We start from the raw sequence: 51,176 nt of genomic DNA, 5'->3' as shown, positions 1-51,176 counted from the left end.
CTGCGTAAATCAGTGTAAATCTGCGTCTTAAAAATAACTGGGAAATGGAACAGTGTCAGATAATATATCTAGCGATATTGTATGGTTGACTCGACACTACTATCCAATATCAAGTTATTCTCATGGGGCAGGGGATTTAAACCCCCCGCCTCCTGAAGCCTATATAGATAGCACCGGCTGCCAGCACCACGATCAGCATTCCAAGAAAATCAGCCCCTGAGAATGACATCGGTCCCGTATCTGATGGCTGGGCGCTCTCATCCTGCATCTCGTATCCTTCCACGTAATCGCTTGGATTGCTCGAACCTTCACCACCGGCACCTGAATCCTGAATCAACTTTGTATCCAGACCAGCGCCTGCACCTGCATCCGTACTTTCATTGCCAGTTCCGCTATCATGAAGCCTCCGCCATGCGCTACTACTGCTGTCGTCATTGATGGTTTTAGTCACAGGTTGTTCTGTCTGCCGTCCTGTGGCTTCATCCATCAGCTGGCGGTACTTTTCGATATCCTCTGCACTTAAACCGGGGACAGACAACATGCCGCTGATGTATTTATCAAGCAAGGGGTTGCCACAGGTGTGGTGGCAGCAGATGACGCCGTTGTCTGCTACGGATTCCACGTATTCGCGTACGAGGTTTTCAACTACGTTTGGATCCGATGTTGTCCAGTAGCCTTTGTGGACCGCTTCAAGCATTCTGGCGTTCATGGACTGGCGTGCCCATGGATTCTCCTCATCGAACCAGTCTTCCAGCCCGAGGTCATACTTATCCGTGACATAGACATCATAGAACTCTTTCCACATATCGTCAGTGATCTCGTCAGGAAGCGTGACCGCCAGACCCCAGAAGTCTTCCAGCACACTATCGATCTCGCTTGCCCCTGCATAATCATGCAGCATCATACCTTTGATCCATTTTTCATTAAAGTATTTGGCACGCAGATCCCTTGCAAGGAATTCAGCAAAGGTCTCTACCACCGCATTGTCTGGATCCTTGAGATTAACGATGTACATCTGCGGAGTCGTTCCGGAAACTTCCCTTACAGCCATACCAAATCCTCCGAAGAACTCATAGACATGGTCAAAGACCACGCTGCCACTGCCCCGGCCATCATTGCCGCTGCGGCTGAACAGGACGGCATCAGTATCAGAAAGCACCTGTCTGAAAACGTTGCCATCGAGATTTCCCCATATACTGTCACCATATGCATAACTCATAGAGTCAATGTAAAGATTGGCAAGTTTACTTTCCTCTTGCCATGTACCACTGGCACTCACAGCTTCCCGGAATCCTCCAGCTCCCCAGCTTCCTTCATCAGGACCAAATACCCTGCATCCGGATAGCCTCCTTGCCTCATCTTCGGTATAGTTGTTAGTTTTCATAAGGGCTATATATATTGCCTCAGAGTTCTCTTTGACATAATTGTCGTATGTGGAATTGTCTGCCTGTGCTGCCAGCCGTGCACCCCTGTCCATCAACTGGACCTGCCACTTCCAGTTGTCACGATATATTCCAGTCATGGTGACCACGACATCGATCCTGGGTCTTTTAAGTTCATCTTCCGGGATCAGCTCCACACCAATAACCTTTCCCATCGAATCCCATGTAGGTTTCACTCCCATCATGTAGAGTATCTCGGATTCCATGACACCTTTGTGCCTGAAGGATTCGCCAGACCACAGCACAAAACCAACCTTTCTGGGATATTCTCCGTAGGTTTGGTTCCATTCGATGAGGAACGCATCCACCAGTTTCGTACCGACATTCCATGATTCTTTTGTTGGAACAATGTTCGGATTGAATGCATAGAAGTTCTTTCCGGTGGGTAGGACCTCCGGACTTCTCAATGGGTCATCTCCAAGAGCAGGCGGAATATATTTCCCATCCAGGGCATCGATCATCGCAGGGATCTCAATGATACATCCCCTGATGTTCTCAGCATACCGGATAGCAAGGTTGAGGTCCTCCACAACCATCATCTGTTCATCAGAGAGACGCTGTATTAAAACAACATTGCACTCTGGCACAATATTTCCTGTTTCGTTTGAATATATATTGCCAGTAACTTGTCCAAGGAGAGAATTAAGGTTCAGTGCTTCACCCCTTTCATCCTTCTCCATATTAATATCAATATTGTTGGCTGTCCCGTCCTTGATCTCAACGTTCTTCGTTGCAATGTACCAGCTATCTCCATACTTGGAAACACTATGATAAAATGCGGTTACAACATATTTTCCATCAGGCAGGTTTGAGAATGTGTAATTACCTGTTGAGTCACTGATACTAACTTCAAGAATATTGTTATCTTTCTGGACCACGACCGTTGCATTAGGTACCTCCAACAGAGGCCCCATTGGACTGTAGGTAATATTTCCAAATATTGTGCCTGCACCAGTAGGTTTTGAAATAGGGGGATTGTTCTCTAACAGCTCAATAATATATTCAAGTTCAATATTTCCTGTACCTGTCGCATTTTTTGAAAGGTTCAACCTTACACCGGACAGTGCCTGACCGTCTTGTATTGTAATGTACTCATTTCCGGTCAGCCAGCCACCATCAGTTTCTTTTAATGCATAGAGTGCGTATTTTCCATCCTTTACCATTGAGAAATTATATTCCCCGGATCCATCGCATGTGGTATTTGCAATGAACTCTCCTGATGAATATGTGATATTGAACCGATCAATTAGCAGATCCATTGGATCAGTTCCATTGACCAGGACATCGTCCAGGAGATCGTCAAGCAGATTCGGTGAATGTGCAGGACTCAGGTCATCCGGATCTTCACACAGGTTTGCCGCAGCAATATGCTCTCCAAAATTCCCACCGAGCATTGATTTCACCATGGCAATAAGCCCTTCATCATCCATCTGTTCTCCAAGGATATGCAATCCATACGGCATGTATTCACTTGCGATCTCATGCAAATAGTCATGCACAGGACCGTATAGAATAAAGTTGTCAAACTCGGTTTCATTCATCTCCCACAGATCATCATCAGATACATTGAACTCATGTTCAAAGTTCAGGTCAGCGTATATATCTATGATCGATTTCTTGTATTCGGCTGCTAAATTCTCATCTTCTTCTGTCTCGTAATAGTGCATCTTATCATGCAGAAGAGTGAGATTCCCGTAGAGTCCTGCACTCATGATCGCAGGAGTTGCATGGTCCACCATAACAGCGTTACCTCTCCTCTTTGCCATTATACCTTCTCCGATACCGCCTACCTCATAGAGGTATACCACAGGCATGTCCTGGATCAGGATCGCAGGCCAGCATGTCTTTATTGAAAGACTTGTACCTTTGCCCTGCAGCCATTCCTGTGTCCCATGCCGTCCAAAGTGAACAATGGCATCCGCATCATATCCGTTCTTAAGCCATAGGTAGAATGCAATGTACTGGTGAGATGGAGGCATTGTCTGGTCATGGTACAACAGGGTATCATTCTGTGAGAAGCCTCTTGCAGCCTGGGGCGCAATAAGAATGTTCCCGACCGTGATCTTGGGGATAACAAAGTATTTACCACTCTCATTCTCATAAACCATAGCCTGTCCGGGAGGCTCACCCCATGTATCGATCACACTCTGCCTTGCTTCAGGTTCTATTTCATTGAACCACTCCATGTACGTCTCGACAGGCAGGAGTTCAACATCATAGTTCTCTACCATATTCCTGAGCTCACCAGGTGCCCATACCCCGATATTTCTGCCCTGTTGCAGCACGAGCTGCAAAAATTCGGACCTGTTCGGTTGCATTCCGTCAAGGTCGTATCCGCTTTCGTTCATCGCATCCAGCAGGTTCGGTATGCTGGGAACAACATCAAGATTACCTGCGACCATTGCCCCGGCTTTACCGTGAGCGTAGTATATGATTGCAACTTTCTTTTCCTCATTATCGATACGCTGCAGATCCATCCATCGTATCGTTCTGTCGATCATCCAATCTATCTGGTAGTCGATCGGTTTGAGCACCCTTGCCTGGAGTGTTTCATCGTATTCCTTTCCGCCAACTACTATGGATTCGATCTCGCCGCCTATCTCCATGATCGGTATCTGGTACTGGAACCAGCAATCCTGGCCTGTGCTGGAATTTTCCCATTCCTTGATAGTACCTTCATAGACGATCCCATTGATAACAGGCACATTCGCTTCCTGCAGATATTCAGTATTCTTTACAGCAGAAGACATTATCCACACACCCTTCCCAAGATCTATGAATGCGTTCACTTTCCATGTATCATCGTTCTTGAAGAAGCTGTAAGAATCATCTGTAAACATGACTGATGGTAAATAAGCAGGGATTACGTTAATTCCTCTGGCTTCCAGTTCTTTTATAACGCTTTTCACCACATTGTCGCATATCTTCTCATCCCATGATTTGAAGAACGTGACCCCGACCGTGTAATTGTCAGGATTATAGACATGGTGAGTACCATCATTTGTTTTATACCATTCCAGATATGAACCCAGGTCCTCAAAAAGGTCATCCGCATCCGGGTGGCATATAGCAACCTCTGGCATTTCCGACGGTGCCTCGATCTCGATCTCACTATCATATTCACTGAAGGGCTTTGAAAGATTTACCACTGAAAGATACGTGATCAGACGGTTGATATTTCCATCGTATCTCACGTCCCAGTAATCCGCAAGATATGGATGTCCTGTATGATTGACGGTCCCTACACCATAGTTCCAGTCAACCACATGAGCTTCATCCGTTTTATTTTGCATCATTTCGAGTATCTGGGGCTTCAGGTTCGCCCCCATAAAGCTCATACCACCTTTTCTGGTTATGAATATGATGTCATATTGACTTAGATCGATGCTATCATTAAAAGGACTGAAAAGGGATTCAACCGTATCCAAACGGTAAGTTCCGTACACATCGATATTGTCCATACCCATTTCTGCAACCGTTTTTTTCACCCTGCAGGTATCGTCAGCACCTATTACCAGAAATACGATGCTTTTATTTTTATAAACATCAGGCAGCCTTGTGGTGATGTAATTATCCTTAACCTCAATAGCAGTGCCATTTACATTGGTCGCGGTCAGTGTTACTGAATAGGTTCCCACACTATTGTATGCATGGATTGGGTTGGATTGCGTGGAGTTTTCTCCATCTCCAAAGTCCCATAACCACGAAGTAGCATTTGTTGACCCATCAGTGAAGGCCACGTTCAGTGGTGCATCCCCTGATGTGACATTTACCGTAAAAGCGGCTATCGGAAGTGACAGCACTGGTGGTACTGGTTGTTCAGATGCCTGTTTCAGCAGAGCAACGGTTACATCAGAACAATTCTGTGCAGAACCTCCCATCGGTGTCGAAAGTGTCTTTCCGGAAATGGAAGCTCTTTGCAGTAAAGATAATACTGGATCCTGTGTGCCGGGATCTGCGAAGCCAAGTGTCAAATTAGCGTTGACAATATCCTGACCATTATCGATCACAATATCGGATTCGACCATAAGCCATTTACCACCCATGTCAGGGGTGTATTTCAGGGCAACAAGCTGGTAATTTCCATTTGGAATATCAGTAAAAGCATAATTCCCATCGACATCACTGGTTGTGTTTGCAACCAGTCCGGATCCGGTTTTAAGCACAACGGTTACATCAGAATAATTCTGTACACCCCCTCCCATTGGTGTCGAAAGTGTTTTTCCGGAAATGGATGCTCTTTGCAGTAAAGATAATACTGGATACTGTGCGCCTGGATCTGCGAAGCCAAGTGTCAAATCAGCATTGACAATATCCGTACCATTCTCGATCACAATATCGGATTCGGCCATGAGCCATATACCCTCACCACCCATGGCAGGGATGTATTTAAGGGCAACAAGCTGGTAATTTCCATTTGGAATATCAGTAAAAGCATAATTCCCATCGACATCACTTGTTGTGTTTGCAACCAGTCCGGATTCGGTTTTAAGCACAACGGTTACATCAGAACAGTTCTGTGCAGCCCCTCCCATCGGTGTCGAAAGTGTCTTTCCGGAAATGGAAGCTCTTTGCAGTAAAGATAATACTGGATCCTGTGCGCCGGGATCTGCAAAGCCAAGTGTCAAATTAGCATTGATAATATCCGTACCATTCCCGATCACAACATCGGATTCGACCATAAGCCATTTACCACCCATGACAGGGGTATATTTCAGGGCAACAAGCTGGTAATTGCCGTTTGGAATATCAATAAAAGTGTAATCTCCATAGGCATCACTTGTGGTGTTTGCAACCAGTTCCATTGTTATTTCTTCTGCCGATACAACTTGTGCAAATACTAAAATAAGCAATGCACTTAAGACCAATAAATTACTTTTGACATCACGCATGTTGTTCACCTTGACAATGTGCACGACATCCCGGCTTATTTGCCTGGCAGCAGGACCGGGATGTCAAACATTTTATTGTTTTTTATTCCACTTTATTTATAATTACACAACTTCAACTTAAGTTTATCTGTTTTAATTCAAGTTCACTTGTCTAAATAATCAAAAAAAAATCAAATATGGCGGCAGGAGGCTTAACTCCCCCGCCTCCTGAAGCCTATATAGATAGCACCGGCTGCCAGCACCACGATCAGCATTCCCGCAATATCAGTACTTGAGAATGATATTGGTCCCGCATCTGCTGACCCTGTGCTCTCGTCCTGCATCTCGTATCCTTCCACGTAATTGGCAGGATTACTTACACCTTCGCCGCCGACACCTGCATCCTGAATCAACTCTCCATCCATACCAGCGCCTGAGCCTGCATCCGTGCTCTCATTGCCAGTTCCGCTATCATGAAGCCTCCGCCATGCGCTACTACTGCTGTCGTCATTGATGGTCTCAGTCGCAGGTTGTTCCGTTTGTAGCCCGGTGGCTTCATCCATCAGCTTGCGGTACTCTTCAGCGTCTTCTGCACTGAGACCGGGAACAGACAGCATGCCGCTTATGTATTCATCAAGCAAGGGGTTGCCGCAGGTGTGGTGGCAGCAGGTGACGCCGTTATCGGCTACGGATTCCACGTATTCGCGTACAAGGTTTTCAAGCATGTTTGGATCCGATGGTGTCCAATAGCCCTTGCGGACTGCTTCAAGCATCCGTGCGTTTATGGACTGGTGTGCCCATGGATTCTCATCATCGAACCAATCATCCAATCTGAGGTCATATTTATCCTCTATGTAGACCGCGTACATTTCGTTCCACATATCAGCGGTTACCGCATCCGGGAGCATGACATTTAATCCCCAGAAATCCTCAAATATGCTATCAAGTTCGCTGGCACCAGTGTAACCGTGTTCCATCATGCCTTTGATATATTCCCGATTCCAGTATGTGGAACGCAGTTCTCTTGCAAGGAATTTACCAAGGGTTTCTGTTATTGCCTGATTCGGATCCTTGAGGTTGACTATGAACATTTCAGGAGTCTCACCGGATACATGCCTGACTGCCATGCCAAAACCACCGAAGAACTCATAAGTGTGATCAAAAATCACACTGCTGCTTCCACGACCGGAATTACCGCTTCGGCTGAAGAAAACAGCCTCTGTATCGGCAAGTGCATTCCTGAATACTTCAGTATCCTTGAAAGCCCATACATTATCACCGTAAGCATAACCCATGGAATTCAGGTAGAGATTAGCAAGTTTCTCATCATCATCCCAGCTACCGCTTGCATCAACCGCATTTGTAAGGCCGCCAATACCCCAGCTTCCATCATCCGGACCAAACAGCCTGCACATAGAAAGATCACTGGCTTCGGATGGGCTGTAGTTGCCGGTATCCCAAAGGGCAGCATAGATAGCATCACAATGCTCCTTGACATAGTTATCATAGGTGACATTTTCAGCCTGTGCTGCAAGCCTCACTGCCCTGTCCATCAATTGAACCTGCCATTTCCAGTTATCACGGTAAACACCTGTCATAGTAACGACAACATCAATCCTGGGTCTTCCAAGCTCATCTTCAGGGATAAGTTTCACACCTTCCACCTTACCGGAAGAACTCCAGACCGGCTCCACACCCAACAAATACAGGACTTCAGATTCCATAACGCCTTTATGCCTCATGGATTCAGAAGACCATAATACAAATCCGACCTTCTCAGGATACTGCCCATCATGAGTCTCTTTCCATTCCTCAAGGAATTCATCAACAAGTTGCTTGCCAATTTCCCATGATTCCTTTGTCGGGACAATGTTCGGATTAAATGCATAGAAATTCTTTCCTGTTGGCAAAACTTCATCAGGGCTTCTTGTCGGATCATCGCCTAATGCCGGAGGAATGTATTTTCCTTCAAGGGCATTGATCATACTTTCAACTTCAGCATTCGTGCATTCTTTAATACCATCGGCATAATCAATTGCATTGTAAAGATAATTTACAACAGTTAACTGAGCATCTGACATACGCCTGATCAATACAACATTGCAATCCGGTTCAGCACCCTGGCTTTCATCCGAACAGGTACCTGAAACCTCTCCAAGAATAGAGTTAGTAACCGCTCCAGCATCATTGTCTTTGTTCATGCCAAAGTCAATGTTAATCCTGTTAGATTCGGTTGTATTGATTTCAATACTTTCAGTTTTAAGATACCAGTTTCCACTGCTACTGAGATATAGTGCCGTAATATCATATTCACCATCCGGAATTCCTGTAAATGTGTAGTTACCCGTTGAACTGGATAGCTGAACATCAATTACATCGCCATCCTGCTGGAGAATTACCTTTACATCTTCTTTGTATACTGGGTAACCCATCGGTGAATAGTAGGTCTGCCCGAAAATCTCTACTGAACCTGACAATTCAACAGGCAGATTCGCTTCCAGAAGATCAAGAACATATTCAAGCTCCAGATTAGAGGTGCCTGTGGCATTCTTTGTAAGGTTTAGCTGGATTTTGGAAATGGATTCACCATTTTCAACCGTTACATACTCTTTTCCTGTAAGCCATCCGTTATTTTCCTCTTTCAATGCATAAACGGTGTATTTCCCTTCTTTTACAAATGAGAATTTGTATTCACCGGATGCATTACTTGTAACATTTGCATAGTACTGACCGGACAAATAGTCAATGTTGAACCTGTCAATAACGACATCCATAGGATCAGTTTCGTTCACCAGAACATCTTCAAGCATATTATCAAGAACAGTAGGTGAATGTGCCGGGTTTAACTCATCAGGATCTTCACAGATGCCTGTTGCATTGACATGCCTCATAAAATCATTTCCTAGCATCGACTTGACCATTGCAATGAGTCCTTCGTCAATCATATCCTCACCGAGTATGTGGAAACCGTAAGTCATGTACGAAGCTGCAATTTCATGCAGGTAATCATGTACCGACCCGTAAAGGATGAAATTGTCAAAGGTTTCATTTTCCATTGTGTAAAGATCTTCGGAAGAGTTACCAAGTTCATGTTCGAAATTCAGGTCTTCATAATACTCAATTATGGATTTCTTGTATTCCTGCTTAAGGGAACCTTCTGCTTCTTCGTAATTGTGCATGGCATCATGAAGCATTGTCAGATTACCGTAGAGGCCAGAATTAATAACCGGGGCAGTAAGGTGATCAACCATCACAGCATTACCTCTCCTCTTTGCGGTTATACCTTCACCTATACCTCCAACATCATAGAGGTAAACAACCGGCATATCCTGTATAAGGATTGCAGGCCAGCATTCCTTAGCCGACAGGCCTACACCTTTACCCTGTAGCCATTCCTGTGTACCGTGCCTTCCGAAATGAACTACAGCATCCGTACCCAAACCACCTTCACTTGGCTCGTGGTTCAGCCAGAGATAGAATGCAATGTAGTTGTGTGATGGCGGAACTGATTGGTCATGATAAAGCATTGAGTCACTGGTCGTGAGACCTCGTGGAGGCTGCGGTGCAATGAGAATATTGCCAACCTCGATCTTCGGAAACACAAAGTACTGGCCAGATTCGTTTTCATAAACCATTCCCTTTCCGGGTGCTTCACCCCATGTGTCAATTACACTCTGGCATGCTGCAGGTTCGAGCTCTTCAAACCACCCAAGATACGTTTCCACAGGCAAAAGTTCCACGTCATGGTTTTCAACCATGTATTCCAGTTCGCCAGGTGCCCATACTCCTATGTTCCTGCCCTGCTGAAGCACAAGTTCAAGGAACTCCGATCTGTTCAGGTTCATACCATCCAGATCATAACCGCTTTCATTCATAGCATCTAGGAAGTTTTGGATACTGGGTACAACATCAAGATTTGCAGCCACCATTGCACCCTGCTTTCCATGGTTGTAATAGATTATCGCAACCTTCTTGTCGTGGTTTTCAATGCGCTGCAAATCCATCCAGCCGACTGTGCGGTTTATCAGCCAGTCCATCTGATAATCGATAGGCTGGAAAGACCAGGCATCCAGTTCTTCATCATATTCCTTCCCGCCGATAACTATGGATTCGATCTCACCACCAATTTCCATTATAGGAATCTGGTACTGGAACCTGCCGTCCTGTCCGTTAACGGATTCTTCCCATTCTTCTATCGTGCCCTGATACTGGATACCATTGATAACAGGTACATTCATATCCTGAAGGGCTTCGGTGTGCCATACGGAAGAAGACATCCTGGACACGCCCATTCCAATGTCAATGAATGCATTAACTTTGTATTTACCATTAGCTTTAAAGAACGCTTCTGCATCATCCATCTCGTATAATACTCCAGGACGAAAAGCAGGGATCACATTGATTCCTCTGGATTCAAGCTCTGTTATGAGATCTTCGGTAATACCATCACAGAGGTCACCGTCATGTCCTGCAAAGAATGTGACACCTACCGTGTAGTTCTCAGGGTTATAGACGTGGTGTGTACCATCATCATCGGAATACCATTCAAGATAAGATCCCAGATCTTCAAATATTTCGTATCCGGAATCCGGATGGACGATACCATTGGTAGGTGGTATAGAGGGTTCTTCTATTCTAATGGAGCCAGTATAATTTGCGAAAGGTTCTGAAAGGTCAACCACTGAAAGATAGGTGATCAGGCGAATGATGTTGTTATCATACTGTTTAAGCCAGTAGTCTTCAAGATATGGATGTCCAGTGTGATTGACATAATTTATGCCTGGGAAATCTTCCAGATCATAGTTCCAGTCATAGACAAAAGTGCCCGGATTGGTTTTATTGATCATTTCATGAATCTGGGGTTTCAGGTTTGCACCAAGGAAGCTCATGCTGCCTTTCCAGCTAATGAAAACAATGTCATACTTGCTCATATTGATGTTATCATCAAATGGTGTGTAGAGAATTTCCACACGGTTTTCACGGTTACTGCCATACACATCCACCCAGTCATCCATACCCATGTCCTCAACAGCCTGTTTTACCATGGAGGTTTCTTCAGCGCCAATAACAAGGAAAAGGATTTGATGAGTTCTATTGGTATCGGGCAAGTTACTCGTAATCAATTTGATCTTTCTTTCGACATCACTACCTTTTGGATTACTGACAGTGAATTTTACGTTAAAGAATCCTACACTATCATACGTATGTACCGGGTTTTGATCTGTTGAATTAGCGCCGTCACCGAAATCCCAGTACCATGAAGTTGCATTTTCGGATAAGTCATTGAATTGGACAGTTAAGGGGCAGTCTCCATAAGTTGTATTCGCTGAGAAGATGGCAACTGGCATGGAGTATGTTACTTCTTCCTCAAAAACATATACCTTTTTCAACAGAACAAGATCCGTACCAACTTTTGCGGAGCCTGTCTTACTGACCGTCAGACCCGAAACAGTAGTACGATCAAGGTAGGAAAGGATAGCATCATGGTCATTACTGTCATTTTTGCGCATGGCAAAAGTAACGTTTGCGGAAGTACCATTTTCAATGGAAAATTCACTCACGTTGGTAAGCCACATACCACCCATGGCACTGCTGTAGATAACACCCGATAAACGATAATCACCATTGGGAATGGCGGAAAATACGTAATCACCCGTAGCATTACTGGTAGTGTTGGCAATGAAATTGCCATTATGGTCAGTTAAGATAAGGTCAGTACCTACCTTCGCAGAACCGGTCTTACTTACAGTTTTACCCAAAACAGTAGTACTATCGAGGTAAGAAAGAATAGCATTGTGATCATTACTGGCATTCTTACGCATGGCAAAAGTTATGTCCACAGATGTCCCGTTTTCGATGGTAAATTCACTCACGTTGGTAAGCCACATGCCGCCCATGGCACTGCTATAAATAACACCTGACAATCTATAGTCACCGTTAGTGACGTCGGTGAAAAGATAATTACCGGTGCCATTGCTGGTGGTGTTGGCAACGAACTCACCATTCTGGTTAGTCAAGACAAGGTAAGTACCTACCTTCGCATAACCGGTTTTGCTCACGGTTCTACCAGAAATAGCAGTACGATCAAGGTAAGAAAGAATAGCATTGTGATCATTGCTGGAATTGCTTCTCATAGCAAAAGTTATGTCCACGGATGTCCCGTTTTCAATGGTAAATTCACTCACATTGGTAAGCCACATACCACCCATGGCACTACTATAGATCACAGAAGCCAGCCGATACTCTCCATTGGGGACATCAGTGAAACTGAAATTCCCATTTGCATCACTTGTCGTATTGGCAACAAGTTCCATATTGTTACAGTTTGCAGCCGATACCACTGATACAAGCATCACAATAAGCAATACACTTAAAACCAATGAGCAAATTTTCATTTTTCCCACACCATTTTTACTACCATTCACCTGTTTGTTCCACATATTATCCACCTATTTATCCACCAAGCAATTTTATTTACTTTAACTCAAGTTCACTTGTCTAAATAATCAAAAAAAAACCAAATATGGCGGCAGGAGGTTTAACCCCCCCGCCTCCTGAAGCCTATATAGATAGCGCCGGCAGCCAGCACCACGATCAGCATTCCCACAATATCAGCAGCTGAGAATGATATTGGTCCCGCATCTGCTGACCCTGTGCTCTCATCCTGCATTTCGTATCCTTCCACGTAATCGGCAGGATTACTTACACCTTCGCCGCCAGCGCCTGCTTCCTGCATCAGTTCAGCATCCAGACCAGCGCCTGAACCTGCATCCGTACTTTCATTACCTGACCTGCTGCTCTGGAACCGCCGCCATGTGCTACTACTACTGCTGCCGTCAACGATGGTCTCAGTCGCAGGTTCTGTCTGCCGTCCAGTGGCTTTATCCATCAGCTGGCGGTACTTTTCGATGTCCTCAGCACTGAGACCGGCAACTGACATCATACCTTCTATATATTCGTTCAGGGTTGGATTGCCACATGTATGATGACAGCAGGTCACTCCTTCCTCAACAACCGATTCTACGTATTCCTTTACCAGATTCTGGATAACATCATCGGAGACATGCCAATCAGATCGATGAATGGAATTTAGCATGTTCGCAGTCATTGACTGGTATGCATAAGGATTTGTTTCCTTTAGATAATCGGAAACACCGATGTTGTACTGGTCAAGAACATACGTCTCATAGACTTCGTCCCACATCGAATCGGTGATAAGATCCGGCATCACAGTGTCCCATAAGCCCATGTTCCCGATAAAAGCATCCATGTAACGGGTACCATCGTATCCATGCTCCTTCATTCCCTCGATCCATGTGGGATTGAGGTAACGTGAACGTAAATCCTTACTCAGGAAATGGTTCAGGGTCTCAATTTTTGCACCGTCAATATCACGCTGGTTATTGATGTACATGTCAGGTGTGTTACCCCTGGTCACGCTTTCAACAGCCAGACTTAGACCACCAAAGTATGCTGCAACCATCGGATGTTCCAGGGTACCATAAAGGTTTGAGGTGCGGCTGAACACTCCCACTTCGACATCGGCAAGGTTCTGCCGGAAGACATCCGTGTACTGCTCACCCCACATTTCCTGACCGTAGATGTACCCCATCCGGTCTATGTAGAGATCAGCGATCTTCTTCCTTTCTTCCCAGGTATCGCTGCTGATGACATGCTCGATCCCAGGGGTGTATGAACCCGGAGGAGGACAGAATATACGAGATACGGAAAGGTTGTATGCCGTTTTATTGTCATAATCTACGTCAATCAGGGACTGATAGATTGAATTTGAGTTCTGTTTGACATAGTTGGGGTATAGATCATCATCCGCTTCGGATGCAAGCCGCACAGCCTTATCAATCAATTGAAGCCTACTTCCATACATGTCCCTGTACGAACCCGAAGTAGTTACCAACACATCAATCCTGGACCTTCCCAGTTCGCTGGAGTTGATGAGTTCAACATTATTTACTCTTCCTTTACTATCCCACACTGGTTTTACTCCAAGCAGGTAAAATATCTCGGATTCCATAGTCCCCTGATGCCTTGTGGTCTCAATTGACCAGAGAAGGAAAGCTACTTTTCTTGGGTATGTGCCGTTTTTTGCAAGACGTAGGGCAATCAGTTCGTCTGCAAGATCCGTACCCACCTTCCATGCAGCAGTTGTCGGGATGAGCCTGTCATCAAATGTGCAAAGGTTTCTGCCCGTGGGCAAAGCATCCGGGTTTCTTATAGGATCACCGGCTGGCCCCGGAGGTATGTATTTACCCTCAAGAGCATCGAGAATGCGTGGGATCTCAATAGTACACCCGTTGATCCTTGTTGTGTATTCAATAGAAATGTTCAGGTCCGCTGTTATATTCTCAGACACTGCCCCAAGTATCATGTTCTGTGCATTAACTGCAGAAGTTCCATTAAGTACAGTCTCATTCAGGAGAGCCGTAGTCAGTCCTTTTGTGGAATTGATCAACTGTACATGCTGTTTAAATTCCTTCCCCAACATGGATCCTACCATCGCCACCAGACTCTCCCCGGTTGGCGGCTCGCTGAGAGTGTGGGAACCATAAGGCATGAATGTTGTTTTCAGCTCCTGCAAGTAATCGTCCAGATCATCGATAAAGACGTCTGTGGCAGTAACGTTGCCTTCGATGTCTTCCAGATTCACTTCCATATCCTTATCCAGATCCAGTTCCCTTGTCTGATTGATGATGTCAGACCTGTACTGTACTTTTACCCCTTCATCAACCACCTGTCTGTACATCCCAATGTCCTGCTGTAGTATTGACAGGTTCCCATAGAGACCGGACGGTACAATGGTTGGTGTCATGAAGTCCACAATAAGCATGTTTGCTCTCCGGCGGTCAAAGATACCTTCGGCATCCATGGGCAGAACGTGTACTATGGGCATATCCTGCAGAAGTATAGCTCCCCAATCCTGTGCAGAGAGACCAGCCTCCTTACCCGGCATCGCCATAATACTGGTGAATATCGGGAACAGTGCATCGGCGTCATATACCTTCCCAAGATACAAGTAGAAAGCAAGATTTTGATGAGTTGGCGGAATGGAACCGTCATGGTACATCACTGTCTCGTTCTGATCCCATCCCCACATAGGATCAGGGGCCAGTATTACATTTCCAAACTCGATCGTGGGAATGACAAGGTACTTGCCGGTCCCATTCTCGTAGACCATAATCTCACCTGGTGGTTCACCCCAGATATTGATCATTTCTTCCTGCTTCTCTTGCGACAATCCATTGAACCACTCAAGATACTGGGATTCAGGAATAAGGATAACACTTCCTTTTTCCATACGTTTCTCCAGCTCTCCGGGTGCCCATGTTCCTATGTTGTATCCCTGTGTTACCATGAGCTGGGCCAGTTCGTCCCTGTCAGGTAGCGGCTTTGTTCCAAGATCATAACCCCTTGCCTTCATCGCTTTAAGTAGATTTGCAAGGCTGGCCTGAGCATCCAGATAATAATCAATATCTGCGCCCATTGCCGCTTTTCCTGCTTCTGCAGCATAGTAGGGTATGACGATCTTCTTCTCGGAATTTAGCATCCTATGCAGCTGCATCCAGGAAATCGTTCTCTGTGTGAGCCATTCTACTTGATAGTCTATAGGATAATAAGCTGAATCCCCAATGGAAGGGTCCTTGCAACCAATTACAATAGGCTCGATTATACCGTCCATCTCCGCAGCAGCAAGCTGGAAGGTCTGTTCAGGCCCAACACCATGGGAAGAGTTTTCCCATTCTTCGGCACTCACACTGTAGAATAACCGAATACCATTTAATGGGGTCACGTTCCAGGTTTTAAGATCCTCGATACCCTGTTCTGAATCCTTATAGTTCATGCGCCCACCTCTGGAAACAATTATCACACTATCAATTATGGGTTCTCCGTTTAGCATTAGGTAATTTACAGATGCAGGGTCCTTGTAGGAATAAGAAGCAACAATGACATTGCAGTTTCGGGATTCAAAGGAATCGACTAAGGCCCCAGCTAAGGGTGCATCCCTGCTGTAGATATATTTCAGGGAAGAATAGATAATAGCAATGGTAGGCTTTTCATGATCATAGCCTTTTGTAGAGTACCAGTCAAGATAATCTTCTGCACTTGAATATATTTCCCCGGCCTCAGGATGATATATACCATAGATCGGTCTTTCAACAGTAGGCTGGATAACATCTATCCTGCCAGCGAACTTGACACCAAGGAACGTGGTAAGTCTCTTGAAATTTTCCTCGGAGTCATACTTGAAATACTCATTGATATCAGAATATTCCGGGTCTGAAAGGTTCACATTGTGCAATGAATAGGACTGGACCAGGTCTCCCACACTAATGATATGGGCACCGTTGGCCTTTGCGGCGTTGACAGTAGGAGTGATGGTTTCAATTACCGGTGCAGCCAGGTCTCTCATCACCACAATGTCTTTGTCACTAAGATCAAAACTAAGGTCTTCATTGGACCTGCCAAAATATGTACTGATATTCATCATATCAGAAACAGCGAGGTCAGAAGCTACATTATTCATGGTGATAATGGAACTGTCTCTGGAAAAAACAAAAGCTACTTCCAATTTTTCAGAAGCGGGAACTCCACTGCCATAGAAACTTTCATTCATGTAACGTATGAGAGTTTTTACATTGTGGTAGCCTCCTGCTTCCCATAACCCTGTGATATTCGAATCGTTGACATTCCCATAGTCATGGGTTTCGGGAAGATCGTAAGAAACGATGTGGGCACTGTGGTTTAAAGTATTGTTGAGATTCTGCAGTGTCCCTATATCAAGGGAAGAAAGGAAGATAACATTCTCTGCACTGAAATTCGTGCTATTTGCCTCGGTTGCATTGTAAACACTTATGTTTATATCCAGATATCCAGAAGTAATTATATTCTCAAGTGGATCCCTGTTATGATCTGTTCCCAACACAAAACTAATTGAGTTATTTTCTTCTGCCGATACCACTGGAACAAGTACTAGTATAAACAATGCACTTAAAACCAATGAGCAAACTTTCATTTTGCCCATACCATTTTTCCTACCATTTTTCATATCATTCACCTGTTTGTTCCACATATTATTCACCTGTTAATTCATCAATCAATTGTATTTACCTTAACTCAAGTCTACTTGTCTAGATAATCAAAAAAAATCAAATAGGGCGGCAGGAGGTCTAACCCCCCCGCCTCCTGAAGCCTATATAGATAGCACCGGCTGCCAGCACCACCATCAGCATTCCCACAATATCAGTCGCTGAAAATGACATTGGTCCCGCATCTGATGGCTGGGCGCTCTCATCCTGCATCTCGTATCCTTCCACGTAATCGCTTGGATTGCTCGCACCTTCGCCGCCGGCACCTGCATCCGGCATCAGTTCCGCATCCAGACCAGCGCCTGAACCTGCATCCGTACTTTCATTGCCAGTTCCGCTATCATGAAGCCTCCGCCTTGAGCCACTGCTGCTGTCGTCAACAACGGTCTCGGTCGCAGGCTGTTCTGTCTGCCGTCCTGTGGCTTCATCCATCAGCTGGCGGTACTTTTCGATGTCCTCAGCACTGAGACCGGCAACTGACATCATACCTTCTATATATTCGTTCAGGGTTGGATTGCCACATGTATGATGACAGCAGGTGACGCCGTTCTCGACTACGGATTCTACGTATTCTTTCACGAGGGTATTGATCACATCCTGGTCGGCATTCCAATAGTCCTTTCGCTCGGTTTCGATCATTCGTGCGACCATAGACTGATATTGATATGGGTTATCTTTGAAAAACTCATCCAAACCAAGATCATCATACTTGTCGTTGACGTAGATGTTGTATATCTCATTCCAGTCAGAATCCTTTACCAGGTCAGGTGTCGTCGCATCCCAGCCCCACATATACTCTGTGAACTTCATGAATTCCCTTGCACCGGCGTAATCGTATTCCATCATTCCGGATATCCATTTTGGATTGAAATACCGTGCACGCAGCTCTATCCTGAACGCCTCGTTCAGTGTGATGATCTGGGGTTTATCTACATTTGACAGGTCTGCGATATACATCTCAGGATTTTCACCTGTCAATGACCTTACTGCAAGGCCAAGTCCTCCAAGGTACTGGTAGAAATCATCGTTATCGATAATTCCGAACAGGTTCGATGAGTCACTATGCACAGCTGCATCCACATCCATAAGATTCAACCTGAACACATCCTCATAATTATCACCCCATATGTCCTGCCCATAGATGTTAGACATTCGTGACATGTACAGGTCTGCAAGTTTATCCTCGCTGTCCCAGGTCTCACTCGCAGTCACCGCACCCTCAAGTCCGGGACCGTATGCACCCGGTGGTTCACTGAATATCCTGGATCGTGAAATGATCTGTGCAGTGGTGTTGTTGTATCCACTGGCGATCAGTGCTTCTTCCATCTTCAGGGAGTTCCACCTGACATAGTTTGTTTCATTGCTTTCATTGAGCACCGCAACTGTCCGGACTGCCTTATCGATCAATTCAAGCTGATACGGGAACGTATCCCTGTATAGTCCCGAAGGTGTGACGAGCACATCGATCCTCGGATGTGTCATGTTCTCTGGCGAGATGACCTCGAAACCTGTGATCCTGCCCCAGCTTCTTGTTGGTTTAACACCCAAAAGCGAGTATATCTGGGCTTCCATGAGTCCATGGTGGCGCATGGTCTCCACAGACCACAGTACATACGCCACTTTGTTCGGATATGTCTCGTTGTGTGTCATCCAGTACTTATACAGCATCTGGTTTGTAAGTATAATCCCCATCACCTCGGTCTCTGCGTCAGGGAACTTTCTCTGGTCGAAACTATAGAAGTTCCTGCCTGTTGGCAGAGCCTCAGGATTTCTGATAGGATCATTTCCGGGTCCTGGCTCGATATATCCTGCGTTTAGGGCATGTAATGTCTGGTCGATCTCACGGGTGGTCTGACCCAGGTAACCCGCATATTCCAATCCCTGCTCCAGATCTGCCATGATGTTCGTATCTGTGAGATTCAGTACATTCATCTGAGCATCTGATACATTTGTCCCATTGAGCAGTGTGGCGTTCAAAAGGTCGTTCGCATAATCAGTGGCGTTGTCCCTGCGTTGTTCCTCAGTACCCTCATTTGTCGGGATCACGTTGTATATGTGATCAACGAAAACACTTCGAAGCATCGATTTGACCATGCAGACGAGTTTCTCGCCCTGTGGTGCGACACCAAAGGTATGGAGTCCCAGAGGCATGAGTGTGGATTGTAGTTCATGGAGATAGTCGTGGACAGTGCTTCCAACGAAATCTCCAAATTCCTCATCCGTCATTACCCTGAGTTCATCCGGAGTTACGCCAAGATCGTTCTCCATCGTGAGATTTTCGTAAAGTTCGATGGTAGAGTTGCGATAGAGTGCCATCTTTGCGGTATCATTGTTACTCGCGGCAGTCTCATACTCGTGTATCTTTTCATGCATGGCAGCAAGATCACCATAGATACCGGCAGCCATTATCGGTGGTGTCAGGTGGTCTATGATCACAGCATTACCCCTGCGTTTTGCCTGGGTACCTTCACCCACATTGTCCATGATGTAGGGATATACTACAGGCGTATCGTCCACCATGATGGATGGATAATCATATCTCCACAGCCCAACCTCTTTCCCTGGCAGCCATTCCTGCGTACCATGTGTACCGAAGTGGATCATGGCATTGGCATCATATACCTTGTTGATCCAGAAATATGTTGCAAGATACTGGTGTGTCGGTGGCAGTGACTTGTCATGATATATGAGTGATTCATCAGAGAGACCACCTCTGGTCGGCTGGGGTATAAAATTGACATTTCCAAACTGTACGGTAGGAATGACAAATTGGTTTTCATACACCATGATGTCTCCGGGTGCCTGACCCCATGTTGCTTCGACATCAGTCCTGACCGAATCCGGTAGAGTATCATACCAGAAAAGATATTCGCCCACGGGTACGAGTGTAATATTGCCTGAGTTCACAACCATCTCAAGCTCACCGGGCGCCCATGAGCCTACGTTCCTGCTCTCGATGAACAGGTCTATGAACTCGCTGCCATTTGGAATTGTGCCATTCCCGATATTATAACCTGTTTTATTCATCTGGTCAAGCAGCAATGTGAAACTTGAGCCGATGTCAAGGTAACTGGCGCCTATGTTGTTCTTGCCGCCTTCGTGGTTGTAGTAGATGATACTTATCTTCTTGTCAGCATTATTGGCTCTTCCAAGCTCTGCCCATGCGATCGCACGGTCACAGAGCCAGTCCACCTGTTCCATGATAGGCTCATAGTATTTTTGACCCGTGACCGGATGCTCGACCCTACCTGCTATCCATATATAATCGATACAGCCATCGATCTCAGGCTGTGTGACCTGGAAAGCAATGGACATCAGGTCCAGCCCGCGCTGACTGGCATTGTACTCATCGGGGGTACTGTAATGATCAAGTACTCCTTTCAATACAGGTACGTTGTAGCTCTTGAGATATTCCACACCTTGCTCCTGATTACCATAGTTCAAGTAGAATGCATTCAGGGAAATGATGGAATCGACAAGCACATTTCCGTCCTTGGTGAAGTAATCCACATCCTGTGAGCACACTTCTTTGGTGGTGTAGATGACATTACACCCTTTCGATTCAAGGTCTCTTATCACCGCGTTATCAGTAGTATAGTATATCTCTTCCTGAGCAAGTCCATTGGTAATGATGCCGATGGTGGGTGCGGATGCATTGTAGCCGTGATCTGCATACCAGTCAAGATATTCTGTACTGTTCTCGAATATCCTCGGGAATACTTCGGGATGGTAGATGCCATGGTCAGGAATCGATGGAGGTACGGCAGGAGAATATTCGATGTAGGCATCTTCAAGGGTTGCCCCGATGCAGCGGATCCAGTTCTCCATGTTCGTATAACCGCCATTTTCATGATAATCCTTCATTGCACTATTTTCCATATCGAGGTTACTAACTCCGTAAGTATCTACGGAATTGCCAATGAGCCCGATCTGTGTGCCATTTTCCTTTGCAGCAAGAAGTGCATCTTTAAACTTAGGGAATTCGTCAAAACCGATCATACCCAGCATGATGACATTCTGATCGGAGAGGTCAGTCAGGTTTGCAGCAGCAGCCTCTTGTCCATCCATCACGATGATATTGAACCGGTCCGTGATCACACCCCTCTCACCTAAAACTTTGATAAGATAAAAGTTGTCAGTTTCATAATTCAAAATAAAAGTAATATTGATCTTTGGGTGCAGTAGTTCAGGATCAGGGATGCTCTCATTTACCCATGCACCGCAGAACTTCTGCCCTATGAACTTGAGCATGAACTCCATGTTGGTGTCGCCACCCTGCACCCAGTATCTTTCGATGTCTGTGTACTCATCAGAGTACAGGTCCACATTATCCACAGTGACATTAGAAGATAGATTATATCCTATCACCTGACTGCCACTGTCTTTGGCTGTGGTCAGGTTAGACGTCAAGTTCGCCTGCCAACCGTTGAACATACTTTCAGTCTGCGATTCGATGAAGATGACCGCATACTTCGAAAAATTGAGTCCTTCCGGTACTGTTTCGGTCACATTGAAGATAGTCACGTTCAGTTTAGACGTGATGTTGATGTTCGAAGACACGTTTGTTAGCGAAGCTTCGTTCAAATCCGTACCCAGCACAAACATTACATCTGTTTGGTTCTCCTCTGCTGATACCACCGATGCAAGCATCACAATAAACAATGCACTTAAAACCAATGAGCAAATTTTCATTTTTCCCACACCATTTTCCCTACCATTTCCCATACCTTCCACCTGTTTGTTCCACATATTATCCACCTGTTAATCCATTAATCAATTTTATTTGCCATAACTCAATATTACTTGCCCAACCATTCAAAAAAAAATATCACTCCGTACCGTTCGCAGGCACATAGATCACTTTCCCGTTAGCAAGCTTATACGCCGTACCAAGTTCCTCACCCGCACCGCCTGCAATCATATCTGTCATATTCATAACCTCTATTGTCACTCCGTCCTTCACGATTATCTTCATCCCTGGCTCCCCTGGATTTTTGACCACCGTAAAGCTTGCATCCGGGTCAAGCATCTCGGGCAGGTGATAAGACATAACGAGCGCGATCAGCAGTGCGACAGCAAACACCATGGCAACATCGAAGAGATTGGCAACTCCGCTTAAAGGATTGGACTCAGACTCCTGGTCCAGCAGTCCTTTTCTCCGTCTGCCCGTGTGTTTTGATCTCATGTATCCTCCAGCATGCTCTCAAGCACATACTCGATATCTTCCAGGTCATACTGGTACCACCGCCGTCGGATAAGGGTCAGCACATAACCGACACTCCCGACGAACAATCCCAGCACAGTCGTTGAAAAAGCAATAATAAGATTGTCAGCCAAAGCGGCCACATCACCCTTTGAAAGTCCGATCAAGGCAGGTCCCATCGGGATCAGTGTCCCCATCAGACCTAACATGGGCGCAACTGTGGACATGATCCTCGTTTTTTCCAGCCGGGCTGCCAGCTTGACCTCATACTCTCCGAATAACCGCTCCAGTTCCCGGAATTTATTATTTTCAAGACACTGTGCCGCCTCCTTTGCAAACGATGTCACCAGGTGGTTCTGGTCGATACTGCGCAGATGGCGCACTGCACCATCTGTTGACTGGTTGCTCATCTCGGTCCTGATCTGTATGCAGACCTTCTCAAGGCTCATGGTATCCCTATGCCGTTTCGAATACTCTGACAGGAATTCCCCTATCGATACCAGTGCCCAGAGCACAAACATCAGGATCAGCAGGACCACAGGATACAGCAGTGAAGTGGAGACTGTGTAGAGGATAACAAAAATTGAAGAGGTGGCGTCCATTTCAACATTCCCTCCACTGGTGCACAGCAAATCCTGCTGTGATGAACAGCACAAGAACGGCAAATGATGCGAGCATCGCACCCGTATTCATTGTCAACTGTGGGACTATCAGCGTCTTACTTTGCATATACGCGGGTACAAGCACAGCCCCAAGCACGTAGAAGATGCCCAGGAACATCATCACGCTTCCAAGGGTTTCCGGGGTCTTTCCCAGCCGCCTGAATAAGAGCGATGAGGCAAGTGCCGATAAAAAGAAGACCGATCCCACAATGACCCCGATCACCGGACCGCTCAGGTCAAGTGCAGTAGCTAGCATCGTGGTGGCAATGAAAAGTGCGGTCAAACAGACCGGGCATGGTAAGGATAAAAATATAAATGTGCGCCTGCTTACATCACAACCGCAGTTCCACTGCTTCTGGGTATATATCCCGGCGGCGATCATCAGGCCAGCCAGCAGTACATGAAACAGTAATCCAACGCCTGATATTGTTTCAAGGAAATCATTGGGAACAGTACCAATAAGGTACCCCATAATTATTGAAATTACGAAATAAACTGAACAGATCACTATGATCTCACGTTTTTTAATATCTGCAAAACCGCATCCAAGACCTGTTTTGATACCGAACACCAGGATACTGGTAAGAATCCCGAAAGTAGCTAAAATTATAACATCCATGGTGTCTCGTCGGAACTTTTTCAAACTATATAAATGTATTGTTTAGCATAACATATATGACCCAAATAGATAATATAGTATTAAAGCAACGGGAAGCTCAACTCACATGGAGAGATTTTTTTATTTGATCTGGTTACTATACTCCGTAGCTCTGCTATGGTTGGGTGTGCCGGCGTAACGTTTGACTTTCAAAGTTGTAGAGACTGTCCAACAATTTGAAAATCCGGAATAAGAAGTACATCATTTTGCAGCTTGAAATCATCCTGGATAATATTAAAAAGGAGATCAATGATTGTACATATCTTGATTTTTTTTACAACTGCCTTCTGATATAACATTTAAGCAAAAGATTTTTAACAGAACAAATCAGACGGCGGCAAGGTACCCCTGGGCAGACCCGACTTTTGCTCAAAAGACCCGGAGCTCGTCAAACACCTACAAAAGATACTGGTAACACTGGGTTACGACCTGGGCTCCTACGCCCCGGATAAAAACGGCGTGGACGGGTCATTCGGCAAGCTCACAGAAACGGCAGTAAATGATTTCCAGGAAAAGAACCTGGACTGGGAAGAACCTATTAGTCATTTGGAAGTTTAGTAAATTTGCGTAGTTATAATTCATCACAGACCTCGGATCACTTCGCAAAATCCGGGGCATCTAGTGTCAAGTCAACCATACAATATCGCTATATATATTATCTGACACTGTTCCATTTCCCAGTTATTTTTAAGACGCAGATTTACACTGATTTACGCAGATTTAAGGTTGCATCTGAGTAACCTGCACGCCCTTAAGGCGTAGCAGGCATTCACTTCCCGCGGAAGTGAATGTATCAGTGTAAATCTGCGTCTAATATTATTATTGAAATAATTTGATTTTAGAATTGTGCCCTATTCCCTTCATAATCTGACACTTTGATGTTGACTTGACACTAGTTGGTACATATCATGAATATCATTTATTGTTGTTTAAATTTAAATAAAAAAAGGGCACGAAAGGATTAATGGTAGAACCATATTAACTATTAACGCTGAAGGATAATTTATAATTAGCTATTCAAAAAAATTATAATAAATACTGCATTTTCATTCTCTCATCACTTACTTTAATTTCCCCATATTCTTTTTCATATGCTCTTAATTCCTTATCCAGATTAATTAGCAATTTTTTAGCTGCTTCTCTGGTTAAAATCACTAAACCGTCGGAATGAAAAGCCCAACCGTCTTCCACTTGAAACTTTTCGTTAAACAATTCTATACGAAAATCAATATCAGTTTTTGATAATTGAACATTTGTTGCATATATTTTTGTGAATAAAGCAGTTCTAAAAACCGAGAGTTGTTCTTCTTCAGTTATTTCATTTGATTCGTTGCTCATAAATATTCCCTACGCTGATACTAAAATTGGTGACGTTGTCCTTTTTGCAGGTTTCATTCGAATGATTTTTCCTTGATCAACCGACATTATTATGAAATCACATATTGGTTCAACATAAAACCTATTCAGCTCACTAAAAGAAGATGAACCCATCATCCTTCTTATTGTGTCTTTCGATTCTTCTTCCCCCAATGGATTTTCAGCTTGTTTAAAGCTATGTGCTAGTGAAGCACTGACTAGCATTTTTACTATTTCATTGTCTGCTAATTGGTATGTTTTTAAATTGCCCAACTCTTCAATTATTTCAATGGTGTGGTTATGGATCATCTCAGGGATTTTTTTGTTTACGGTGGTTCTTGAAAGTCCAGTAAATTCGCTAATTTCTGTCTGGTTGTAAGAATTGTCCATATTTTCTGCAAGGAAATCTATGATTTTAAGTTCGGAAGTATCTCCGAGAAAGTCTTCTAGTGCCATAATGGTTGACTCCTAAATTAATAAGTATTTAATGTGATTCCGTTTTTGTATAATATAAATTATTATATTAGTATATTATACACATTATGTACCCATTATATACATAACATATACTTATTCTATTTAAACATGTTTGAACATCCTGTTAAATGAAGTGTACAATAAATTTATTTACACCTTTGAACGGTATATAGCTAATGAGTTGTGGTTTTTCGAAATATGAATTATTTATCATATGGAAAATATGTTATAAAAATCGATGGTGCGATAAACACATAGCTAAAAGGGATTTGTGTAAAGGTAGACCTAAACATGAAATTGATCTATACATGGATGCTGTCAGAAGTTTAGTGAAAGATAATTTTTTGAAGGAATATAACTCACAAGGAAGAAAAGACATTTGTATTCTTAAACAGAATAGAAGTAAGGCTATTGAAGCCTTAAAATTTCACCAAAACGAATATGATTTTATTCAACACATTGAATTTATCAGGTGAATGTTATACGTGCCCATTCTTTAATACTCAATTTTTGATAATTTTCAAACATATTCTCTATGCACAAATTATCCATCGTCTGCAGTCACATATACTCTGAAATTAATTTCCAGTCAGGCAAATAATACTTTAGATTATGATTTTCCATCTTGTCCGTTTGAAACACAATACTCCACACACCTAACAATAACCACATCCTATAAAAACCACCCAAATACCGCACAAAATCCCAAAAGACCCCCCTCACGCCCACTTCCTCCAAAAATCAAAACCTATATGAACAAAGAATTATCATAATTAAAGATATGAAACGGGAATTACTAATAATCATTACTCTTTCACTGATCATCAGCGGTTGTGTCGATCAGGAACCTAGTCCTGCTGATAGTACACAACAGGGACAAATTGAGACCGAACTGATCGATCTATCTGATATCACAGGAGAAAATACAGAATTTATCAAATATTATTCATTACAGCCACTGAATATCAATGTACAGGTTCCCCAATACCAATTACCTCTACAAGCAGAACAGATATCAAACTATGATGCGTTCTCTGAGACTATCCCTCTTAGCAGCGAGGCTCTGGACCTGCTGGAAAAGAACGGATTTGTTGTGATAAAAAATCCATTTGATCCCGTAGAAGATGACATTATCCAGCCATATGATATATTAAAGTATGAAGAAGTACCGGTCTTTATAACAACAGATTCGCTGCTGCATCTTTATCACATCCAGTTCGATGAAACGCTGCGCCAGATAGAAGAGAGGGAGTTCTATGATACTATCTGGAAGATCAGTGAAGAACTGTTGGATGAATCAATTAAAACCTACCAGAACAGTGATGTAGATGTAAAAGAAGCAGCAAGAAGAAATGTTGCATACTTTTCAGTCGGTCTGAGTCTACTTAAACCGGTTCCTGAACAGCTCTGCCCGAACCAGAACGAATGGGAATGCACAGATGCTTATTTTAACAAAGATGATCTTGAGAAGTATAGTTTTGAAGTTCCGTCATATGTGCTAGATGATGTTGAAAAAGAACTTCAATTAATAGATGAACATTCGGGATTTGTGGAATCACCCATTTTTATTTATGCTGAAGATTATTCCCAGTATGTTCCGAGAGGGCACTATACAAGATCAGAAAAACTAAAGAACTATTTTAAAGCGTTCATGTGGTACGGAAGAATGAGCATGCTGCTTAAAGGCTCTGATGCAATAGCACCGGGAACAACCGATCCATCAGATAAAGAAGGTTTTATCTCAGTAGAAGATGCCAGAATTCAGACGACAAGTGCATGCCTGATAGCATCCGAATTCGGTGAAGATCAATCACTTTTGGATAAATGGGACAGGATATATTCAGTAACTGCTTTTTATGTGGGATTATCTGATGATCTTGGACCTTATGAGTACATTGATGCATTAAACTCGGTTTTCGGAGGGGCTTTTGAACCGGCTGATCTAAATGAAGAGAATATAAGAAAAATAAAAGCCCAACTGGCAGAGTACAGCCCACCTAAGATCTACGGCGGGACAGGAGCATGTAAAATTCCACCTCCTTTTACACCAGAGCAGGCAGACCAGTGCCTGAACAACACCAAGGGATTCAGGCTGATGGGGCAGAGATTCATCCCTGACTCATACATGTTCACAAATCTTGTAGGTACATATACAGATATTTATCAGGGCAACCAGGAGCCGTTCACCCTTGTTATCAGTGGTGCCGGAAGACCGGTAAGAGGATTTCCCAGAGGTCTTGATGTCATGGCATTGCTCGGATCAGATCGATCGATAGAACTGCTGGACGAGATGGATGATTCTAATTATCGATACTATGGGAGCCAGTTCGGGCAACTGAAAGATGAATTTGATTCATTCGATGCTGCCCAGTGGAATAAGAACCTGTACTGGTCGTGGTTATTCACGCTAAAACCCCTGCTGGATGATCATGGTGAAGGGTATCCGACATTTATGCAAACAGATGCATGGAAGGATAAGGAACTGACCACCTCACTGGCTTCATGGACCGAACTGAGACATGATACAATCCTTTATGCCAAACAGAGCTATACTGTGGCAGAGACAGGTTATATTCCACCCACTGAAGAAAAACCTGTTGTAGGTTATGTTGAACCTGTTCCTGAATTCTATAACAGACTTCTGGCACTGACACTGATGACAAATAAAGGCTTAAGCGATATGGATGTACTGGATGAATCAGCTAAATACAGACTGGATAATCTTGAAGTGATACTTGGGAGACTTGTTGAGATATCATCAAATGAGCTCGAAAATAAAGAGTTAAGTGAAGATGATTATGAGTTTATAAAGAATTTCGGTGATAGTTTGAGTGATGTCATCACTGATGTTGATGATAAGGCAAAAAAGACCACTATCATTGCTGATGTGCATACCGATGGTAACACAGAGCATGTTCTGGAAGAGGGTGTGGGATATGTGGACCTGATCGTTGTAGCATACAAACTCCCGGATGGAAGGATACTGATGGGTTCAGGCCCGGTTATGAGCTATTATGAGTTCAAGCAGCCTATGGACGATCGGCTTACCGATGAAGCCTGGAGAGAGATGCTGGATGCGGGTCCGCCCCAGAGACCGGAATGGATGTCATATTTTATTGAGGTCTGAGATAAAAAACGTTTTAAGTCACTGATCCCGGCCTGAAAAACTGGGCATTAAATCTCATGCTCAATGAATAATATTGATTAAAGGGGAACGGGCATAACCCGTGTTGCTTTACGACGTAGTCTCGGTAGAACTGTGTTGAATGAGCGTCGCTTCCATTTTTCATAAATACTACCTCAGTAGCTGACATTTTTACTGTTATGTGTATACCGCTGTTGATTATGAATAAGAAGAACCAATGCAGCACTTATATGTTGATGATACTTGTTGATACGTCATCTGCTTCTGGTTTTCAATTACTTGAAGACATGACCAAACTGTTTGGTGACGCTGTAACACCAAAAAGTGTTGGCTACTGAAAGAACCATACAAAAATAAATATATCACGAAAAAAAGGTTGGAGGGTTATTTCCCTCCTATGTTATTACTAAACTTTACTTCTATGGGGTCGGTATCGTTGCGATTGCTTCGTCTGCTTGTATTATGCCCGCTCCAGTTGCATCTGCGGCCCAGCAGAACGGATAGATTCCTCCACATGGCCATCGGACATAGTTGAAGGCAAATGGAGATTCAAGCATTGCCGTAGGCAGGGGTGTTGATGTATTTTTGAGGATATCTTCGACATCTTTCTGCGTCAAGGTTGGGTCTTTCTCTAGCATCAGGGCTACGACTCCAGATACGTGGGGAGTTGCCATACTTGTGCCGCCACAATACCAGTAGTTTGGTGGTGGTGCATTTGGATTCCAAGGACTACCTTGAGCCCACCAGGGAATATGCCGATATCCGGAGTTACCTGGATATGGATATGGACCGAGAATCCAGCTTCCGGGAGCTACAACGTCCAATTTTACATCTTCGTATGGGAAAGCAGGATTGACATACTCTCTGCTACTGAAAAAGGAAATGTATGATATTTCGTCTGTTATGTTTTCAGCAACGTCTTGGTGCCACCATGCTTGCGGTATTTGCGGCCATGGTTTCCATTCACCAGTTCCAGGATATTTGGGATATCCATCCTCATCTACTCCCATACCCCAGCCGCTTGAACCGACACATATAACTTCTGGATATGCACCAGGCCAGTATAAGAACCATGTGTCAGGATCAGCTGGCCACCCCATGGGTTTGCCATTGTTTCCGGCAGCTGCCACAACAATTACTCCGTTCTTTATTGCGTGATTAATTGCATCCTTTATTGATTGACTTGGTTCAGTATCACCGAGGCTCAGGCTTATGACAATCTTGATATCTTCGCTTTCTGCCAGGTCAGCGATGTAGTTGATGCCCGCAGCAACCATTAGATCGGTTCCGTATACCTTTCCGTCTAAGCTTTCATAAGTGTTTAGAACCTTCACAGGAATTATCTTTACCTTAGGAGCAACTCCTCTAATATGTTCTCCATAATAACTGTATCCTATTATCGTGCTGGTTATGTGGGTGCCATGACCAAGTTTTCCAAGGAACGTTGTTCGATGCACAGTGCCACTGTATATAAGTTCGTCTGTTTTTTTGTCTTTGCGGACGTTTTCACAGAAGCCTATGCCGTACTTTGTAGCAATCCTCTCCTCTGGGAAGTAATTTCTTCAATTTGCAACGAGTCCGGTGTCTAGCACTGCAACGTAAATGCCTTCCCCGTCATACTCTGTTTTCTCAACATCAAATATGTCAAGGTCCCAAGCCAATGTACCATTACTTAAGTCCGGGGGGAAATCTGCGAAGTTTGGTGTTTCGGCGGGGTAATCGTCAGGTAAATATATTTCATTAGGGTAACTCAACAAAGTTCGATCTGATGGTGGAGTTGGCGATGTCGCTGCAGCGGAGCCTATTGCTACGCTCACGATTGCCAAAACTGCTATAGCAATTACATATTTTCTTTTCATTCTATCAATACTCCCTTTATGAGTCACCTATACCCCGGAATTAATTCCCAGGCCTGTAAATAATGCTCTACATACTGATTTTGCATCTTGTCCGTATTTACCATTATACTCCATACCACCAGCAACAACCACATTCTATAAAAATTAATCTCTTTTCAACTAAAAATTTATGACTATGTAAAAGTAATCATCTTATTTAATTATTTTTATAATATTTTAGCGTTATATTTTTATAATATTAGTAAATAAAAAATCACCTATTGTAAAAAGTCAAAGCAAATAGATATAATAAACTTTACAATACAAGCTGTCCCAAAACTAATTTACATTATACAATTCAGCCATATTTCATCTCAATTAAGCAATTATTAATTAGAACCTGGATTTCGACATCTTTAGTAACTATGTGTATATGTGTAGCAATTCTTCCTAAAACCTGCATCTTTTCAAGTACTGGTCATGTTTTCAGACCTAAAATTTTAAATACCATAGTTTGAGAAAAAAATGGACATGTGTGTTTTTTATGTCTGGCGAAAACCACAACTGTATGGAAGCCGCAATGGAAACTAATCTGGGCTTTCTTGATGAGGTAGACCTCTCTGATGTTAGCATAGTTGTCATGTTCGATAAATTAAGTACTGGTTAGGCAGAACTTTATTATCTGGACTGGGATCATTTAACTGAAAGTAATACAAGGGTGATGAAAGAGGGATACCCGGCTGCCAGAAATATGGGTGACCCGGAAACACTTTTGGATTTATTAAATTATGCAACAGAAAATTGTGAAGCTGATAATTATATGCTTACAATTTGTGGACACGGTGCTTCATTTATGGGAGTTGCACACGATCATAATCCAAAAGATCGGCTAATTATTCCTGAAATATCGGAATCCCTGGAAAGAGCTGAAGGACCTGGAGCTCACATCCATGGGTACAGTGGGATGGTGGATAAAATGTTCTTTATTTATCTGAACCACCATCGAAAACCAAGATATTTATAGTCATTGACATAATCGATCCAGATTGATTTTAGCAGTCTAAGGACTTATTCCTTGTTATTGATCATTCTACAGGTCTAAAATAAGATATATCCAGTCTTTCCAGTTCTCTGAATTTTATTTATTCAATTTTGCAAACAGAAATTGAAACTGACAATAAAAAATTAAAACTATTCATAATTTTGTGCTTGTATCTCTACATTTTTTATTAGATATCTTTTGGGCATACGAATTATTTAAAAATTAGTATGATCCGTGCATGGTCTGATTGTTTAAAAATTCGAGTAAAAAGATGGTGCTAAATGAAATAAAATTATATAGTTATTCGAAGATACTAAAACATCCGCAACAATTAAATCGAATAAGACTATACATGAAGTACAATTCCATTGTGCACCGATGGTCTAGCGGCTATGACTTGGGCCTTCCAAGCCCACTACCCGGGTTCGAATCCCGGTCGGTGCACTTAAAATTTTGTTATACTCTTATCTTCCGACCACGTTTATGATAGGAAAAATATTATATTTTATCACAAAAAACTGAATGTGGATTCTGTCAAGATGGCAGAGTAGCTCAACAATGTAAAGACTGCGGTGTGATCATGAACGAAAGCAATACCAGAAAAAACATAAGACCAGGATCAAATGTGGGTATTATTTTAAAACAAGATCAAAGGAGCGGGAAAATAACCCAAGGTATTGTAAAAAAAATATTAACTAAGTCTTCACATCATCCACATGGAATAAAAGTCAAATTAGAAGATGGCCGGGTTGGAAGAGTTAAGGAAATCCATTAAAAAGTCAGGACACTGCCCAAATTCTCCAGTTCAACACCCACCAATACGCCATTGATTCGAAAAAACCATCATACTACCTGGAGTTGCTAACCCCACAAGGCAGATACCTGTGCGCCTTGCAGTCTCAATACCACTATTTAAGGGTGCAGCCTTTGTCACCACCATGGGTATACCTACCCGTGCTGCTTTCATTACCATACCAGCCGGCTGTCGTCCTGTAGACAGGATAAAGTGCTCACCCGGATTGAAACCGTCCATTAATGCCTGTCCGATAGCCTTATCCACAGCATTATGCCGCCCCACATCAATGGCATAGGCAATACAACCACCTTGCCTGTCAATAATACAAGCGGCATGGGTGCCCCGGGTCTGCCGGTATATTTCAGATTCCAGGTAGTGAAGCGAACCTTGAATGATGTCAGGATGGAAATGAATATCTGATTCCACCTTAACATCCTCATTATTCTTCCGGTTAACACTCATGCATCCGGATGAGCGGATCTCAAACCCCATATCGAAATGGTCGTTTTGGGTGATTTCAGCATAAATCCTGTTTTCGCTATCAATCCTGACATCCTGGATGTCAGATGCAGCACCGACAAAACCCTCACATACAAGATATCCAACCGACAGTTGTTCAAGCTTTCCTGGAGATGTTAATATGGAAGCTATACGCGCATTATTCACATACAGTTCCACAGTTTCTTCTACCGCCGCAGTAAAACTTGAAGAACGAGCATTATTGTTAATGATCTCGACTGTTTCATATTCCTGCTTATACATAGCACCTATTCCAAAATGTACAGAATTGAACTGCTATATTTATGTATCCTTATTTAACAATGATTGACTATAAAAGTGAATATGACAAAAAAGCATCGTATAAGGAAAGATATCACATATTTTGAATACATGAACAAATATTTTTGAAAGACAGGCAATTCATATAGCAAAACTTTAGTATCTACAACTGTCAATATGTTATTGAGTGTTCTATTATGTTACGACAGCGATTTGTGCTTGATACCAGTGCATTGACAGACTCTGCAACCAGGGAGAAGGAAGGGTACAAGACCCTATGTGAAGGGGTTAACAGCATCATGGATATTATTGCAGAGGCCAGATTATCATACGAGCTCAGTTGTTATATACCCTACCCGTCTGTCTATAATGAACTGTGTGGTTTTATCAAGAACAATGGCTGCGAGGATGAAGTGATCGCCAAGATCGATACCTGGCTGGTTAAAAAAACGCCGGACCGCTACGAGGTAAAGATACCTTCAAAGATATTCTATGAATACGTGGATTACATGCGAAGCCGTATCAACAAAGGTATGACAGTTGCAGAGGATGCCATCTGGGAAGCTGCTACCGACTGCTTATTTCTCACATCCAGGGCACAGGATAAAAAAAATATCGAGATAGAAATTGAACGTGATGTCATTGGTAGTGTTGTGAGAAAGTTCAGGGATAAATACCGCACAGCCCTCAGATACGGTATCCTTGACAGCGGCCCTGATATTGATGTGTTGCTGCTGGCCAAAGAACTTGATGCGGCTGTAGTGGCATCGGATATGGGTGTGCAGAAATGGGCGGAACAACTGGGATTAAGGTTTGTAGAAGCAAAGTCCTTCCCTGCCATGATCAAGGAATACCTGCAGCATAAGATAAAGGTGTGAAACATGTATTATTTTGCCATCTCTGTGGCGGCCTTTGTAGTGGTGGCGTTTTTAACCCTGCGGGATATTCGCATATTCAGGCGCACAAAACTGGAATCATACCGGAAAGGTGCAATGAAGGGCATGGCTGCAATGTTTTTGGTGCTGCTGGGAGGAGTCGTTGTGCAGGTCAATCCTGAAATTGGTCTGATACTGGTGTTGATAGGAATGTTCATTAATAAGAAGGGGCAGCGAGAGGATGTGTTCGGCGGGGCCAAAACAGCAGACAGATTCCTGGGAAAAACAGAAATTAAGAATTGAGATACTCCAATAACCTAAACCTGGCATGCGGCTGCCATTACAGTAGCCCGCACAAGTTTAATCTCATTATACATACAATCATCGCCCAATTTCTCCTTGATAGGGGACAGGTATTCGGGTCCAACATCTGATATTGCCTTCTGGATAGCTTGCTGCTTGTATGTATCTACCCACTGATCTATTGAATCGATCTCGCTTGCCAGGATCAGTTTCTCTATATGTGTGATAATGGTACTGGCAGAAAGGTTCCTGGTGTTGGCGATCTGCTGGATAGTCAAACCCTGCCTGTGAAGGTCAAGAGTCTCCTGCTGTGTAGCAGATAACCTGCCATGTACACCCTTGGGTAATTTCAGGCTTTGCACAGGCTTTCCTGCAGTATGATCTTCAATTTCAGCTAAGAATGCATCACCATATTTTTTCAATTTATTCTCCCCCACACCTGTTATGTCCAGGAATTCCTGGTGTGTCCCGGGTAAGTTCGAAGCCATCTGTTCCAGGCTCGCATCTGAAAATATGATATATGGTGGCAGGTTCTTCTTGTCAGCCAGTGTTTTCCTGAGCCGTTTTAACCTGTCGAATAATCCGGTTTCAGCAGATATATTCTCTTGCTTGTGTATTATCTGCCTCTCTTCTGTTGGTTTTACTAAGCTAATCGCCTGGTTTCCATCCAGTATTTCCCTGCTATCATGGTTCAAGGTCAGTAACGGATACCTGATACCCTCAACACGTAACACCCCCTTCTGTATCATTTCCCTGGCAATGACCTGCCACTGTGTTTTGGAATAATCGCACCCTGCTCCATGACTTTTCAGAAGGTTATGGCCTTTAGTAATTATTCTCTTATTCTTTGAACCGATCAGGACATCGATCACATGATTCATTCCGAATCGCTGGTCAAGTTCTTCCACACATACCAGAAGCTTTTGTGCGGCTTTAGTGCCGTCAAAGGTTTCCCTGGGTGAGATGCAGATATCACACTTCCCACAATTTTTTCCACCCATATCCTCACCAAAATATCTTAGCAATACACCACGACGGCAGGTACTGCTCTCGCAGTAATCTGTCATTGCCCTGAGCTGGGCCAATGCAATGTCCTGCTCCTTTTTGCTGTTCTTCTTGTTAATGAAATACTCTATCTTATGACGGTCCCCATGGCTAAAGAACAGGATGCAGTCACAAGCCAATCCATCCCGTCCTCCCCTCCCGGTTTCCTGGTAGTAGCCCTCAAGGTTCCTGGGCAGGTCATAATGTATGACAAAACGCACATTGGGCTTATCGATCCCCATACCGAAGGCAATAGTGGCAACAATGATGTCGGTATCGTCTTTTATGAAACTTTCCTGGTTCCTGGACCGCTGGATGTCAGAGAGGCCGGCATGGTATGGCAGGGCCCTGAACGCGCTTCGTTGGAGCTTTTTTGTTAGTGTATCCACGGTATTCCGGCTCTGGCAATAGATTATACCGGAATTGCCCCTGGACTTTCCCAGATACCTGAGTAATTGAGCGTACGCATCCTGCTTGGGCCAGACCTGGTAGAGAAGGTTGGGCCTATCAAAGCTTGCCATATAGGTATTGCAGCCAGCCAGGTTTAGCTGGCCTGTGATATCCTCCTGTACTTTTGTAGTGGCTGTTGCCGTCAGGGCAATTATGGGAACGTTTGGGAATCTTGACCTCAATGTCCTGATCCTCCTGTACTCTGGCCTGAAATCATGGCCCCATTCAGAGATGCAGTGTGCCTCATCAACAGCGAAGAGGCTGACCTTAGCATCCTCCAATAATTTAAGGGTCTGGGACATTAAAAGCCGCTCAGGTGCCATATAAAGGATCTTGATCTGTCCATCCATGATCGCAGTTGTAATTTCTTCTGCTTTTGCAATTGACTGGGTGCTATTGAGATATGCGGCTGCTATGCCATTTGATCTCAAACTGTCCACCTGGTCCTTCATTAGCGAGATCAGCGGTGAGATGACCACACTCAGGCCTTCCATCAGGAGTGCAGGAAGCTGGTAACATAACGATTTCCCGCCGCCGGTAGGCATTAACACAAAAGTGTCTTTTTTATCCAGTACATCCCTGATAATGTCTTCCTGATGCAGACGAAATTCTGTATAGCCAAAGTATTTCTGGAGTGTTTGGTGCATATTCATACCGAAAATTACTGATTATTTTACAGATAGGTGCTTTTAATTGTGATCTCCAATATGGCATAAGCCTTATATAACTTGCAGCCTAGCGGGGTGAAAGTAATGTTACTATTTAGCAAGGGAGAGGACGCCGGAGTGCAGTGAGAATGACAGGAGACGGGAAGCCCGGAGGGTGGTAAAAAAAGGGGGAGGCGTATATTTGGTTTTTCACTTGAGCAGTTCTTACAGGTCATCTCTACTCAACCCGGTTTGATGAAGAATGTCAAGTAATGTTCCTTTTGCAAGTTCTTTGTGTAGAGGAACTACTGTTCCATAGGTTTCCATAGCGTCAGGAATGGATTGGATTTACCATTATAAGCATCAGCAAGCTGCTTCCACGCTCATTTCTGCCCCTAAAATGGCTTGAAGAGTAAAAATCAATTCACCCGATGGTTTAGTCGACTCCAAAACTTCAGTCAAACGTTGCGACGTCACACCAAACCGCAGCAGAGTTGCGCAGCAGAGTTGCAGCAGAGTTGCGGAGTATAACGATTGAGATAAAAATGCACTCGTTATTCAGATTCATTCCCATCCTCGTTTCTCTTCTCCGTTTTCCTTATCCCCTCTTTAACACATCTAACAACAGTTCCTGTGATCTTCTCACCAAACTCCGTATACGATCCGGCATATTCTATGTACGGTGAGGATTGTTTCGAGTATGCCACTATCACCGCATCAGTGGTAGTTCCTAAAAAATCGTATCCCATTTCCATCAGCGCAAGGCCTTTAGCCTCAGTGGCTGTAATGATCGCACCTGCCATTGCACCTTCGGACAGGGTCCCGTTAACAACAAGAATAATATTGATGGTGCCTGCCCAATTTAGATTTAGATTTTCACACCCATTTTCAGTTATATTTGCCATTACCCTGAAGCCTGAAGGATGAGTGATACCAGCAGTGACAAACGTTGTCAGGTAGTCATCTATCCTCACGCACAGATCGTCCATGTTCACCGCTGTTAGTAGTCCGAAATATGGTCTCCTTATCTGAAGAGAATCAGCCAGTCGGTCCAGATACTGTGCAGGTTCGAAGTGGTTAAAGCCCGGCTGCACCTGATGGTTAAATAGACGATCCACATGCCCGCGACCGCCGTTAATGCCTGAACTAATTGCTTCGAATTCATCCTCGATGACCAGCGTGGAATCTTTAATGTAATGTATCATGCAGCGGCTCCAGTACAGGTATTACATAAAGCGAGTTTGTAATTTCATTTGGTATTACTTTTACCGTAATATTAAATGCACGTTCAATATTAGACGAGGTCAGCACTTGCTCAGGGCTGCCAGCTGAGATCAGTTTCCCGTCCTGGAGAAGACATATCTTATCGCAATAATAGGCAGCAAGGTTCAGGTCGTGGATAACTGCTACCACAACCATACCCTTTCGAGAGGCATTCTTTATAAGATTTAAAATATCGATCTGATTCGTTATATCAAGATGTGAAGTTGGCTCATCCAGAAGCAGGATATTCGGATTCTGTGCAAACGCCCTTGCAATGATCACCCGCTGCAGTTCCCCGCCGCTTAACTGCGTGATCAACCTGTCTTTCAAAAAAAATGTGTTTGTTTTTTCCATAGCATCCCTCACTATATTGATATCCTCAACAGTTTCAGATCCTTTGATATAAGGAGTCCGCCCCATTAACACGATATCTTCCACAGTGAACTCGAAGTTTATTGAGATCACCTGTGAGACAACTGCCACCTTTTTTGCAATCTCTTTGCTTTGCATCTCATTAACATTCGTCCCATCGATAAGAACTGTCCCTGAGATGGGTTCTAAAACCTTTGTTATGGTCTTCAACAGCGTTGTTTTTCCTGAACCATTGGATCCTATGATCCCTACAACTTCTCCTTCACTGGCTTTGAGTGATATATGCTCAAGGACATGCCTGTGTCCATAACCGGCGCTCAGGTCTCGAATCTCAAGCATACAGGCTTTGCCTCCTCTTTCGTAACAGGTATATGAAAAACGGTGCACCGAACATGGCAGTCACGATACCCACTGGTAGTTCGACCGAGTCTATGATAGTCCTGGAAAAGGTATCGCAGAGTACCAGAAAGACTGCACCCATCAGGGTTGAAGCCGGAAAAAGTATCCTGTGGTCGGGACCAACTATTATGCGCATGATATGAGGAATGATAAGCCCCACAAACCCGATGATACCGCTGACAGATACAGCAGCAGCCGTGATAAGTGCGGACAATACCAGCACGTAGCGCTTCACCTTCTCAATATTTATACCCAGGTACTGCGCCTGTTCTTCTCCCAGCAGCATTACATTCAGGCTCCAGGCAAAACGATACAGCACAAGGATACCAAAAATTATCATGACAGATGTGATCTTCACCTTATCCCAGCTTGCTGTCCAGAGTCCGCCCATCAACCAGAAGATTATCTGGTGAGGTGAATGGGATATGAATATGATCAGGGAAGTGAGTGCAGCGAGCAGCGAACCAACTGCTATACCAGACAGTAAGAGTGTATCGACCGGCACTTTACCCCCGATCTTTGATATGTTGTATACTACAAATATTGTGATAACAGCCCCTATAAATGAGAGGAGCTGGACCGGCAGCAGCAGCACAAAAGCAAGTGATGCTCCCAGTGCCGCACCTGATGACATCCCGATAATATATGGGTCAGCCATTGGGTTTTTCAACAATCCCTGCATTGCACAGCCTGCTGTGCTTAAGGCTGCACCCACCAGGGCTGCGAGGAGTACCCTGGGAAGGCGGATATCGCTGATAATGACCTCCTGGCTGTCAGTCCAGGTCTTATCAACTGGATAATACCCGTTCGCCTGGACATTTGCGACGACAGACGGGAATATCTTTCCGGTTATTTCTAATATACTCTCAAATATTTTAGTTACCAGGATCTTTGCGCTGACATCCGGAGAAATACTGGTAGAGCCTATAGCTGTATTGCTGATCACTGCTGCAATCAGGAGTAATGCCAGTATAAGTATAACCGACTTGCCGGGTTTAGCCATGGTAGTTATTTCTTATCTCTCCCGTTTTAAATAAACCATCAATATCATGCCAAGTGCAAGTATCATACCAAAGCCGGGTATCGAAGATGCATCGGATGTGTCATTCGAATTATCTGGAGATGCTCCTTTTTGGGTTTCAGCGGCTTGTGTGGGTGATACGTTCTCCGCGGGCTGGATATCAGGTGCGATAAACCCATGCAGTTCAGCTAACCCCTGGACGATCCTCGGACCTGCCAGCTCGATCGTGTTCGGATCGTCTACAGGATAGACTTTATTATTTTTCACTGCATCCGTTTGCGCCAGTACCTGGTTACCTGTTATGGCTTCCATTATAGTGTATGACCCTCCACCCATGCCTGAACATATTATGATCTGCGGGTTTTTATCAACAACGTCTTCAATACTTATAACTGGCCAGCCTACTACCTCTACTATATTTTTACCGCCAGCCATTTGTATCAGGTCGTCAGGGAAGGAACCTGCACCTGCTGCATACATGGGGTCATGCCAGACGATATAAAGCACTCGGGGCTTTCTGCTGTCTGGGATATATTCGGTTATGTATGTTATATCCCTTATCTGCTGTGTCATATCCGCTGTGAGCGATTCAGCAGCAGCATCGTTTCCTGTGATGTTCCCAACAAGCCGGATGTTCTCAAGAATGTCATCCATTGTTTTTGGGTTTAATGAGACCACTTTGAGGTCCAGGTTCTTCAATGCATTGATCGTTTCCTCGCCGTTGCCGTGTTCGGCAAGGACAAGATCAGGAGACATGTTCACCACTGCTTCGATATTTACGCTCGAGAATCCACCGATCTTGGATAGATTGACAGCTTCAGGAGGATATGTATCATACGTGGTTCCGGCAACTACTCTGTCGCCGGCACCAACCGCAAATAATATCTCTGTGTTACACGGGGACAGGGATACGATGCGCATTGGTGTTTTTTCAATCGTCACTGTGCATCCGAAATTGTCAGTGATATTGATGGGATACGCCAGTGTGGTCGGGGTCAATAATACGGTTACGGTTAGAATAAACAAAACGATATGGGATGTTTTTAGCATTAGTAATTCCTCTGACATCATCTGGAGATTTCATATATAATACTGGTGTTCTGGGTTACAGGTGTTAGCCAAAAAGGGGTCAATACAATGTGGGCGCAGTCAAATGAAAATGTGATTTAATGTATCTCAAGTTAATTACCACTATTGGATCCATCAGTTCTTGATATTTACAGATATCTTCTTCTTGGTCACAGGCACCAGTTTCTTCCATTAAACTGTGACATCTTTCTCCAATAAATATTCATCAACTGTTTTATCTGAGGGTTTTCCATCAATCTCATACAGGAATAATCCTTCTTCACCATCTGTAGATATTACATATTCCCGATTGCCCACTCTCTTAACCTCTACAGCCGACACGCTTCTTAGTGCATCTAACAGGCTGCTTCCTTCTGGTAGTTCAATTGTATCGACTTTAGCAAACTTATCGAGAATATTATACATATTTTTTGATTTGAGCTTGAGTACATGGGTTCTACCGAATTCTTTTCTTTCAATAAGGTCGGCATCTTCCAATATCCTGACATGCTTTGCGGCAACAGGGACAGAGATATTCAATTCCTTTGCCAGTCCTGAAATATGCATCTCAGTATCAGTCAGTACCTCCAGCATATTCATACGGGTGGAGCTTCCCATTGCTTTGAAGACTTTATTATCTATCTGGGTCATAACTGTTATCTTGAATCGAGGTGATATTTAAGTCCTTCTTTTATGACCGGCATGGAATTATTTCAATATTACTTTGGAGGTGTTTGATCAACTACATTAAAGAACTAAAACCAGGACTGTTGAGGAATTAAAATAAAGCTGCCGGGCTTGATATTGATGAATTCGAAGATTTGTTATGATTGGGGGGAGGGTTTCTGCACTTGGGCTATAAACTCCAGACGTCGATTCGCAAAGTCCGGGGCATTGGCGTTGGTGCATGAGGATTTCTATCATTCAATTCTCGTTTTGGATTTAATCGATAAATAAAAGGCACGGAACAAGCTAAAAGTAGGAAGTTTTTAGCATCTTTTGGGGGTAATACTTTTACCTTTTTATAATCTTCTTAAATTCATCCACAGATATTCCCACATCAACTAATATACTTTTAATAATTTTTGGATGCAGGATTTTTCCACTGTGGTAAGCAATAGTTACTCTTTTTCCGTCATTATTTTTGAATATTTTATGACTGCCCGACTGCCTTGATAAATGAAATCCCAATTTTTCAACTATTTTTATCATCTCATTTGCGGTTACCCTTGGCAACTTCTCGCTCATGCAGTTACCTCAAGAGCAACAAGGCTGAAAGAGTTCATCTTTTCAATTACCTCTCCGCTTTCGATGATATCTTCTAAATGCAGGCGGATAGCATCTTTTATATTTTCAAGAGCTTCCTCATAAGTGTCCCCCTGGGAGTAACAACCCTGCAATGCTGGACACATTGCAAAATAGCCATATTCGTCATTTTCTATTACAACAGGGAGCGTATATTTTTCCATTATTAAAATCTCCTTAAAGATTATTGGTTTGGAAAGTATTTAATGATTACATATGTCACTTATACTGACTACTTTTATCGACCGGACTTACCCTCAATATCGTATTTACGTCCATATTTTGGGGAGGATGAATCTTATTCAGGTTCATATGTTTCCATTTTATTTTTAAGTAAATTGTAGTCGCTACTATCAAGTTTTTTCCGTGCTCCAATTTTAGCGTCACAGTTTTAGTTATAGATATTTTCCCGGATGCACAAAATTGAAGATGCAAGCAACCCCCTCACCCATCTTCCTCTTCACGCATTGATTCCACAACGTCTGAAAGTTCAGGATACTTTTCGGTATCTTCCCTGATACTTTCAATGGATGCTTTTATTTTGCTGAGTTCATATCGCCTAATAAGCAGCCGGATAGCCTCGTTAACCGCTTCGGTCCTGTTTCTAAAATAACCTTCTTTAACGATTACATCCAGTTCTTTAGCAAGAAATGGAGTTGTACGTATATTCACCTGAACACTCGTCAATATATCACCTGTGTTACATATGAAACACATTTAATATATCATTTACCCAACATTCTATAATAATTCATCTCGCTCATCTTTGCTATAATTTATATGTCATCTTAATTTATAGGCAAAATGTAATCAAAGGCACAATATTATTTTTTTCGTTGTGTGGAGGGTGGTCACCACAAATCATGATTCCTGTATTCTTCGAGCTTATTGTGATATCCTTTAAGTTCATAGCAAGAATTTCAACCGCTTCTTCGGTACTCTTATTGTCATGATAATATCTATCCAGAATCCTGAAATGTGCAACAGTAAAAACACTCTTTTGTTCTGCTTCGATCAATGCGTCCTTTACCTGGTAGTCGTATCGTACAGCATCCTCCTCTTCTACTTCAACTACTCGATCAACCCTGAATGATTTTGCGCCATTTTTCTCCATAATTACTGCCGACACTATACCCTGCATACTGGCTAACTCCACAACTGAGATGGGGTCTGACGTATAGACATGCCGGGTCTCAAACACTCCGTGGTTGTGAGGATACAGACCCGTAAGGATGGTTGCAATGGCAGGTGTGGTATGCATGGAAACCCCTTTGCACCCTAATACCATGCCATTGAAATTGAAATAGAGTTTATATGTTTCATAGAGGCTCATACCAAGACCATCAACAATTATCAATACCAGTTTATTGCAGTCTTCCAAATCTCTGACTATTGCAGGTATCGGTACACCGTCGGTCTTTGGCAGTGACACATGCAGGATGCTGGCAATTGTAGGAGCCACATCAGTCAGGCTGTACATAATACTAATTTAAATTACTGGTAGTACATAAAGTATAACTTTGTGTTTGTCCGACTCTATCGGACACCCTGGACAAAGTCCAAGGTCTCAAGTCAATCCGACCGAAGGGAGGATTTTCTTGTACGTATCATGCGCCACAATAGTCCCCCGCGCCTGCCTTGTTTCTACAATTATTACAAACTTTTCGACTGATCATGTGTTTCTTCCTTGCCCCCGAATATGAGTGCAGCAAGTGCACCGCCGATGAACCAGATTGCAAGCATGATGATAACACCTATTGTTGCCGAGTATAGGTCGGTCATTGCCCCGATAAGCATGGCAATTAGACCGAAGGCGAATATTAAACCGCCCAAGGCTTTTCTCCTGCTTTGGTCCATATTTTTACCTCCCCTGGCTTTCCCTGGTTTTATAGGTATGGTTAATTCATTGGGGGCAGGGGGTACTTATTATTTACTGTGGGGGCGGAGTGATGGTGGGTATATTGTTGGATGTCCATGCATTGCAGATTGTTTTCCTATGAGGATACTGCAAAGGGGGCTCTTGAAGGTGGGGGCACAAAATTGTTTGGATTGAAAACAAATAATACAATTTGCTATAAAATTAAAAGGTAGAACATTAATGAAAGGAAAAATAGTATCCCCCATAAAATACAATTCCCCTTAATAATATCTCTGCCTTCAAATGGGTATATCGGAAATAAACTAAAAGTAGCATAAGCTAAATTGGGCATAGCACCTGTAAATACTAACCATTTAAAATCAGGGAAATAATTACTAAATAACAATAAAAAAAACCCCATGGTTAAATTAAATATTGCTCCTGAGGATGCAGCAATAGCTTCTTTAAAAGAATTATCAATTAAGTTTGAAATTCTTGTCCCTCCTGCAGCTGTAATTACAAAGCCAAACCATCCTGAAATTATAGTAACAATAGCTCCAAAGAAAGATATTTTGAATATTGATTTTCCACCTAAGCTATTATGTGATATTTTTATAGCAAAATCATGACCAATTTCCGCCAACATTGCAAAAAAAGCCAACGAAACTATAAATAGTAAAGGTTTTATTCCAAATTCAGATATATGAGTCTCCCGACAAGCTTCTAATGAAAATGCAAGAAAGAGAATTCCTCCAGCTAGAATAAGCCTAATGATTTCTATATGTCTTTCAACTTTAATCTCATTATTTTGAGACCACTTTTGCATCATGTCAACACTAAATAATTTCGCCCATAATTTGGCGAGTGTGTTCAGCAGGCATTTAAACTTATTTGTGTGTTCAAATTTCTTATAGATTTTTCCACCAATCGCCCTTAAAAATCCGTTAATTAATTCATCGATTTTTCTCCAATGATAACTTAAACAATTTAATGCAGGATTACCTGGTATTGCTGCTGCTATTCCTACCATAGCAGTTACTCCTGCCGAAACAGCTATTGGAAACACGGGTAATGATGGTTTAGGGGTTGGTGGAATTTGTGGACTGTCCGTAGATGCCCTGTTTGCGTTTGGAGAAATGTCTGATTTGTTTCTAACTACTAATGGATAAGGACTTGAAGTGGAAATGTTGCGTGCGTCGTAAGAACTTTCAAGAGATGATATAACTAAGTAAGTACCTGTAGTCGTGGCAGCATATGTGATTGAAGCTTTGCTAAGAAGTGAACTAACTTTATATGTGGCAACTTCATTACCGTTTGGATCATTTAAATATAAATTAACACAATCAGATGAACCATCGGTCCATGAATTTATTCCAAATACACCAGGTTCACTTACAGTAAGATCATAAAAGATTACATCTCCCTTGATAACATCGGTTGTTGTTTTCTTATTATGTGGTAATAGGGATAATGGATAAGGACTTGAGGTGGAAATGTTGCGTGCAGTATCACCACTTTCAAGAGATGACTTTACTCTGTAATTACCTGTGGTCGTGGCAAAATATGTGACTGAAGCTTTGCTAAGAAGTGAACTAACTTCATATGTAGCTACTGCATCACCGTTTGGATCATATAAATATAAATTAACACAATCAGATGAACCATCGGTCCATGAATTTATTCCAAATACACCAGGTTCATTTACAGTAAGATCATACCAGATTGCATCTCCCCTGATAACGTCGGTTGTTGTTCTTTTATCATGTGGTAATAAAGATAATGGATAAGAACTTGTGGTAGAAATGTTGCGTGCAGTATCAGCACTTTTAAGATATGACTTTACTCTATAATTACCTGTGATCGTGGCAGCAAATGTGACTGAAGCTTTGCTGACAAGTGAACTAACTTCATATGTAGCAACTTCATCACCGTTTGGATCATATAAATATAAATTAACACAATCAGATGAACCATCGGTCCATGAATTTATTCCAAATACACCAGGTTCACTAACAGTAAGATCATACCAGATTGCATCTCCCCTGATAACGTCGGTTGTTGTTCTTTTATTGTGTGGAAATAGAGATAATGGATAAGAACTTGTGGTAGAAATGTTGCGTGTATTATCAGCACTTTTGAGATATGACTTTACTTTGTAAGTACCTGTGGTTACGGCATTATATCTGATTGAAGCTTTGCTGACAAGTGAACTAACCTCATATGTAGCAACTTCATCTCCGTTAGGGTCATATAAATATAAATTAACACAATCAGATAAACCATCGGTTCGTGAATTTATAATAATTAGACCTGGTTCATCAACAGTAAGGTCATACCAGATTGCATCTCCACCAGATAAAGATAGTTCTGCCGATTCACCTTTTACAACAGGAATACTTAAAATAAAAAACAATCCAAAACAAATTATCAAAATAATCCAATTGTTTTTCAGGAATGTATGTAGTCTTTTAAATATTGTATTCGGAAAAGGTTGATTCTCACCTCCATTGTAATACATTTTCAGACTCCTGGTGTATTGAGTAGCGATTATAAACCACAATCTTTGGATATACTTTTATACATTTCTATATACTTTTTGGTGATTTTAATTCTAACGCTGAAAATTATAGATTTCGTTTATCTAAAAAGAATGTGTGTGTCATTATACGGTTACATATGCCACTCAACTTCCGATAAACATTATGCGCCACAATGGTCCTCTGTGCCTGCCTGGCTTCCACAATTATTACTAACTTTCCGACTGCTCAGGTGGTTCTTCCTCGCCCCCGAATATAAGTGCAACAAATGCACCGCCGATGAACCAGATTGCAAGCATGATGATGACACCTATTTTAACTTCATAGAGGTCGGTCATTGCCCTGATGAGCATTACAATTAGTCCGAGGGCGAATATTAAACCGCCTATGGCTTTTCGTCTACTTGGATCCATATTTTTACCTCCCCTGGCTTTTCCTGGTTTTACAGATATGGTTAATTCATTGGGGGCAGGGGGTACTTATTATTTACTGTAGGGGGGGCGTGGAGTTTGGGACATTTTTTTTGGATTATTCATTCGTCACGGACCGCCGGACTGAAGCGCCGAGGCATCCCAGCACGAGTGCATAAGGGATTCTACCGTTTATTTGTTGCTGTGGCTTTGAAAATATAAGGGGCACTAAATCAGTAAATGGAAGTCCATATTAGGTGCTTCTTCGATCAGAAATAACATTGTCGATTGTGTCAGAAGGGCGGGCTTTAATGTTTATCATTGATGTTCCTTCACAAGAAGGTTCACTTTTTCTTGTTATAACAGTTGTGAAGCAGCAGTAAGCCCAGCTTTAATAATCATCTCCGCAGGGATCACTTCAAATACCTGTCCTTTCACTTCAACAGTTCTACACTCGTGAGAACCACAAACATCACAGCAAGGGCTGTGTCCGACCCCACCCTCAATCCAATCCTCCAACAGTCGGTTATTAATCCAAATTCGATTTGACTGTAAAGGATCTTTTTTGAATTTCGAAACAGGAAGTTCTTCCTTTTCCAATACGATTTCAATTCCTAATGGAGCGAGGGATTGCCTGAGGGTGGAAACTGCCTTGTCAAGTTCTTTATCTGTTGATCCACATCTTGGACATGTTTCTCCCTCAAATATCAATCGTTGCCATTTAATTTTCAGGATATTCTTGTTAGTGCCTGTGTCCTGTCCAAAAGTGCTACATCCACAGCCTTTCTGCCATTGTGTTTTTTTCTTGTCCATTTTATTGTCTTCTTTCAGGCTTTTGGAAATCAACTATATCGCTCAACATTGTTGATAAATCCGTGCCCAAACTTTAGCACCATATAAGTTACTTTGGCTAAAGAAGCTTTGCGATTGCACACAACTCCCATTGAGTCAAAAATTACGACGGCACACCCAACCGCAGCAGAGCTGTAGAGTATAGTTATTAAGATAAAGAATTAATTAGTAACAAAGGAGAGTGAAGAAATATGAATAGAATATTAGGAAATATCATAATTGTTTTTGGATTATCAATAACATTTATAGCATTATTATCAATATTATTTTTTTTGGTATCGCCAATATTAATAATGTTCTTTCCTGCTTTTACATTTTGGATATTGTCTGCGTTCAGAATTGAAATCAGTGTTTTATTGTTTATAGTTGGATTAATTATTACAATTATTGGTATAAAAAATAAGATGTCATAGTAGTCACCAGTATTCCCCTTACAATGTACCGGGCCTGTATATTGCGTTACCAAAACATGTAGAAAAAATTGAAAAAGCAAACAAAACCCTCACCCACCACTCAACCTCCGATAAGCATCATGCCCCGCAATAGTCTCCTGCGCCTGCCTTATTTCTGTAATTAATACAAACTTTTCGACTGATCAGATGTTTCTTCTTTGCCAATGAATATGAGTGTAACAAGTGCACCGCCGACGAACCAGATGGCAAGCATGATGATGCCACCTATTGTTGACGAGTAAAGGTCGGTCATTGCCCCGATGAGAATTACAATTAGACCGAGGGCGAATATTAAACCGCCTAAGGCTTCTCTCCTGCTTTTGTCCATATTTTCGCCTCCCCTGGCCTTTTCTGGTTTTACAGGTATGGTTAAATCATCGGGGGCAGGGGGGTACTTATTATTTACTGTGGGGGGCGGGAGGTTGGGACATTTTTTTTGGATTATTCATTCGTCACGACCCCGGATTGTTTCGCAAGATCCGAGGGATCATACTGATGCTCAGTTTAGATAATATTAAAAAGATTTCTTAATCTCCTGACTCGGACAAGCCGAAACCAAACAGGAATGGTCTCCATTTTACAATTTCCGAATTGAAATTGCTTATTTCAATAAACCCTACGGTAATTCAACGTGGTCACGTTGATAACCGATAATTTGTTGTTAGACAGTGAGATATTCTGCTTTTGAGCAGTGAAACTTTTGTAATAAGGCAATGTTCTACCCATCGGTAGTGCTTGGAAATACGCTATTCACATAGAAAAGAGTTTCGAAAAACTACTAAATTTCATCGCTCAGAACTCGCTTCAACTAATGCTTTATAGAATCGATGAAAATTTTCGTGCCAAAAAAACACGAAAATATCTTGTAAGATACTAAATTCCGAATCTCACATAATGAATTCATACTATTCTCACTCCAATATATAGAGGAATAACTTCTCCCGAAGCGTTTCTATTATGCGGTGAATATAAATATATGACCGGTGTCGTCCAAGGATCTATTTTTACACGGCGTAACTTCATAGTGTCATTATCTAAGACAGCTTTGATTGTATATTCTTCTACAATCCTTGGATTATTCATTATTGGTAGTTTGGGATGTTCTATCTTCTCATTTTGATTTAAGTTATATAGTTCTTTAAATATAGACTCATTATCAAAATTGAAAATTTCAACAACTACTTCATGACTATTATTAACATCATCATTGTAAATAATAAAAAGAGGGGTTGATTGCCCCATCAGGTAAAAAGGTAGAATTTTGCTAATATAAGGTACTATTACCATTAATATGACTACTACAATCAATCCTGCAATAATTAGCATCTTCTTTTTATCCATAACTCAATATCTCCTTAAAGTCATACAGTAGCCACTAAAATTTCGAGAGGAATAATTTCTCCTGATGTGCTATAATCTGTTGAAGTATGGTATAAAAATATAGTCGGAGTCGTCCAAGGATCGATTTTTGTCCTGAGTATATCCGTTGTTTCATTGTCTAAGACAACTTTAAATGTATATAATCGAGAATGTGAAGACCACAACACTGGTGGTTTGGGATGTTCTATCCATTCATTTTGATTTAACTTATAAAATTCTTTAAATATAGACTCATTATTAGAATTGAAAATTTCAATAGCTACTTCATGACTATTATTAGGATCCTCATTGTAAATGGTAAAAAGTGGCGTTACTGATCCGTGGTCATCAGGAACTGACACAGGGGCCAAATTTGGGGGATGTGAGGAAATTTGGATAATATTGAATCCTGCTATCACTGATAGAACTAACATAACTATTATTACGATTCCTGCAATAGTCTTTCTCTTCATTTGCATAATTCGTCATATAATGTCATCATGTTAACTGACTATTAAACTTCCGTTCATATTTTTTTGTAAGGGACTCAGTCACAAACTGGTATACCCCGTATAATGTACCGGGCCTGTATCTACCAATTTCTCAGAAGTATTCACCTAACTCGGACAAGCCGAAACCAAACAGGAATGGTCTCCATTTTACAATTTCCGAATTGAAATTGCTTATTTCAATAAACCCTACGGTAATTCAACGTGGTCACGTTGATAACCGATAATTTGTTGTTTGACGGTGAGATATTCTGCTTTTGAGCAGTGAAACGTTTGTAATAAGGCAATGTTCTACCCATCGGTAGTGCTTGGAAATACGCTATTCACATAGAAAGAGTTTCGAAAATATCACTACTAAATTTCATCGCTCAGAACTCGCTTCAACTAATGCTTTATAGAATCGATGAAAATTTTCGTGCCAAAAAAACACGAAAATATCTTGTAAGATACTAAAATACCCCATTCATAAAACAAAACCCTCACCCGCCCCTCAACTTCCGATAAGCATCATGCGTCGCAATAGTCCCCTCCGCCTGCCTTGTTTCTACAATTATTACAAACTTTTCGACTGATCAGGTGTTTCTTCCTTGCCCCCGAATATAAGTGCAGCAAGTGCACCGCCGATGAACCAGATTGCAAGCATGATGATAACACCTATTGTTGCCGAGTATAGGTCGGTCATTGCCCCGATAAGCATGGCAATTAGACCGAGGGCGAATATTAAACCGCCTAAGGCTTTTCTTCTACTTGGGTCCATATTTTTGCCTCCCGTGTTGTTTCCTGGTTTTACAGGTATGGTTAATTCATTGGGGGCAGGGGGGTACTTATTATTTACTGTGGGGGGCGGGAGGTTGGGTTCATTGCCAGTAAAGAGATGCTGAATCATAAGGAATTTAGGCATAGACAATTATAGAGAATATCATGCACTTCAAAGTGGTTCTGGAAGAGGATGAAGAAGTCGGTGGGTATATTGTTAGCTATCCTAGTGTCAAGTCAACATCAAAGTGTCAGATTATGAAGGGAATAGGGCACAATTCTAAAATCAAATTATTTCAATAATAATATTAGACGCAGATTTAC

General features: G+C 42.7%; 36 protein-coding genes and 1 tRNA gene. 7 read left to right on the top strand and 30 right to left on the bottom strand.

Going from position 1 to position 51,176, the window contains the following annotated elements; translation table 11 throughout:
• Positions 1–136: 136 nt before the first annotated feature.
• From HF974_03695 to HF974_03665, 7 genes are all read right to left on the bottom strand, one after another.
• On the bottom strand, positions 137–6,334 hold the full coding sequence (locus tag HF974_03695; protein MBC2697442.1) for a PKD domain-containing protein: 6,198 nt from the start codon (positions 6,332–6,334) through the stop codon (positions 137–139).
• A gap of 191 nt (positions 6,335–6,525) precedes the next feature.
• The gene (locus HF974_03690) at positions 6,526–12,753 is read right to left on the bottom strand and encodes a PKD domain-containing protein (GenBank protein ID MBC2697441.1); all 6,228 of its coding nucleotides are present in this window, start codon (positions 12,751–12,753) and stop codon (positions 6,526–6,528) included.
• 98 nt (positions 12,754–12,851) lie between these two features.
• A complete protein-coding gene (locus tag HF974_03685; GenBank protein MBC2697440.1) occupies positions 12,852–17,399 on the bottom strand; it encodes a cobaltochelatase subunit CobN in 4,548 nt (1,515 codons plus the stop codon).
• A gap of 97 nt (positions 17,400–17,496) precedes the next feature.
• Entirely contained in the window at positions 17,497–22,164 is a 4,668-nt protein-coding gene (locus HF974_03680; protein MBC2697439.1) for a cobaltochelatase subunit CobN, read from the bottom strand.
• Between the two features lie 79 nt (positions 22,165–22,243).
• Positions 22,244–22,600, bottom strand: a complete 357-nt coding sequence (locus tag HF974_03675; protein MBC2697438.1) for a DUF2149 domain-containing protein — start codon at positions 22,598–22,600, stop codon at positions 22,244–22,246.
• The gene (locus HF974_03670; protein MBC2697437.1) at positions 22,597–23,220 is read right to left on the bottom strand and encodes a MotA/TolQ/ExbB proton channel family protein; all 624 of its coding nucleotides are present in this window, start codon (positions 23,218–23,220) and stop codon (positions 22,597–22,599) included. The genes HF974_03675 and HF974_03670 overlap by 4 nt, the downstream gene beginning before the upstream one ends.
• A 1-nt stretch (position 23,221) precedes the next feature.
• Positions 23,222–23,899, bottom strand: a complete 678-nt coding sequence (locus HF974_03665) for a DUF2162 domain-containing protein (protein MBC2697436.1) — start codon at positions 23,897–23,899, stop codon at positions 23,222–23,224.
• Positions 23,900–24,286: 387 nt separating this feature from the next.
• Here HF974_03665 and HF974_03660 point away from each other — a divergent pair, with 387 nt between their 5' ends.
• On the top strand, positions 24,287–24,496 hold the full coding sequence (locus HF974_03660) for a peptidoglycan-binding protein (protein MBC2697435.1): 210 nt from the start codon (positions 24,287–24,289) through the stop codon (positions 24,494–24,496).
• A 468-nt stretch (positions 24,497–24,964) separates the two neighbouring features.
• On the opposite strand, the gene HF974_03655 is transcribed toward HF974_03660, so the two are convergent.
• Together HF974_03655 and HF974_03650 are read right to left on the bottom strand one after the other, a co-directional pair.
• The gene (locus HF974_03655) at positions 24,965–25,276 is read right to left on the bottom strand and encodes a DUF3467 domain-containing protein (protein ID MBC2697434.1); all 312 of its coding nucleotides are present in this window, start codon (positions 25,274–25,276) and stop codon (positions 24,965–24,967) included.
• A 9-nt stretch (positions 25,277–25,285) separates the two neighbouring features.
• Positions 25,286–25,750: a winged helix-turn-helix transcriptional regulator gene (locus HF974_03650; GenBank protein MBC2697433.1), complete on the bottom strand. Its 465-nt coding sequence runs from the start codon at positions 25,748–25,750 to the stop codon at positions 25,286–25,288.
• A gap of 802 nt (positions 25,751–26,552) precedes the next feature.
• On the opposite strand from HF974_03650, the gene HF974_03645 reads away from it, so the two are divergent.
• Positions 26,553–28,898, top strand: coding sequence for a DUF3160 domain-containing protein (locus tag HF974_03645; GenBank protein ID MBC2697432.1), 2,346 nt, complete (start codon positions 26,553–26,555; stop codon positions 28,896–28,898).
• A gap of 437 nt (positions 28,899–29,335) precedes the next feature.
• Here HF974_03645 and HF974_03640 read toward each other — a convergent pair whose 3' ends face one another.
• Positions 29,336–30,373 carry a S8 family serine peptidase gene (locus tag HF974_03640; protein ID MBC2697431.1) on the bottom strand — a complete coding sequence of 346 codons (1,038 nt, stop codon included), beginning with the start codon at positions 30,371–30,373 and terminating at the stop codon, positions 29,336–29,338.
• A gap of 105 nt (positions 30,374–30,478) precedes the next feature.
• Positions 30,479–30,775, bottom strand: a complete 297-nt coding sequence (locus tag HF974_03635) for a hypothetical protein (GenBank protein ID MBC2697430.1) — start codon at positions 30,773–30,775, stop codon at positions 30,479–30,481.
• Positions 30,776–31,505: 730 nt separating this feature from the next.
• On the opposite strand from HF974_03635, the gene HF974_03630 reads away from it, so the two are divergent.
• The 3 genes from HF974_03630 (at position 31,506) to HF974_03620 (ending at position 32,571) form a co-directional block, all read left to right on the top strand.
• The gene (locus tag HF974_03630; GenBank protein ID MBC2697429.1) at positions 31,506–31,778 is read left to right on the top strand and encodes a hypothetical protein; all 273 of its coding nucleotides are present in this window, start codon (positions 31,506–31,508) and stop codon (positions 31,776–31,778) included.
• 390 nt (positions 31,779–32,168) lie between these two features.
• Positions 32,169–32,240 (top strand) — tRNA-Gly (locus HF974_03625).
• A 136-nt stretch (positions 32,241–32,376) separates the two neighbouring features.
• Positions 32,377–32,571 carry a YwbE family protein gene (locus HF974_03620; protein ID MBC2697428.1) on the top strand — a complete coding sequence of 65 codons (195 nt, stop codon included), beginning with the start codon at positions 32,377–32,379 and terminating at the stop codon, positions 32,569–32,571.
• Between the two features lie 30 nt (positions 32,572–32,601).
• Here HF974_03620 and fdhD read toward each other — a convergent pair whose 3' ends face one another.
• Positions 32,602–33,354 carry a formate dehydrogenase accessory sulfurtransferase FdhD gene (fdhD, locus tag HF974_03615; GenBank protein ID MBC2697427.1) on the bottom strand — a complete coding sequence of 251 codons (753 nt, stop codon included), beginning with the start codon at positions 33,352–33,354 and terminating at the stop codon, positions 32,602–32,604.
• A gap of 215 nt (positions 33,355–33,569) precedes the next feature.
• Here fdhD and HF974_03610 point away from each other — a divergent pair, with 215 nt between their 5' ends.
• Together HF974_03610 and HF974_03605 are read left to right on the top strand one after the other, a co-directional pair.
• Positions 33,570–34,250, top strand: coding sequence for an RNA ligase partner protein (locus tag HF974_03610; GenBank protein MBC2697426.1), 681 nt, complete (start codon positions 33,570–33,572; stop codon positions 34,248–34,250).
• A 3-nt stretch (positions 34,251–34,253) separates the two neighbouring features.
• Positions 34,254–34,550, top strand: coding sequence for a hypothetical protein (locus HF974_03605; protein ID MBC2697425.1), 297 nt, complete (start codon positions 34,254–34,256; stop codon positions 34,548–34,550).
• A 14-nt stretch (positions 34,551–34,564) separates the two neighbouring features.
• Here HF974_03605 and recQ read toward each other — a convergent pair whose 3' ends face one another.
• The 18 genes from recQ to HF974_03515 form a co-directional block, all read right to left on the bottom strand.
• Entirely contained in the window at positions 34,565–36,706 is a 2,142-nt protein-coding gene (recQ, locus tag HF974_03600; GenBank protein MBC2697424.1) for a DNA helicase RecQ, read from the bottom strand.
• A gap of 539 nt (positions 36,707–37,245) precedes the next feature.
• The gene (locus HF974_03595) at positions 37,246–37,896 is read right to left on the bottom strand and encodes an adenosylcobinamide amidohydrolase (GenBank protein ID MBC2697423.1); all 651 of its coding nucleotides are present in this window, start codon (positions 37,894–37,896) and stop codon (positions 37,246–37,248) included.
• Entirely contained in the window at positions 37,880–38,665 is a 786-nt protein-coding gene (locus HF974_03590; GenBank protein ID MBC2697422.1) for a heme ABC transporter ATP-binding protein, read from the bottom strand. Before HF974_03590 ends, HF974_03595 begins: the two co-directional genes overlap by 17 nt.
• A complete protein-coding gene (locus HF974_03585) occupies positions 38,658–39,728 on the bottom strand; it encodes an iron chelate uptake ABC transporter family permease subunit (GenBank protein MBC2697421.1) in 1,071 nt (356 codons plus the stop codon). The genes HF974_03590 and HF974_03585 overlap by 8 nt, the downstream gene beginning before the upstream one ends.
• A gap of 12 nt (positions 39,729–39,740) precedes the next feature.
• Positions 39,741–40,796 carry a cobalamin-binding protein gene (locus HF974_03580; protein ID MBC2697420.1) on the bottom strand — a complete coding sequence of 352 codons (1,056 nt, stop codon included), beginning with the start codon at positions 40,794–40,796 and terminating at the stop codon, positions 39,741–39,743.
• Between the two features lie 210 nt (positions 40,797–41,006).
• Positions 41,007–41,465, bottom strand: coding sequence for a winged helix-turn-helix transcriptional regulator (locus HF974_03575; protein MBC2697419.1), 459 nt, complete (start codon positions 41,463–41,465; stop codon positions 41,007–41,009).
• 363 nt (positions 41,466–41,828) lie between these two features.
• Complete coding sequence (locus HF974_03570) at positions 41,829–42,062, bottom strand: addiction module toxin, HicA family (protein ID MBC2697418.1); 234 nt, start codon at positions 42,060–42,062, stop codon at positions 41,829–41,831.
• Positions 42,059–42,283 carry a type II toxin-antitoxin system HicB family antitoxin gene (locus tag HF974_03565; protein MBC2697417.1) on the bottom strand — a complete coding sequence of 75 codons (225 nt, stop codon included), beginning with the start codon at positions 42,281–42,283 and terminating at the stop codon, positions 42,059–42,061. Before HF974_03565 ends, HF974_03570 begins: the two co-directional genes overlap by 4 nt.
• A gap of 280 nt (positions 42,284–42,563) precedes the next feature.
• Entirely contained in the window at positions 42,564–42,806 is a 243-nt protein-coding gene (locus HF974_03560; protein MBC2697416.1) for a CopG family transcriptional regulator, read from the bottom strand.
• A gap of 106 nt (positions 42,807–42,912) precedes the next feature.
• Entirely contained in the window at positions 42,913–43,599 is a 687-nt protein-coding gene (locus HF974_03555; GenBank protein MBC2697415.1) for an alkaline phosphatase family protein, read from the bottom strand.
• Positions 43,600–43,772: 173 nt separating this feature from the next.
• Positions 43,773–43,976 (bottom strand): hypothetical protein, encoded by a 204-nt coding sequence (locus HF974_03550; GenBank protein MBC2697414.1) that lies wholly within the window; start codon positions 43,974–43,976, stop codon positions 43,773–43,775.
• Between the two features lie 215 nt (positions 43,977–44,191).
• On the bottom strand, positions 44,192–46,495 hold the full coding sequence (locus tag HF974_03545) for a hypothetical protein (protein ID MBC2697413.1): 2,304 nt from the start codon (positions 46,493–46,495) through the stop codon (positions 44,192–44,194).
• Between the two features lie 231 nt (positions 46,496–46,726).
• Positions 46,727–46,927 (bottom strand): hypothetical protein, encoded by a 201-nt coding sequence (locus tag HF974_03540; protein ID MBC2697412.1) that lies wholly within the window; start codon positions 46,925–46,927, stop codon positions 46,727–46,729.
• 354 nt (positions 46,928–47,281) lie between these two features.
• Positions 47,282–47,737 (bottom strand): DUF2703 domain-containing protein, encoded by a 456-nt coding sequence (locus tag HF974_03535; GenBank protein MBC2697411.1) that lies wholly within the window; start codon positions 47,735–47,737, stop codon positions 47,282–47,284.
• Positions 47,738–48,349: 612 nt separating this feature from the next.
• Positions 48,350–48,556 carry a hypothetical protein gene (locus HF974_03530; GenBank protein MBC2697410.1) on the bottom strand — a complete coding sequence of 69 codons (207 nt, stop codon included), beginning with the start codon at positions 48,554–48,556 and terminating at the stop codon, positions 48,350–48,352.
• A gap of 572 nt (positions 48,557–49,128) precedes the next feature.
• Complete coding sequence (locus HF974_03525) at positions 49,129–49,569, bottom strand: hypothetical protein (protein ID MBC2697409.1); 441 nt, start codon at positions 49,567–49,569, stop codon at positions 49,129–49,131.
• A gap of 20 nt (positions 49,570–49,589) precedes the next feature.
• On the bottom strand, positions 49,590–50,060 hold the full coding sequence (locus HF974_03520; protein MBC2697408.1) for a hypothetical protein: 471 nt from the start codon (positions 50,058–50,060) through the stop codon (positions 49,590–49,592).
• 589 nt (positions 50,061–50,649) lie between these two features.
• On the bottom strand, positions 50,650–50,997 hold the full coding sequence (locus HF974_03515; protein MBC2697407.1) for a hypothetical protein: 348 nt from the start codon (positions 50,995–50,997) through the stop codon (positions 50,650–50,652).
• Positions 50,998–51,176: the final 179 nt, after the last annotated feature.

It is taken from the genome of ANME-2 cluster archaeon, from assembly GCA_014237145.1.
In the GTDB taxonomy this organism is placed as follows: Archaea; Halobacteriota; Methanosarcinia; order Methanosarcinales; family Methanocomedenaceae; genus Methanocomedens_A.
This window is presented reverse-complemented; position numbering and strand designations above follow the sequence as displayed.

Coding starts and splice junctions, on each gene's coding strand:
- HF974_03695 (MBC2697442.1), bottom strand. CDS start 6,334: ATGCGTGATGTCAAAAGTAATTTATTGGTCTTAAGTGCATTGCTTATT.
- HF974_03690 (MBC2697441.1), bottom strand. CDS start 12,753: ATGTGGAACAAACAGGTGAATGGTAGTAAAAATGGTGTGGGAAAAATG.
- HF974_03685 (MBC2697440.1), bottom strand. CDS start 17,399: ATGTGGAACAAACAGGTGAATGATATGAAAAATGGTAGGAAAAATGGT.
- HF974_03680 (MBC2697439.1), bottom strand. CDS start 22,164: ATGTGGAACAAACAGGTGGAAGGTATGGGAAATGGTAGGGAAAATGGT.
- HF974_03675 (MBC2697438.1), bottom strand. CDS start 22,600: ATGAGATCAAAACACACGGGCAGACGGAGAAAAGGACTGCTGGACCAG.
- HF974_03670 (MBC2697437.1), bottom strand. CDS start 23,220: ATGGACGCCACCTCTTCAATTTTTGTTATCCTCTACACAGTCTCCACT.
- HF974_03665 (MBC2697436.1), bottom strand. CDS start 23,899: ATGGATGTTATAATTTTAGCTACTTTCGGGATTCTTACCAGTATCCTG.
- HF974_03655 (MBC2697434.1), bottom strand. CDS start 25,276: ATGAGCAACGAATCAAATGAAATAACTGAAGAAGAACAACTCTCGGTT.
- HF974_03650 (MBC2697433.1), bottom strand. CDS start 25,750: ATGGCACTAGAAGACTTTCTCGGAGATACTTCCGAACTTAAAATCATA.
- HF974_03645 (MBC2697432.1), top strand. CDS start 26,553: ATGAAACGGGAATTACTAATAATCATTACTCTTTCACTGATCATCAGC.
- HF974_03635 (MBC2697430.1), bottom strand. CDS start 30,775: ATGAAAAGAAAATATGTAATTGCTATAGCAGTTTTGGCAATCGTGAGC.
- HF974_03630 (MBC2697429.1), top strand. CDS start 31,506: ATGGGTGACCCGGAAACACTTTTGGATTTATTAAATTATGCAACAGAA.
- HF974_03620 (MBC2697428.1), top strand. CDS start 32,377: ATGAACGAAAGCAATACCAGAAAAAACATAAGACCAGGATCAAATGTG.
- fdhD (MBC2697427.1), bottom strand. CDS start 33,354: ATGTATAAGCAGGAATATGAAACAGTCGAGATCATTAACAATAATGCT.
- HF974_03610 (MBC2697426.1), top strand. CDS start 33,570: ATGTTACGACAGCGATTTGTGCTTGATACCAGTGCATTGACAGACTCT.
- HF974_03605 (MBC2697425.1), top strand. CDS start 34,254: ATGTATTATTTTGCCATCTCTGTGGCGGCCTTTGTAGTGGTGGCGTTT.
- HF974_03595 (MBC2697423.1), bottom strand. CDS start 37,896: ATGATACATTACATTAAAGATTCCACGCTGGTCATCGAGGATGAATTC.
- HF974_03590 (MBC2697422.1), bottom strand. CDS start 38,665: ATGCTTGAGATTCGAGACCTGAGCGCCGGTTATGGACACAGGCATGTC.
- HF974_03585 (MBC2697421.1), bottom strand. CDS start 39,728: ATGGCTAAACCCGGCAAGTCGGTTATACTTATACTGGCATTACTCCTG.
- HF974_03580 (MBC2697420.1), bottom strand. CDS start 40,796: ATGCTAAAAACATCCCATATCGTTTTGTTTATTCTAACCGTAACCGTA.
- HF974_03575 (MBC2697419.1), bottom strand. CDS start 41,465: ATGACCCAGATAGATAATAAAGTCTTCAAAGCAATGGGAAGCTCCACC.
- HF974_03570 (MBC2697418.1), bottom strand. CDS start 42,062: ATGAGCGAGAAGTTGCCAAGGGTAACCGCAAATGAGATGATAAAAATA.
- HF974_03565 (MBC2697417.1), bottom strand. CDS start 42,283: ATGGAAAAATATACGCTCCCTGTTGTAATAGAAAATGACGAATATGGC.
- HF974_03555 (MBC2697415.1), bottom strand. CDS start 43,599: ATGTACAGCCTGACTGATGTGGCTCCTACAATTGCCAGCATCCTGCAT.
- HF974_03550 (MBC2697414.1), bottom strand. CDS start 43,976: ATGGACCAAAGCAGGAGAAAAGCCTTGGGCGGTTTAATATTCGCCTTC.
- HF974_03545 (MBC2697413.1), bottom strand. CDS start 46,495: ATGTATTACAATGGAGGTGAGAATCAACCTTTTCCGAATACAATATTT.
- HF974_03540 (MBC2697412.1), bottom strand. CDS start 46,927: ATGGATCCAAGTAGACGAAAAGCCATAGGCGGTTTAATATTCGCCCTC.
- HF974_03535 (MBC2697411.1), bottom strand. CDS start 47,737: ATGGACAAGAAAAAAACACAATGGCAGAAAGGCTGTGGATGTAGCACT.
- HF974_03530 (MBC2697410.1), bottom strand. CDS start 48,556: ATGGACAAAAGCAGGAGAGAAGCCTTAGGCGGTTTAATATTCGCCCTC.
- HF974_03525 (MBC2697409.1), bottom strand. CDS start 49,569: ATGGATAAAAAGAAGATGCTAATTATTGCAGGATTGATTGTAGTAGTC.
- HF974_03520 (MBC2697408.1), bottom strand. CDS start 50,060: ATGAAGAGAAAGACTATTGCAGGAATCGTAATAATAGTTATGTTAGTT.
- HF974_03515 (MBC2697407.1), bottom strand. CDS start 50,997: ATGCCTAAATTCCTTATGATTCAGCATCTCTTTACTGGCAATGAACCC.